Annotated in this window: 38 protein-coding genes, 2 pseudogenes and 2 riboswitches (1 of these 42 running past the window's edge); of the genes and pseudogenes, 25 read left to right on the top strand and 15 right to left on the bottom strand. The window is 38.1% G+C overall.

The annotated features are described in order from the left end of the window. The 7 genes from D569_RS0107095 to D569_RS0107065 form a co-directional block, all read left to right on the top strand. Window positions 1-159: the final stretch of a DeoR/GlpR family DNA-binding transcription regulator gene (locus D569_RS0107095; RefSeq protein ID WP_018931716.1), read on the top strand. 612 nt of this gene lie to the left of the window's left edge; only the last 159 of its 771 coding nucleotides appear in the window; its start codon lies beyond the left edge, outside the window; its stop codon occupies window positions 157-159. 154 nt (window positions 160-313) lie between these two features. After that, window positions 314-2044 (top strand): sensor histidine kinase, encoded by a 1731-nt coding sequence (locus tag D569_RS0107090; protein WP_018931715.1) that lies wholly within the window; start codon window positions 314-316, stop codon window positions 2042-2044. Window positions 2045-2057: 13 nt separating this feature from the next. Continuing rightward, window positions 2058-2834, top strand: coding sequence for a response regulator transcription factor (locus D569_RS0107085; RefSeq protein WP_018931714.1), 777 nt, complete (start codon window positions 2058-2060; stop codon window positions 2832-2834). Window positions 2835-2937: 103 nt separating this feature from the next. Beyond that, window positions 2938-4266 (top strand): extracellular solute-binding protein, encoded by a 1329-nt coding sequence (locus D569_RS0107080; RefSeq protein ID WP_018931713.1) that lies wholly within the window; start codon window positions 2938-2940, stop codon window positions 4264-4266. A 135-nt stretch (window positions 4267-4401) separates the two neighbouring features. After that, a complete protein-coding gene (locus D569_RS0107075) occupies window positions 4402-5280 on the top strand; it encodes a carbohydrate ABC transporter permease (RefSeq protein WP_018931712.1) in 879 nt (292 codons plus the stop codon). 18 nt (window positions 5281-5298) lie between these two features. Continuing rightward, window positions 5299-6165, top strand: a complete 867-nt coding sequence (locus tag D569_RS0107070) for a carbohydrate ABC transporter permease (protein ID WP_018931711.1) — start codon at window positions 5299-5301, stop codon at window positions 6163-6165. A 100-nt stretch (window positions 6166-6265) separates the two neighbouring features. Beyond that, on the top strand, window positions 6266-6694 hold the full coding sequence (locus D569_RS0107065) for a CBS domain-containing protein (RefSeq protein ID WP_018931710.1): 429 nt from the start codon (window positions 6266-6268) through the stop codon (window positions 6692-6694). Window positions 6695-7340: 646 nt separating this feature from the next. Here the strand turns inward: D569_RS0107065 and D569_RS0107060 are convergent. Next, the gene (locus D569_RS0107060) at window positions 7341-7964 is read right to left on the bottom strand and encodes a YesL family protein (protein ID WP_018931709.1); all 624 of its coding nucleotides are present in this window, start codon (window positions 7962-7964) and stop codon (window positions 7341-7343) included. A gap of 83 nt (window positions 7965-8047) precedes the next feature. Next, window positions 8048-8149, top strand: a riboswitch (purine riboswitch). Between the two features lie 35 nt (window positions 8150-8184). Here D569_RS0107060 and ade point away from each other — a divergent pair. Then, complete coding sequence (ade, locus tag D569_RS0107055; protein ID WP_018931708.1) at window positions 8185-9954, top strand: adenine deaminase; 1770 nt, start codon at window positions 8185-8187, stop codon at window positions 9952-9954. Between the two features lie 138 nt (window positions 9955-10092). On the opposite strand, the gene D569_RS0107050 is transcribed toward ade, so the two are convergent. The 6 genes from D569_RS0107050 to D569_RS0107025 form a co-directional block, all read right to left on the bottom strand. Next, window positions 10093-10530, bottom strand: a complete 438-nt coding sequence (locus D569_RS0107050; RefSeq protein ID WP_018931707.1) for a VOC family protein — start codon at window positions 10528-10530, stop codon at window positions 10093-10095. A 173-nt stretch (window positions 10531-10703) separates the two neighbouring features. Further along, window positions 10704-11531 (bottom strand): carbohydrate ABC transporter permease, encoded by an 828-nt coding sequence (locus D569_RS0107045; protein ID WP_018931706.1) that lies wholly within the window; start codon window positions 11529-11531, stop codon window positions 10704-10706. After that, the gene (locus D569_RS0107040; RefSeq protein ID WP_018931705.1) at window positions 11528-12436 is read right to left on the bottom strand and encodes a carbohydrate ABC transporter permease; all 909 of its coding nucleotides are present in this window, start codon (window positions 12434-12436) and stop codon (window positions 11528-11530) included. The genes D569_RS0107045 and D569_RS0107040 overlap by 4 nt, the downstream gene beginning before the upstream one ends. 103 nt (window positions 12437-12539) lie before the next feature. Continuing rightward, entirely contained in the window at window positions 12540-13838 is a 1299-nt protein-coding gene (locus D569_RS0107035) for an ABC transporter substrate-binding protein (protein ID WP_018931704.1), read from the bottom strand. A gap of 197 nt (window positions 13839-14035) precedes the next feature. Continuing rightward, the gene (locus D569_RS0107030; RefSeq protein WP_018931703.1) at window positions 14036-15799 is read right to left on the bottom strand and encodes a cache domain-containing sensor histidine kinase; all 1764 of its coding nucleotides are present in this window, start codon (window positions 15797-15799) and stop codon (window positions 14036-14038) included. Between the two features lie 10 nt (window positions 15800-15809). Next, window positions 15810-17339, bottom strand: coding sequence for a response regulator transcription factor (locus D569_RS0107025; protein ID WP_018931702.1), 1530 nt, complete (start codon window positions 17337-17339; stop codon window positions 15810-15812). 844 nt (window positions 17340-18183) lie between these two features. Here D569_RS0107025 and D569_RS0107020 point away from each other — a divergent pair. The 15 genes from D569_RS0107020 to lacZ all read left to right on the top strand — a co-directional run bounded on the left by D569_RS0107020 (window position 18184) and on the right by lacZ (window position 38441). Then, the gene (locus D569_RS0107020; protein WP_018931701.1) at window positions 18184-19041 is read left to right on the top strand and encodes an NAD-dependent epimerase/dehydratase family protein; all 858 of its coding nucleotides are present in this window, start codon (window positions 18184-18186) and stop codon (window positions 19039-19041) included. 16 nt (window positions 19042-19057) lie between these two features. Beyond that, entirely contained in the window at window positions 19058-20041 is a 984-nt protein-coding gene (locus D569_RS0107015; RefSeq protein WP_018931700.1) for an aldo/keto reductase, read from the top strand. A gap of 231 nt (window positions 20042-20272) precedes the next feature. Beyond that, complete coding sequence (locus D569_RS0107010; RefSeq protein ID WP_018931699.1) at window positions 20273-21841, top strand: FMN-binding glutamate synthase family protein; 1569 nt, start codon at window positions 20273-20275, stop codon at window positions 21839-21841. A 45-nt stretch (window positions 21842-21886) separates the two neighbouring features. Continuing rightward, a complete protein-coding gene (locus D569_RS0107005; protein WP_018931698.1) occupies window positions 21887-23077 on the top strand; it encodes an ROK family transcriptional regulator in 1191 nt (396 codons plus the stop codon). Between the two features lie 37 nt (window positions 23078-23114). After that, window positions 23115-23990, top strand: coding sequence for an AraC family transcriptional regulator (locus D569_RS0107000; RefSeq protein WP_018931697.1), 876 nt, complete (start codon window positions 23115-23117; stop codon window positions 23988-23990). A gap of 440 nt (window positions 23991-24430) precedes the next feature. Continuing rightward, entirely contained in the window at window positions 24431-25738 is a 1308-nt protein-coding gene (locus D569_RS0106995) for a sugar ABC transporter substrate-binding protein (RefSeq protein ID WP_033404738.1), read from the top strand. 69 nt (window positions 25739-25807) lie between these two features. Then, window positions 25808-27121, top strand: coding sequence for a carbohydrate ABC transporter permease (locus D569_RS0106990; RefSeq protein ID WP_018931695.1), 1314 nt, complete (start codon window positions 25808-25810; stop codon window positions 27119-27121). Beyond that, window positions 27121-27963, top strand: coding sequence for a sugar ABC transporter permease (locus D569_RS0106985; RefSeq protein ID WP_018931694.1), 843 nt, complete (start codon window positions 27121-27123; stop codon window positions 27961-27963). Before D569_RS0106990 ends, D569_RS0106985 begins: the two co-directional genes overlap by 1 nt. Window positions 27964-27987: 24 nt before the next feature. Next, window positions 27988-29067, top strand: coding sequence for a glycoside hydrolase family 53 protein (locus tag D569_RS0106980; protein WP_018931693.1), 1080 nt, complete (start codon window positions 27988-27990; stop codon window positions 29065-29067). Window positions 29068-29075: 8 nt separating this feature from the next. Continuing rightward, window positions 29076-31130, top strand: a complete 2055-nt coding sequence (locus D569_RS0106975) for a beta-galactosidase (protein WP_018931692.1) — start codon at window positions 29076-29078, stop codon at window positions 31128-31130. Between the two features lie 627 nt (window positions 31131-31757). After that, window positions 31758-32522 carry an IclR family transcriptional regulator gene (locus tag D569_RS0106970; RefSeq protein ID WP_018931691.1) on the top strand — a complete coding sequence of 255 codons (765 nt, stop codon included), beginning with the start codon at window positions 31758-31760 and terminating at the stop codon, window positions 32520-32522. Between the two features lie 19 nt (window positions 32523-32541). Beyond that, window positions 32542-33690, top strand: a complete 1149-nt coding sequence (dgoD, locus tag D569_RS0106965) for a galactonate dehydratase (RefSeq protein ID WP_018931690.1) — start codon at window positions 32542-32544, stop codon at window positions 33688-33690. 11 nt (window positions 33691-33701) lie between these two features. After that, on the top strand, window positions 33702-34655 hold the full coding sequence (locus D569_RS0106960; protein WP_018931689.1) for a sugar kinase: 954 nt from the start codon (window positions 33702-33704) through the stop codon (window positions 34653-34655). A 21-nt stretch (window positions 34656-34676) separates the two neighbouring features. Continuing rightward, a complete protein-coding gene (locus D569_RS0106955) occupies window positions 34677-35300 on the top strand; it encodes a bifunctional 4-hydroxy-2-oxoglutarate aldolase/2-dehydro-3-deoxy-phosphogluconate aldolase (RefSeq protein WP_018931688.1) in 624 nt (207 codons plus the stop codon). Window positions 35301-35318: 18 nt separating this feature from the next. Next, on the top strand, window positions 35319-38441 hold the full coding sequence (gene lacZ, locus D569_RS0106950) for a beta-galactosidase, LacZ type (protein WP_018931687.1): 3123 nt from the start codon (window positions 35319-35321) through the stop codon (window positions 38439-38441). Between the two features lie 159 nt (window positions 38442-38600). Here lacZ and D569_RS22650 read toward each other — a convergent pair. From D569_RS22650 to D569_RS0106920, 6 genes and pseudogenes are all read right to left on the bottom strand, one after another. Further along, a pseudogene (locus tag D569_RS22650) lies at window positions 38601-40364 on the bottom strand (vitamin B12-dependent ribonucleotide reductase); the annotation flags it as partial. Between the two features lie 639 nt (window positions 40365-41003). Beyond that, window positions 41004-41798 (bottom strand): annotated as a pseudogene (locus tag D569_RS22645) (ribonucleotide reductase N-terminal alpha domain-containing protein); the annotation flags it as partial. A 173-nt stretch (window positions 41799-41971) separates the two neighbouring features. Further along, window positions 41972-43018, bottom strand: coding sequence for an aldose epimerase family protein (locus D569_RS0106940; RefSeq protein WP_018931683.1), 1047 nt, complete (start codon window positions 43016-43018; stop codon window positions 41972-41974). 15 nt (window positions 43019-43033) lie between these two features. Next, on the bottom strand, window positions 43034-44527 hold the full coding sequence (gene galT, locus D569_RS0106935; protein WP_018931682.1) for a UDP-glucose--hexose-1-phosphate uridylyltransferase: 1494 nt from the start codon (window positions 44525-44527) through the stop codon (window positions 43034-43036). Between the two features lies 1 nt (window position 44528). Next, window positions 44529-45521: a UDP-glucose 4-epimerase GalE gene (galE, locus tag D569_RS0106930; RefSeq protein WP_018931681.1), complete on the bottom strand. Its 993-nt coding sequence runs from the start codon at window positions 45519-45521 to the stop codon at window positions 44529-44531. A 316-nt stretch (window positions 45522-45837) separates the two neighbouring features. Then, a complete protein-coding gene (locus tag D569_RS0106920) occupies window positions 45838-47010 on the bottom strand; it encodes a galactokinase (protein ID WP_018931679.1) in 1173 nt (390 codons plus the stop codon). Window positions 47011-47292: 282 nt separating this feature from the next. On the opposite strand from D569_RS0106920, the gene D569_RS22640 reads away from it, so the two are divergent. Beyond that, on the top strand, window positions 47293-51921 hold the full coding sequence (locus tag D569_RS22640) for a 5'-nucleotidase C-terminal domain-containing protein (protein ID WP_018931678.1): 4629 nt from the start codon (window positions 47293-47295) through the stop codon (window positions 51919-51921). Between the two features lie 239 nt (window positions 51922-52160). Here D569_RS22640 and metE read toward each other — a convergent pair whose 3' ends face one another. Beyond that, on the bottom strand, window positions 52161-54434 hold the full coding sequence (gene metE, locus D569_RS0106910; protein ID WP_018931677.1) for a 5-methyltetrahydropteroyltriglutamate--homocysteine S-methyltransferase: 2274 nt from the start codon (window positions 54432-54434) through the stop codon (window positions 52161-52163). 21 nt (window positions 54435-54455) lie between these two features. Beyond that, window positions 54456-56294 carry a bifunctional homocysteine S-methyltransferase/methylenetetrahydrofolate reductase gene (locus tag D569_RS0106905; RefSeq protein ID WP_018931676.1) on the bottom strand — a complete coding sequence of 613 codons (1839 nt, stop codon included), beginning with the start codon at window positions 56292-56294 and terminating at the stop codon, window positions 54456-54458. 73 nt (window positions 56295-56367) lie between these two features. After that, a riboswitch (SAM riboswitch) is annotated at window positions 56368-56473 on the bottom strand. Between the two features lie 172 nt (window positions 56474-56645). On the opposite strand from D569_RS0106905, the gene D569_RS0106900 reads away from it, so the two are divergent. Next, window positions 56646-57212 (top strand): nitroreductase family protein, encoded by a 567-nt coding sequence (locus D569_RS0106900; protein WP_018931675.1) that lies wholly within the window; start codon window positions 56646-56648, stop codon window positions 57210-57212. Window positions 57213-57671 lie beyond the last annotated feature (459 nt).

The raw sequence follows: 57671 nt of genomic DNA, 5'->3' as shown, positions 1-57671 counted from the left end.
TATATTTTGGCTGATCATCATAAATTTCATTTTCAGGCGTTTGCACACGTTTCTCCTTTAACAAAGGTAGAGCGGGTCATTACGGATAGTAATTCATCAGATCAGGATATAGATAGTCTACAGGAAATTGGCTTAGAGGTTATAAAAGCACTTCGTTAATGGTATGATTAACGAAGTGCTTTTATATTTGCAGAATGACAAATATATACAACATAAATATTATAGAAAATAGGACATTTATCCTGTCCCTGAGTACCGTTTCATAGTATAATGGTTAAACAAAGTCTAGTGATTTTTTGATGGAGTGGGTAGTATGTGGAGTTATTTAAAGAAGTGGAATACACTGCGCAATCAGTTATTGGTAGTTTATTTGGTTGTGATGTTTATTGTGCTATTTATTGTAAGTACGATTACGTATGTATTAGTGGAAGGTTTATTGCAAAGTAATGCAGAAGAGCAAATAAGACAAACTGCAATGGAATCATCTGGTAGATATGACTCATTGTTTGAACAATTAAATATGGTAACCAAACAGGTGTTAACCAATGAAGAACTGCAGGGAGTTTTGTTACAGGAGTCTGAAGGCGATATCACTTCTTTTAATGACAGACAATCATTAATGAGTACAACCAATTTAATTCAAGCAAACGCAGATGGTATTTACTCGATTGAAATATATAATAACGATTTTCAACGTATTATCCCAATTGATTCTACTTTATTACTAGACCGTATCGATCCTCAAGGGATTATTCGGGCCAATGAAGCGGGTGGCAAATTAATATGGATGGGGGAAGATCCATTAGATTACAATTATTTCTTAGTAGGTAGAAAGATTAATTTAATGGATGACGATTTTGACAATGGTGGCTATATTATAGCAAGAGTGAACCGAAACTATTTTCAACTAAATGCTAATCAGCAAGAAGGTGAATCGAATGACTATTCGATTTTAGTTGATAACCAAAATAATCCTATTGTGACGAATTATGATGGAACCGCTTTAGATGAAATTTTGGACACGGAAGAAGAAACGATCACAATTGATGATCAAGAATATATGTTAGTGAAGGATACATCAGATGTAACAGGATGGACGATGCACATATTGACACCTGTTAATCAATTGACGGCAGGAATTTCCACGGTACAAGCAGGGATTCTGATTGCTGGATTCATTGGGTTATTCATTTTCTTCATTTTCTCATTCTTTTTATCAACTTTTATTACCCGGCCTATAACAAGGCTGACAAAGACAATGAGACAAGCTGGTGAGGGAGTATTAGCTCAAAATCCTGTGATGAACTCTGCCAATGAAATTAATGAGTTAAATCAAACATATAACCAGCTGGCAGAGGAAACTAACTATTTAGTTCAAATGGTGTATGAAAAAGAAATTATTAAAAACAGAACCGAATTAAAAGCATTACAAGCTCAAATTCATCCACACTTTCTATTTAACACATTGGATGCACTATATTGGTCTTTGGATGAGAAGGAAGAAGAGGATATGGCGAATGTTGTGCTTGCGATGTCAGAGTTATTCCGTTATACGATTACGAAGGAAAACGAGGATGAATGGGTAACGGTTAAAGAAGAATTGGATCATATTGAACGTTATATGAAGATTATGCGTATGCGATTTGGCGAACGATTGAACTGGGAAAAAGATGTTGATTTTAATTGGTTAGATGTCAAAATTCCAAAGTTAATGATACAGCCATTAGTTGAGAATGCAATTTTACATGGTGCTGGAAACGTAGTGGGGAAAAGCCAAATTACTGTCCGTATAGAAAAAGTACCAGATAAACAACGAATACGAATTGCAGTAAGTGATAATGGACCAGGTATGAGTAAAGAAAAAGTAGCGCAAGTAAAGAAACAAATGGATGGTGGCATTAGACAACAAAAACACCAAAGTATGGCACTGCAAAATGTACAGCAACGCTTACGTATGTTTTATGAAGCCGGTGAGAGTCGGGATATTATCATTCTAAGTGAAGAAGGTAAAGGAACGATGGTAGGCTTTGAAATTCCAGTATAGGGAGGTTAGTAATATGGAAAACAAGGTGATTCTTGTTGTTGATGACGAACCGAGGAGTCGCCAAGGGATCAAAAAAACAATTGAAAGAGGGTCTCAACAATATGAAGTGATCACGGCGGCAAATGCTGAAGAAGCGATAGAACGGATTGATCATGAAAAGGTTCACGTTCTCATTACTGATATCCGGATGCCTGAAGTTTCGGGATTAGAATTACTAAAAAAGCTGAAGGAGAAGGCAAAAGACCCTGTCGTAATTGTTATTTCTGCTTATTCGGAATTTGAATATGCACATGAAGCACTTGAATTAGGTGTTGTGAATTATTTGCTTAAGCCAATCGCTAAAGAAAAACTAATGGAATCGATTGAAAAAGCAATTGAAATCGAAAAACAAAGAGAAAAAACAGGGATGTTCAATAAAATAGTCGATGATAAATTATTAGAGATGCAACAGTTAAGTAAGTATAATCGGGCCGTGAAAGAAGCGATGGATTACATTGATCAGCACTATGACGAGGAACTGACACTGAAAGAGGTCGCCAAACAAGTCCATTTAAATGCAAGCTATCTGAGTGCTTTATTCAAGGAAGAATTGCAGGTGACATTTAGTGAATATGTTACGAGGAAACGAATGCAGGAGGCTAAAAAGCTACTGCTATCGACAGATTTGACGATAGCAGAAATAGCTGAGAAGAGTGGTTACCAGACATCAAAGTATTTTATCAAGCTCTTTAAGCAATTTGAGAATATGACGCCGAATGCATTCAGAAAGCAAAATGAAAACGATTCCTAAAATAAGTGGTATTTTACCTAATCACTGTTACCTTACGGACGAAGCCCCACGGTGCTACACTATAACTGTACTAAAAAACTTATATATATAGGGGGTTTCACAAATGAAAAATGCGTGGCATAAAGTATTATTTTCATTTGCTTTAGTTTTAATGTTTGCGCTTGCAGCATGCGGTGGAAATGAAGAAGAATCTGAAGAGAACGCATCTTCGGGTGAAAATGAAAGCGATTCAGCTAAGACGATTGAGTTTATGCACTTATGGCCTGAAGGAAGCTCAAAACAACACCATGAAATTGTTAATAGTATTATCGACGAATTCGAATCAGATCATCCAGACGTAACAGTAGATGTTGAGATTCTAGGTAACGAACAATATAAGGAAAAATTAAAAGTATTATCTACTTCTAATGAGTTACCTGACGTAGGAATGACATGGGCAGCAGGGTTCTTGGATCCATATGTAAGCGGTAATATGTTTGCGCCACTAGACGATATTTTAGAAGGACCACTTAAAGATAAATTTGTTGCTGGTACAGCAGAAGCATATGCAATTGACGACGTAACATATGGTTTACCTTTAGAGTTAAACATAACACCACTGTACTATAATCAAAGAATTTTTGATGAAAATGGTGTAGAAGCACCGGAAACATTCGAAGAATTAAAAGAAGTGATCCAAACATTAGCTGATAATGGAGTTACACCAGTTGCATTAGGTAACAAAGACCGTTGGACAGGTTCTATGTGGTACATGTATTTAGCAGACCGTATTGGCGGGCCTGAAGTATTAAACAATGCCATTGACAGAACAGGAAGTTTTGAAGATCCAGCACTAATTAAAGCTGCTGAAGAAATTCAAGAGCTTGTGGATATGGGAGCATTTATCAATGGCTTTAACGGATTAGGTAATGATGAAGCGAAAGGTTATTTCATTAACGAACAAGCAGCAATGTATTTAATGGCTACTTGGGATCTGCCAGAATGGACAACTAACGAGGACAATCCACAAGAATTTAGAGATTCTGTTGAATATACAAAATTCCCAACTGTAGAAGGTGGAGAAGGAGATATTAACAGCTATGTAGGTGGACCTGGTGTTGGTTTATTCGTAGCAGAGAATTCAGATGTTAAAGAAGAAGCAAAAGAATTTGTAACGTTCTTTGTAGAGAAATGGGGAGAACGCTCTGTTACTGACGCTGGTGTTATTCCGGCAACAGTAGTAGATACAGAAGGTTTAGATTTACCACAAATGTATATTGATATCTTAAACGACTTAAATGAAGCGTCAAACTTAACGTTGTATGCAGACGTTCAAATGAGTGCTGGTGTAGCTGATGTACACTTAGACAGTATTCAGGCGCTATTCGGTGAAGCAATCACACCAGAAGAATTTGCGAAACAGCAAGAAGATGCATTAGCCGCTGAAGAATAAACAACAAAACGGAAAAAGGGCATATTTAAAGTTGAAATATGTCCTTTTTCTAACTTTCATGATTACGAACTAATAGCCAGAAGAAAACATGGATAGATTTCATGTTTTTATCTTAGACATAAAGGAGCAATAACCATGAACAAAGTGATGTCCAACAAAGCAGTCATTGCTTTATATGTATTACCAGCGTTCATATTGATCGTGGCATTAATTTATGGTCCGATTCTGATTACCGGTTATTATGGATTGATGGACTGGAATGGTATCGGTGCAATGACATTTGTCGGTTTAGAAAATTACACGCAATTAATTCAAGATGGACAGTTTTGGCAAAGTGCGAAACACTCATTTTTATTAGCGTTTTTCTCTACATTAAGCTTAGTGCCATATTTAGCTATTTCATTAATATTAGCAGGAAAAATTAAAGGGTCCGATTTGTTAAGAAAAATTTATTTAATTCCTATGCTTTTATCTTCCGTTGCGATTGCGCAACTATGGGTTAAGATCTATGATCCGAATAATGGGATGCTAAACAGCTTTTTAACGATGGTGGGAGTTGAAAATCCACCTTCATGGCTAGCAGACACCAATTTAGTTTTGTATGCAATTTTTGTAGCGATTCTCTGGCAGTATGCAGGTTTTTATATCATTATTTACTATGCTGCTCTGAAAGGAATCCCGGAATCCTTAGTGGAGGCAGCTAAGATTGATGGAGCTAATCCTATCCAAATTGCTTATAAAATTAAGGTGCCACTTATTTCAGGTGTCATTAAAGTAACGGTTGTACTAGCAATTGTTGGTTCATTGAAATACTTTGACCTTATTTATGTAATGACTGGTGGAGGTCCGAATGGTGCTAGTGAAGTTATCGCATCTTATATGTACAAAAAAGCGTTTGATACTTTTGATTTTGGTTATGGTAGTGCTATTGCCTTTTTCCTACTATTAATCACGCTTGTAGTTACATGGATAACACGTAAATTAACAGCATCTGAAGATGAAATTCAATATTAATGGAGGGAAGGAAAACAGATGGCTCAGACTCAAAACACAGCAGGCAAAGATAACAGTATCCTAACCAAAGTTGGTATGGGTGTTTTATATATCTGTTTAATTATTGTCGCTGTTTTTCAAATATATCCACTTGTTTGGTTATTTCAGTTTTCATTGAAAAGTAATGCAGAAGTATTTGGCATGTCACCATTCGCCTTACCACAGGAGCCTAGATGGGAAAACTATGTCAGAGTGTGGACAGACGGTAATATTAATTTATATTTCTTTAATAGTGTATGGATTACAGTTGCATCGGTGCTACTAACTATTTTATTAGCAAGTTTTGTAACCTTTGCGATTACAAGAATGAATTGGAAATTGAATAAGCTAGTATTAGGACTCTTTATGGTAGGGTTAATGGTTCCAATCCATTCTGCGATTATACCGTTGTTCGCCTTTTTCTTAGATTTGAACTTAATTGACCATCCGTTATCGATTATTTTATCTTATACAGCATTTAACTTACCGTTAACAATCATGATTTTATTAGGCTTCTATTACACATTACCACGTGAAATTGAAGAAGCAGCGGTAGTGGACGGTTGTTCGATTCACCGTATCTTTTTTCAGATTACATTACCGATGACAACACCAGTTCTAGCAACCACCGCTATTATTAATATGATTTACAACTGGAACGAATTTATTTTTGTTAACACGTTCATTAGTTCTGATAAGTTTAAAACATTGACAGTTGGTATCCAAAACTTCATCGGTCAATACTTGACTGACTGGGGTGCGATTGGTGCAACGTTAATGATTAGTATCATCCCAATATTGATTGCTTTCTTAATCTTGAGTAATCGTATTGTTGAAGGTATTGCGGCCGGATCTGTTAAAGGGTAAGAAGTAAAAAGTGTAGTATTTTACTACACTTTTTGTGCAATTATTTTAAAAAGATGGTAATACTACTCCATGATGACTTAATACAAAGGAGGTTTTCTGATTGAAAACAGTAAGAGACATTATGGAGCAGAATGTATCATTCTGTAAACCGGATGATTCATTAGCTCAAGCGGCAGAATTGATGAAACAACGAAATGTGGGTGCTATTCCTGTTTGCGGTGATAATAAGGAATTACTAGGAATGGTAACAGACCGTGATTTAGTTATTAGAGGCTATGCTGATAACAAAGATGGTTCAGCGAGCGTACAGGAAGTAATGAGTGAACATTTGTATTATGTTTCTCCTGATGTTAGCCTTCAGGAAGCGAGCCAAACAATGGCTGAGCATCAAATTCGTCGTCTCCCTGTCGTAACGAATGGTCAATTAACAGGAATCATATCACTGGGAGACTTATCATTAGACGAAATGTCAGACGAAGCAGCAGGACAAGCACTGGAAGACATTTCAGAGCACACAGAATTACAATAATCGTCCTAAAGACCGGTCATAATCGACCGGTCTTATTCGTACTTGATACATACTGCGAAGTAATGTGGTAATTAGATGTGCGGTCACCTAAGAGATAATTTTGAAATATATCGTGATGATAACTACCACTCCGGCTGCCCACTTCCCTTTCCGTGGGGTTTGCCCTTCAGCTAACTTTTTCGAGCAAAAGCCGCTCGAAAAAGTGGATCTTCAGGTCAAACAATTCCCACAGGAGTGAAAGTGGGCGGCCTTCGTTAAGATATGCTCCGCAACACTAATGTGAAAACAACCGTCGATTTCTCCTCCATTTGTAGCATAGAGGGTACGACTATGCTAAAGAGCCATTTACAACCGATTAGCACTAAAAGCCATGAGTTCATTTATTTCTATAATCAGAGAACAAAAATAGCGTAGGCAGAATACGGAGACTCCTGTGGGACAGCGAGAGCTGAAGATCCACTTTGCAAAGTGATTTTCTTTGCAAAGTTAGCTGAAGCCGAGCCCACGGAAAGCGCAGTATTCTGCCGGAGCGGTTTGTCAGCACTCTACAAGGGAAGAATGGAAGAGAGAAACTTTACTTCGCAGTTTATGGATTATCTGTATCATGATAAACATTTCTATAAAAAAACAATTGACGACAAAACGGTCAATTGTTTTCTGCTAATTTCTCTTTTTTTGCTGCAACTCGTTTAAAGGCATGATAACATGTACCCATCACAATATAGCCCACTAAACTTCCACCAAAGAAAAATAAAGAACCGGGAAACATCCACATGACGTATAAGACAGCGGCAGATCCCACTACCATCGATATATTATGCAATGGATGGATTAGCATTACCAGAAACGCATTCTTCCAAACATCAATAAATCGTAATTCAAAGTGAACATAAGTTGGGATAACGTAAATTAATGTTAAAGAGATCGCTAACATAAAGATGTATAAAGGAATTTTGACAATGTCATAAAAACCACCCTGATTGATCTCTATAAATTGGAGGTTGATATAGAATAACAGGCTAATGAGATAAAAAACTAATCCAAACAGGTTACTTCTCAAAAATTCCTTTTTATATGTATTCCAAAAAGTTTTAAAAACCGGGCTTTCCGTGTTTCCCATGATCCATTGCCTTATTAAGGTAAACATTGCAACAGTTGCGGGAAAGATACCAAAAATAATCAGCCCAACTAGTGTAAAAGCCATCCATAAAATATTAACATAAGCAAACCTGGTGATCCATTCTGTTGCTGCAAATAGTGAGTTGCGCATACTTATTCCCCTAGCATCATAGTCTTACTTTATATTTTACCATACTGTTCAGCAAAGAAAAACATTGACTGTAAAACGGTTTCAGACGTAATATAGTGAAAACATGTATAAGCTTAGGAATATGGCATAAGCGTTTCTACTTAGTGACCGTAAATCGCTAAACTATGTGTGAGGTAACTCCTCCATATAGCATGTAAAAATATCGAGAGGAGAATTAATGATGAGCAGAGAATTACTAAGAAAGGTAGCTTTAGGTGAAACAGCTGCAGACCTAGTTATACAAAATGGAACATTAGTTAATGTCATGACAAGAGAGTTACAGCATCATGTAGATATTGTGATAAAAGCTAAACGTATTGCATCGATTGGGAAGGCGGACCATTTAATTGGACCGGAAACAAAAGTAGTGGATGCTACAGGCAAATACGTATCACCAGGGTTTATGGACGGACATATGCATGTTGAAAGTACGATGCTTTCTGTTACTGAATTTGCGAAAGCAGCCTTGAAGAAAGGAACAACGGCAATATTTATGGATCCGCATGAAATCGCTAATGTATTAGGTACGGAAGGTGTAAAACTGATGCATGAAGAAGGACGAAGCCTACCATTAAAGGTATTTACTACGTTTCCTTCCTGTGTTCCTGCCACGAATGATCTCGAAGATGCCGGTGCAAATTTAAATGAAAAGGATATTGAAGAAGGGTTAGAATGGGACGGTGTTATCGGTTTAGGTGAAGTAATGAACTTTCCCGGTGTCGTTTATAATGACCCTAAAATGATTAATGAAATAGAAGCAACGATTGCTGCAGGCAAAACAGTTACTGGCCACTTTCCCGATGGAACTAGTGGTATGCTGCAGGCTTATATTGCCTCCGGTGTCGATTCCTGCCATGAAACGATTTCAAAAGAACAGGCGTTAGAGAAAGCAAGATTAGGCATGCATATTATGATCCGCGAAGGCTCTGCTTGGCAAGATGTGAAAGAAGTAATCAAAATCATCACGGAAGACAGAATCGATTCTACTAATGTTTCGTTAGTAACAGATGATATTTATCCAGAAACATTAGTAGAAAAAGGACAGCTCAATCATGTTGTTCGCCGCGCAATCGCAGAAGGTGTTGATCCTGTCGAGGCCATTCAAATGGCTACGATCAATGTTGCTCGGTATTTTCAAATTGATAAGCAGTATGGCAGTATTTCCCCAGGCAAATTTGCTGATATCATTTTGTTGGACGATCTAACAAATGTTGAATCGTCTACAGTAATCACTAATGGTGAAGTGATAGTTTCCGACCGAGAGCTTGTCAAAGAAATTCCTGAGTATGAATATCCTGCTCATGCTAAAGATACGGTCAAATTACAAAGAATATTAAAGCCAGAAGATTTTATGATCTCTACAGATCAACAAGGTCACGTAGATGTCAATGGTATCCGAATAATTGAAAATAGTGCAAGAACGGAAAAAATGACCGCAACTTTGCCTGTAGATGATGGTGTAGTCAAAATCGACCTAGAACAGGATATTATACAGCTAGCATGTATTGAACGTCATAAAGGGACTGGTCAAATTTCATTAGGCTTTTCTCAAGGTTTTGGCTTGAAATCGGGTGCTGTTGCCTCCACAGTAGCACATGATAGCCATAATTTATTAGTAATGGGAGTCAATCAGGAAGATATGGCTATCGCAGCCAACAAATTAGCTGAATCTGGTGGTGGCATGATTGTTGTGGAAGATGGCGAAGTACTGGCACATGTTCCAATGCCAATCGCAGGCTTGATGTCCGATCAGCCAATAGAAAACGTAGTCGAACAAGTGAAGGCATTAGAAAAAGCATGGCAGCAATTAGGTTGTACTATCAATGCTCCATTCATGACCTTTTCACTGATTGCCTTACCAGTAATTCCCGAAGTCAGAATCTCCAATCGTGGACTAGTAGATGTTACGAAATTTGAATTAATAGATGTAGTGAAAGGATCAGAAACTTGAATTCCTACCAGTTGTAGCATAGATCAATAATCAATGAAAATAAATATGCAGCCAATAAACTGGCTGCATATTATTGCATTGAATCCTTGTAATTTTCCATAATTGCACTTGTTTGTTTTACAGAATGCTCTTGAAAATTTATTTGAGTTGTTCCGCTAACTCTAAAATAATTCCCTCCGGCCCACGAACGTAGCATAATTTATAAGCGTTTTTGTAGTTTTGTATTTCACCAACAAGTTCCGCACCATTCTTTTTTAATTTGGCAACAACAGCTTCAATATCTTCAACAGCAAATGCAATATGCCGTATCCCCAAGGTGTTTGCAGAAGATTGTTGAATTCCTTTCTCATCTGTCGGTGTATGGAATTTGACGAGTTCCACCGTTGATTGTCCTTCTGGCATCCCCAACATTACAACCGTCTCTTTAACGTCATTAAGCCCAATTATTCGTTCCACCCACTCGCCATTGACTTCTGTTTCCCCTAGTACTTCAAGTCCAAGGTCAAGAAAAAAGGCTTTAGTGGCAGGAAGATCATTTACAATTATACCCACATGATCTATTCTATGGATTTTCATAGCTTAAACCCCCTATTGGCCAAATTGTATCACATATGTTTCTTAGGAATTTCTCCTCGATTGCTTCATAGCCTTTCCTCTTTAATCAAAATTTGAATGATACAACTGAGGTTTAGAGGCTAAAAGAAAAACCCTGTATTAATACAGGGTTTTATCAAACTTTGAATTTTTCTTTATCCTTTCACAGACCCCATCATACCAGCAACAAAGTGTCTCTGCATGAGGAAGAATACAAGTGCCGTAGGGAGTGTTGCAATAACGATCGCTGTCATGATTACTCCATAGTCCGGTGTGTACCCTGCTCCAAGGTTGGAGATTAACAATGGTATAGTTTGCTTATTCGGAGATTGAAGCACAACTAATGGCCAAAGATAGTTATTCCAGCTATTCATAAATGCGATAATCGCTGCCGCCGCATACGTTGTTTTCATTGTCGGCATATAAATTCGGAAAAAGATACCCCATTCACTCAAACCATCAATTCTTCCTGCCTCTACCAACTCTCTCGCAAACATTTTCGTATTCTGTCTAAAGAAGAAAATGAAAAAGGCTGTAATAATCGTCGGTAGGAAAGCTGCTGCTAACGTATCCAAACCGATCAGCGGTGCATCAGCAGAAATCCTTCCAAACAAACGGTACAACGGAATCATAATCGCAGCAAAGGGAATCATCATCGATAAAACCAAAATATTAAAAACGATGTCTTTACCTTTTGATCGAAAAATTTCAAAACCATAACCAGCTAATGAGCCGATTAATAGTGTTAAAACCGTTGTAATAATGGCGATCACAAATGAATTCCATAAGGCTATACCAATTTGTGTCTGATCAAGGAGGTTTTTTAAGTTCTCAATAAAATGAGTACCAGGAATTAACCGCCCAGCTGTTACATCAACTGACTTGTTCGTCATACTTACTAACATCCATAAGAAAGGGAAAATAGACACAATTGCTGCAACACTTAAAAATAGATAAGTGAAAACTCGTTTTAACTTTTTCAATCTCGATCACCTGCCACTCTAAATTGAATAAAGGATAGGATGACAACTAAGATCAAAACGACGTATGAAACAGTAGCTGCATATCCAAAGTCTGGTGTATATTCAAAGGATAAGTTATAAATATACATGGAAATCGTCATAGTGGAGTTACCAGGTCCGCCACTTGTTATATTCATTACCTCATCAAACAATTGCAAAGTCCCAATGGTTGATACGATAGAAGTAAACAAAATGATTGGTTTTAATAGAGGTATTGTTATAAAGAAAAACTGTTGCATAGCAGACGCACCATCAATTTTGGCTGCTTCATACATGGATTTATCTACATTCTGCAGAGCAGATAGATAGAAAATCATATTGTAACCAGTCCATCTCCAAGTGATGGCTAAGATGATGGTTATTTTCGCCCAAAACGGATCAGACAACCATGCGATAGGAGACGAAATTATATTCATACTTAAGAGGAAATCGTTCACTAATCCATCATTACCGAATAAATATTTAAAAATAACCGCATATGCTACAAGGGAAGTAACAGCGGGTAGAAAGATCGCAGTACGAAAAAAGCCTTTGAATTTCAATGTAGGGTCATTTAATAACACGGAAAATACTAAAGCTAAAACAATCATTAAAGGGACTTGTACCAACAAGTATAATATGGTATTAGTTAAAGCAGTAATAAAAGTCGGGTCATTAAATAATCTTACATAGTTATCGAAACCAACGTATTCCAAGGTCGAGCCCATACCTGATTGCAAGGACAACAAAAATGCTTGAACCATTGGGTAAAAATAGAAAAGAGAAATTCCTAAGACAGATAAAATGATAAAAAGCCAACCGATATAATTCTTTCTCAATCGCTGAGTAAATGTTCTTTGATGTGTTGGACTAGAAGCTTGACTCATGATTATCCCCCTCCTCATAACGAGTTTTTTATACTACTATTCATAAGGGAAAAGAAAGCCTTGGGTAATAAGGGACGAGCTGATTCCCAAGGCTTTATTCTACTTATTTAAATTGATTTTCAGCTTGTGCTTGTGCATCTGATAGTACGTCTTCTAGACTTTTACCATCCAAGTATTGTTGAATTTCTGCTGATAAGATATCTTCAATACCGTACGTGTTCATTCCGTAATCAACTTGTGGAATTTCCTCCATCCATTGAGAGAAATCATATACTACTTGTTGATTATTAAAGAATTCATTTTCGAATTGGTATGCATCCCCTTCAGAAGCCGGAATGAATGTACCGATTGCTCCAATTTCTTGGACTAAGTCTTGATAGAATTCAACGTCAGAACCAAACGTTTCACCTAAGAATTCAGCGGCTTCTTCTTTTCCATCGATATTTAATACATAGAATGAACTACCACCTTGGTTTGATGCATTTACTGCACCTTCCATGTCTAAACGAGGTGTAGGTGCTACTCGCCACAGTCCTGCTTGTGATTCTTCAGCTTCAATACTAGGTGCAATCCAGTTACCAGCAGGAACAGATGCTACATCACCACTGTTAAATGCTGCTAAGTATTGACTCCAGTCAGAGTTTAATTTAACAACATCATTATCCATTAATTCTTTATAGTTTTCTAAAGCCATTTGTAATGGTTCATTACCTTCAAGTTGAATGGTTCCATCTTCTGTTGTGTACCATGTGCCTGTGCTTTGCATCATCACACGTAGAATGCCTAAATCATTAGGGTCAAGAGAAAGCATTGCTTGCCCAGTTTTGTCTTTTACATCTTTAGCAATTTCCACATATTCATTCCAAGTGATATCTACTAAATCATCATGTGTATATCCTGCTTCTTCAAGATAATCGGTACGATAGAAGAAACCTGTTACACCTGTATCAAATGGAAGCCCATATTGTTCGCCATCATAGCTTGTTGGAGCTAGCTTGTAGTCAGCAAAATCTTCTGTATTAAAATAATCACCTATCGGATAGAAAGCATCTGGATAAGATTGCAAAAAGCTTTGTGCACGTTGGTCTTCGATTAATACGATGTTTGGCATACCATTCATCGTTCCGGAACTTAAGCCGGTATTAAGTCGTTGTACAATATCATCTTGTGCATTTTCGATAATCTCCATATCGAAATCTTCATTATCATAATGTTCCAAAGCAAGTTCTAAAGCCGCAATATTAAAATTTACATCCCATGCCCATGCAGTGATGCCTTCAGCATTTCCTTCCGTTGTTTCATCGCCGCCATCTTCATCACCACCAGAGCATGCTGCTAACACCATAGCTGTTAAAATTGCCACGATTAACAACCAAAACTTTGCAGATAATTTTTCTCTCATTTTAAAAACCCCCTCAAGATTTTTGTAATTGTGAAATCGCTTCCAACGATGTAATGTAAGTGTAACAAAAAAAGACTAAAGACCTCTTGAAAGATCTTTAGCAAAAAATGAAACTATTTTTAGACTGAATGATTTCCATGACTTTTATTATGATTTATTTTAGATTTTGTAATTTTTTTAGGTAGACGGTTTTTGGATTATAATTCTCTAACAGGTAGCTTAATTTTTACTTTTGTTCCTTTTGCTGGCTCACTTTCTATTTCTACGCCGTAATCTTTTCCATACAATAATTGAATGCGCTCATGCACATTTTTTACTCCAATACCACTGAACAGTTGTCTTTTCTCTTTTGATTTGATGGTTTTGTTGTCTAACCGCTCTGGTATCATGCCATCGCCATTATCAATAATTTCACAGATAAGCGAATCTTCTTTTTGCGCAATTAATATTTGAATGAAACCAGTTTTTTTCTTTGTAAACGCATGAAAGAAAGCATTCTCGATAAAAGGTTGAATAACTAGCTTAGGTAAATAAAGATGCAGACAGTCAGGTGCTACCAAGTAATTGACCTGTATTCGATCACCGTATCTTGCTTGATTAATTTGCACATAATTTTTGAGGTTCTCTAATTCCTGTTCAACTGTTATCGTTTCCTCGATATTGCTTAAAGAGTTTTGAATTAAGGCAATAAAGGAATCAATGGTGTCAGCTGCTTTTTCTTTTTTCTCTTGTCGAATCATAAATTTAATGGAAGCTAATGTATTATAGATAAAATGCGGATTAATTTGGTGTTGCAAAGTTTCTAATTCTGCTTTTCTTTGTTTCTCTTGTGTATTCATCAAAATTTGAACATAATCCTGCAGTTCATTTAACATATAATTGAAAGCCTTTGCTATTTTTCTTGTTTCATATCCGCCTGTTTCCTTTAATGGTTTATTAAATTGATACCTGGCCATATCTGAAATTTGATGAACAAGTTGACTAATGGATACGGTCATCTTACGCAATATTAAGAAGGCAACAAGAACTGCCAAACTGACAATAGCAATGCTAATCAAGACAATTTCACTAGTATCGATGACATTTTCAGCAATGATTTCCTGATCAATCAAATTGACAAGATATATATCAAGGCTAGGTATATACTCGGAAAGGAGAATGTAGTTCTGACCAAAAATATCTACTCTTCGGTATTCTGAATTTTTATCTTCAAAACTCTTCGCATAGTCTAACAATTCGGGAGATGATTCCCCGATCATTTTTTCTTGGTTACTAGAAATAATTTGGCCGTTTGGTGAAACTAACATTACGTTATTTCCGGCCCCTGTATAACTTTCATAAAATTTCTTTAGGTCTCGTTCCGTCAGTGAAAAAAATAAATAACCATATATATAGTCTGATCGTAATTTTAAGGCTTTGGAAGCAATGATCATCGGAACACCATTGGTCACCTCTGAATCTTCGAATTGATACACGATGTCATTTGGGCTAGCTTCTACACGATCTATCATTTCATGATTAGCTAATTTTTCTCCATCAACTTGCCATTTAACGTATTTCATATTAAAAATGTCCTGATTGTTGCTCATAATAATCATATTAGCATCATTAGGATCTACTTCCGCATAAATTCGATCCATTTCTCTGGTCATATGATAATAGAAGATGGATTTGTCAATAGCATTTTCCTGCTCTTCCTGTAGCAATTGTTTGATTGTGCCATTTGTATCGACCTCTAGTGAGGCTGACACAATCGAATCCGTAAAAGAATTAAATCTTTCGGTGATTTGATTCATAATTTTAGAATTGGTGATGCTGAATGTATCGATAAATAAATTACTCGACATACGAATGCTGCTGTAGGTGATCGATAACGATACGGCGATGATACTGATTACCATGACTAAGAAAATCTTCATAAATAGATTATTTGTTTGTATAATACGGATTAACTTCTTCATTCAAACAGCCTCAATTCGTCGGTTTGTTTTCTTTGCGGTAAGTACTTGGCGATTTAGCCGTCAGCTTTTTAAATACTTTTGTGAAATAACTATGGTCAGAATATCCTACCGCTTCACTAACAGCCGATATAGGCATATCCGTTTCCTTCAACAATTTCCTCGCATTCTTGATACGAACATGATTCAAGTATTCACTAAACCCTTCGCGGTGATGTTTACTAAAATAGCTCGATAAATAGGAAGGATTAAAATGAAAATGATCAGCTAACGTACTCAATGTTAAATGACTGTCATAATGTTCCTCAATATAATCTAATAACAGCTGGATGTTGGAAGTTGTCTCGGTACTTGTAGGCCGTACTTTTTTCTCTACTTTTGCTAAAAATGTATCAAATATCGATATCGCTTCTCGTACATGAAAGGCTTCATTGATTTCTGAGAAATAGTGATATTTTTCTGCCTCGAGCTCTTCAATATCATACTTCATGTTTCCGAGTAGAACGATAATATTAAACATAATGTTTTCTAGCCATGATTTAAATTCAAAAACATCTGTTTCATATTGATTGGAGAGTAATCCTATATGTTCATTTAGATAGATAAAAGCTTCCTGGAATTGCTTGTGTTTAAATAAATATATCAGCTGATTCAAGTCAAATACTGCCTTTGTTTCTGCTGCTTCAGGCAAGTCATCGTAGAAAAGGAACGTGCGGTCCGGCAAATAAAAATGATATTGCTGTATGGTTAGATGGTTTGTCTCATACGTGTTTTTTAGTGTGTCGATAGTCTGAAAAGGTGTGCTGATAATCCATTTTAGACTCGATGAATCATCTTCCTTATCACATGCATAAATAGCATCTTTTACTTGTGGCAAATCATCGGAATTGAAATTAACGAGAAATAAGATACTATGCTCCTTTAATGGAATATGTTGCACTTTTACCTTTGAGAGCTGTTTCTCTAGTTGGTTTTTTATAGTAGTAATAGATAATGTACTAGTTTCTTTTTTATTCCAAAGCGCCTCAATAAGAGTGAACGTATCATATGTAAATTGTTTTCGTGCAAAATCCATTTCACGTATGGATTGATAGCCCTCTATGATCTTTTTGCATATTTCTCCCATTGATGATTGGCTATTGCTTACATTCGCTGCCTTTTTTTGCTTTTGAGTGACACGGTTTAAGGTATCTAATAACTCTTTTGTATTTAATTTTGGTTTCAGAATATAATCAGCTACACCGCTTTGAAACGTTTGTCTTACGTAATCAAAATCTTCAAAGCTGCTTAATACAATAACTTCTGTTTCAGGGTAGTTTTCTTTTACGTTCTTCACTAATTCAATGCCATCCATTCCTGGCATGACGATATCGGTAATCATAATATGGGGGTGGTATAATTCCATCAACTGTAGCGCTTCTTCACCATTTGAAGCTTCCCCAATAATTTTGTATCCTTCACTTTCCCATTCAATATAATTTATAATTCCTTGCCTTATTAGCATTTCATCATCGACAATCAGAACTTTATAAAATTCTTTCATTAATGCCAGAGTCCTCCTTTTGTAAGGATTTGATCATATCTTACCTATTTTCTATCATATCAGACAATAAAACATTGATCGATAACCGAAACAGAAAAGAAAGCCAACTCTACCTTTAGAAGTGATGTGTATAATTTATAAACTGTGAAGTAACTGGACATGGATTTTGTTCTCCTCCCGTACTCGTACTGCATTAAGAGATAATTTTGAAATATATCGTGATGATAACTACCACTCCGGCTGCCCACTTCCCTTTCCGTGGGGTTTGCCCTTCAGCTAACTTTTTCGAGCCAAAACCGCTCGAAAAAGTGGATCTTCAGGACAAACCATTCCCACAGGAGTGAAAGTGGGCGGCCTTCGTTAAGATATGCTCCACAACACTTATCCGTAATCAGCCAGTCGATTTCTCCACCATATGTAGCGTAGGGTACGACTATGCTAAAAGGGTTTTTACAGCTCGATAAGTACTGTAATTAAACAGAAAAGTTAGTTCCATGAGTTCATTTCTTTCTATAATCAGATAACAAAAATAGCGTAGGCAGAATACGGAGACTCCTGTGGGACAGCGAGAGCTGAAGATCCACTTGGTGAAGTGCCTTTCTTCACCAAGTTAGCTGAAGCTGAGCCCACGGAAAGCGCAGTATTCTGCCGGAGCGTATGTGAGCACTCATCATTAAGCAGGAATGGGAGAAAGCCTCACTTTTTCTCCTTTCATTACTTCGCAGTTTATATCTACTACGAATTAGATGAAAATGATAGTTGAGCGGATTCTTTTTAATCTTTGGGAAAAGCACGTATAATAATCTGTGAAAACGTAAACAAAGAAGGGGAAGGTGGCATCGGTATGACAAAGGTAGTGATTACAGGTGGGAGCGGTTTATTAGGACCGTCTGTTATTCAGGAATTTTTGGATCATGATTATGAGGTAGTTAATGTCGATCAAAAACACCCAGAAGATCCAAAATGTAAAACAATTATTACAGACTTAACCAATCTTGGTGAAGTGTACGGAGTGCTTGAAGGTGCAGATGCTGTCGTTCACTTAGCAGCAATACCGGTAGCGTATTCCCATCCAAATGAAGTAACATTTCAAAATAACGTCATGTCAACTTATAATATTTTAGAAGCAGCAGGTACACTAGGAATCCAAAAAGCAGTGATTACTTCTAGTGAATCATCCTATGGGCTTGTCTTTAGTAAACAAGACCTACAACCTTTATATGTACCTGTCGATGAGGAACATCCGCAAATGCCAGAGGATAGTTATGGTCTTTCTAAAATCGTTAACGAAAAAACAGCTGACATGATACATCAGCGTACAGGTATGCAAGTTGTATCGATGCGGGTAGGTAATGTTATTGCTCCACATATGTATGAGAATTTCCCGGCGTTTATACATAAACCCGAATTGCGTAAGCCGATTTTATGGAGTTATATCGATGCACGAGATGCTGGAGTAGCCTGTCGATTAGCAGTTGAAAAGGATGGGCTAGGAACAGTAACACTTAACCTTGCCGCTGACAACTCCAGTATGGATATCACAAGCAAAGAGCTGATGGAGAAGTACTTTCCTAATGTAGCCGATTTTCGTGAGCCGTTAGAGGGGTATGAAACTTTACTAAGTAATAAAAAAGCAAAAGAAGTGTTAGGTTGGCAGCCTGTTCATAACTGGCGTGATTATGTAAAAGCAAACAATCAATAAAGAGGAGAGATACTTTATGCAATATCGTCAATTTGGCAATACTGATATGAAAATAAGTGAGTTAAGCTTTGGTACTTGGGCAATAGGTGGTGCATGGGGCCAAACAAATGATGAAGAAGCATTAAATGGATTGGCAAGAGCAATGGATGCCGGGGTAAACTTCTTTGATACTGCTGATGTATATGGTGATGGTCATAGTGAGGAGTTACTTGCGAAAGCAACGAAAGGAAAAGAAGATAAGATTTATATCGCAACCAAATTTTGTCGAGCTGGAGATATTCATGATCCTGCTACATACTCAGAAGAATCTGTTACCAATTATGTAGAAAACAGTTTGCGTAGATTACAACGTGAACAATTAGACTTGATTCAAATTCATTGTCCACCAATTGAAATTATTCGAGATGGAGCGGTATTTGAGGTTTTGGATAAATTACAGCAACAAGGAAAAATTCGCCACTATGGTGTAAGTGTTGAGACAGTTGAAGAAGGATTGCTTGCAATGGAAAATCCGAATGTAGCAGCCTTACAAGTGATTTTTAACATGTTCCGTCAAAAGCCAATCACAGAATTATTCCCAGTTGCACAGGAGAAGAATATCGGTATATTAGCTCGAGTGCCGTTAGCAAGTGGGTTATTAACTGGTAAATTCTCGACAAATCACCAGTTCGAAGATGATGATCACCGTAAGTTTAATCAAAATGGTGAAGCATTTAATGTCGGAGAAACTTTTGCAGGTTTGTCTTTTACTAAAGGCGTAGAATTAAGTAAGCAATTAGAATGGATTGCAGAGGGAAGAGGCAATATGACAAGAGCAGCATTGAAATGGATCTTAAGCCATGAAGCCGTTTCTTCCGTGATTCCAGGTTTTAAAACAGTAAAACAAGTCGAAGATAACCTGGCAGCAGTTAACGTTCCCGCGTTCTCCGACCATGAGTTAGAAAAAATACGCAGCTTTTATAAAAATGAAGTACACGATCATATTCGCGGTCCCTATTAATACAATGAAGGTATGGAAGTTTTCCATACCTTTTCATATGTTAGGAAAGTAATAAAATTGGTGCCTGAAAAGTTTCTAATGCATATCTAAAGAGTGCACAAGCAGCAACTTCTTCGAAAATCCACAACAAATCTATTTTTCCTAATTTGACTATTCATAATGTGAACAGTAGTAAGGGTTTTTTCTAAAAAGCATCATACATAAAAGAGAGTTATAGAATGGAGGGGGAATATGGCAGATATTGCTTCCGTTATTTTATTGGCAATTGTATTGGTGATTTTAATTATTCCTGGGGCACTTATGATTTTATGGTTTTGGAAAGACCGAAACCAAAAAAGACACGCAGTCTTACGAAATTATCCACTCATAGGGAGAGTGCGTTATTTTCTGGAGAATATCGGACCTGAGCTAAGACAATACCTGTTCACCGAAGATGATACAGGGAAGCCATTTTCTAGAAAAGATTATCTCCATATAGTCATGCCGGCAAAGTATAAAAAAAGATTAGAAGGCTTTGGTTCGAAGCGGGATTTTGATCAACCAGGCTATTATATTAAAAACACGATGTTTCCAAAGTTGAAAGAAGAACTATCGATTGACCATGAACCAAAAGTGGATACCAAAATATATCACATTGATAAGGAGAATCTTTTTGCCAGAAAAGAACATCGTCAGGCACAGAAAGTATCCCCTTATTTGTTAGGAAGGGAGCATGAAATTGTAATTGGTCCGGAAACAGAAAATCCTTTTCATGTGCGAGGATTAATCGGTATGGCTGGAATGAGTTATGGTGCACTAGGTGAAAGGGCGATCACCGCACTTTCTATTGGACTTGGGCGAGCTGGTGGTACATGGATGAATACTGGAGAAGGTGGTCTATCCTCTTATCATCTAAAAGGGAATGTAGATTTAGTCTTGCAAATTGGCCCTGGTTTATACGGTGTGCGCACACCTGATGGAGAAATGTCTTGGGAACAACTAAAAAAGAAGGCTACTATTGATCAAATAAAAGCCTTTGAATTGAAGCTTGCCCAAGGTGCAAAGACACGTGGTGGACATCTTGAGGCGGAAAAAGTAACGGAAGAAATTGCTAGGGATCGAGGTATTGTGCCATTTCAATCGAATGACAGTCCGAATCGGTTCCAGCAATTTTCAGATGTTCATGGTTTGCTAGATTTTGTTGAACAAATACGTGAGGTAACTGAAAAACCAGTTGGCATAAAAATAGTTGTCGGACAAGAGAAGGATGTTTACCAATTAGCAGAAGCTATGAAAGAAACAGGTAAGAAACCAGATTTTATTTCTGTCGATGGGGGAGAAGGTGGAACAGGAGCTACTTTCCAGGAGCTAACAGATAGTGTCGGGCTTCCGATTAAGTCAGCGATTCCGATCCTTCATAATGCATTAGTTCAGGCAGGAGTTCGTGATCGAGTGAAAATTATTGCATCAGGTAAATTGTTTACACCGGATCGAATTGCTTTTGCTTTAGCACTAGGGGCAGATTTAGTCCAGGTTGCGAGAGCCTTTATGATCACAACAGGATGTATTATGGCACAAGTTTGTCATACGAATCATTGTCCTGTAGGTGTAGCAACAACCGATCCGAAGCTGCAAAGGGGTTTGGATATAGAAGAGAAATCTTATCGCGTAACGAATTATGTGATATCGATTAGAGAAGGGCTTTATAATATAGCGGCAGCGGCAGGTTTAGAATCCCCAACACAATTAAGAGAAAAGCATGTTGCATATAAAGATCTGTATGATGTAGTATACGAGAATCATTTAATGACCAATAAATAATGTGGTATACTTATTAAAGTATATTAAGAAAGTTGGGGGAAGAAGATGCAACGTGGTAGCTTTCAATGGATGAAATCAATCAATAAATCTATTATTTTAAATAAAATTCGGACAGCAGGCACTATTTCACGCGCACAAATTGCTAAAGAGACCCAATTAACACCACCAACTGTTGGAAGCATTGTAAAAGAACTGTTGGAACAAGGACTAATTAAAGAAAGTCAGCTCGGTATTTCACAGGGTGGAAGAAAACCAACGATGTTAGTGCTTAATACGAATGGTTTCCATATCATTGGCATTGACGTAGGTCCAAGTGATATTCGTTTTATTATTTCAGACTTGGCTGGGGAAATCGTGGATGAAGTAGAACAAGAAATAGCAGAAGCATTAACTAACGATAGTTTTCTAAACATGCTTACTAGTGGCGTTAAACAATTAATAACGAAGCAGTCTTCCTTACAATATATCGGGATTGGTGTGGCGATGCATGGTGTTGTAGACTCTGAGCAAGGCATTTCAATCTTTGCACCTAATTTAAACTTAAGACATATACCAATCAAAGATCATTTAGAAGCAGCATTTGAGATGGATGTAAAAGTTGAAAATGATGCGAAAGCATTAGCTTTAGGAGAAGCATGGTTTGAGAATCAAATGGCTAACAAAAGTATGATTGCGGTAAATGTCGGACGAGGTATCGGTGCCGGTCTTGTAATTGATGGCAAGTTATATAGTGGAGAACATGGCATTGCTGGTGAAATTGGCCATATGACAGTTGATTTATATGGTAAAAAGTGTTCATGTGGAAACGAAGGTTGTCTACAAACGGTTGCTTCAGGGCCTGCCATTGCAGAGAAAGCAATCGAATTATTAGAGCAAGGTAATGCAAGCAGCTTATCGGAGTATCGTGGAACGATAACAGCGGAAGTAGTACATCAAGCGGCGATCGAGGGAGATCGATTAGCCCAGGATGTGTTAACGGAAGCGGGAACTTATTTAGGAATTGCACTGACCAATTTAATACACGTTTGTAACCCTAGTATCATTATTATTGGCGGCGGGGTTTCAAATGCTGACTCCTATATTCTGGACCCAGTTATTGACACGATTAAAACAAGAGCGATCTCAGAAAGAGCACAGACAACGCCAATCTATCTATCTAAATTGGGAGAATATGGTTCTTCACTCGGGGCAGTCGCGCTAATTTTAAGTGAATTGTTTGAGCCGGTAGTAGAGTAGGAGTATTCATTATTACTATTTTACTTTATAATGGTGGTTGAAATGGACTATTTGTGAAGAAAGTTGTGATAAAGTGGCTGAGAAAAAACGATTTACTTTTTCCGTTTCTGAAAACCCTTTACCCTTATATATTGAGAGTATTGGTTATAATCCTTATGAATTGGACTTTAATCGGCAAGAAGGATATCCCTATTATCATTGGTTACAAACGGTGAAAGGTGAGGGAATCATTGAGCTAGCCAATCAATCTTTTTCTTTACCACCAGGCAAAGGTATTTTGTTAACGCCATATACACCTCATCAATATTATTCTGATCACGAAGCGAATGTACATTGGGAAACGTATTATATTACCTTTACAGGAGCAGCGATAGATCCTATTTTAAATGCGTTAGATATGAATTATTCAGCTTTCTATGAGGAAAATGAAAATATTTCTTTTAATAGACACATGGAGAAAATTATCGGGAAACTAGAAGAGTTTCAAGATCCGCATCATTTAGCACATGAAATTTCAGCAGATCTCTATCAATTCTTAATGCGATTGAAAAAATATGGTCAAATGAATAATAAACTATCAGTTTTGCAATCATTTGAAAAAATAAGAGGTATTGTTGAGTGGTTGGAACAAGTCTATCCACAAGACATTGGTTTATTAGAAATGTCGGAAAAAGCACAAGTTAGTTCTCAACATTTAAATACGATGTTTCATGATACTTTCGGTATTAGCCCTTATTCTTTTCTTGTACAATTACGGATCAGAGAGGCCAAACGCATCTTGATCACTACACCGGATTTATCTTTGAAAGAGATTGCCAAACAAGTTGGGTTTAATGGCGTCAGCCACTTTGTTACAACATTTAAAAAGCGCGAAGGTGTCACACCTTCCACTTACCGGAACCTGCATCAATAATGGTGCAGGATTTGTTTGTATCAAATATTTGCAACTCAGTCTTTTGTTGATCTCAAACTTCATATTGTTTTGCCAATGAACAGACCAACTGTTTGATTAACTCTACAAGTTCAACAGGTGAGGTCGCCTCTGCATCAACTCCACTGAGCTTACGGCAGAAGTATATTCTCCCTTTGCCATTAGAATCTCACTATTTTCATTTACTGTTAATATAGAAAGAAAATATAAAAACAGCGCAATGACCTTGTTAAACCAGTCGCAACGTTTGTAATCGGGCGCTCTGCGCTTTTCTCATACCCTCATCGAATAACTTATCTCTGGTTATAATTTTGTGTTTCATTATATGAAAGTAATATAGAATAATTTGATATATAAATCGTTATGAAATCGCTTTATAATTAATTTTGTAGAGATAATTAAATTAATTTATTAAGGAGGTCATGAAGTTGTTAAAACAGAAAACTTTATGGGGTTTATTATTGATGGTAGCATTCGTACTTTTACTTGCGGCATGTGCTCCAGAACGTGAAGGTGCTGAAGAAACTACTGGTAATGGTGAAGAGGCTGACGGAACAGAAGGTACAGAAGAATCAGAAGAGGCAGATAAGCCAGAAGAGCTAGTTGTCTGGATAAATGACGAAGATATTGCTGAAGATGTTTCAACTGAAATGTTTGATAGGTATACCGAAGAAACAGGAATTGAAATTTCTTATCGAAGAGTGGCAATGCCTGACCAGGTAGAGGAATTAGCATTAGCTGGTCCTACTGGTGATGGTCCGGATTTATTCTTCCAACCTCAAGATCGTTTAGGCGATGTTATCGCCCAAGGTTTAGCATTACCAATCAACTATACAGAGGAAGAAATGAATGGGTTTACAGACGTAGCAATTGATGCATTTACTTACGATGGGGATGTTTATGGTGCTCCAGTGGCAGTAGAAACGTATTTTGCTTTTTATAACAAAGACATTATCGAAAGTGCACCAGAAACTATTGATGAAGTATTAGAAATGTCTAAAGAAGTAACTGACGCTAGCAATGATCAATATGGCTTCTTAGTATCACCGGAATTTTATTACTTGTACTCATTTATGAATGCTTATGGTGGATATGTATTTGGTGAAGAAGATGGTGTATATGATCCAAGTGATATCGGATTAGATAATGAAGGGGCTATTGAAGGTTTAACAAAATATCAAGAATTTCTTAATGAGGGCTTAATTCCAAAAACATTAACTGTAGATGTATTAGATGGTCTATTCACAGAAGGAAAAGTTGGAATGGTATTTAGCGGGCCGTGGAACATGCCGATCTATAAAGAAGCACTAGGTGACAGCGTTGCAACAGCACCACTTCCAGCAATGAATGGGGAAACAGCTCCATCCTTTATCGGGGTAAAATCATGGTTAGTGTCATACTATAGTGATCACCCTGAATGGGCAGAAGATTTAGCTAAGTTTATGACCAACGATGAAAATTCTCAAGTTTATTATGATGTAACTGGTGAATTACCACCAAGACCAGAAATTTTGGATGCAGTAGATGATCCGATGTATGCAGGGTATACAGAACAAGTACCGCATGGTACACCGATGCCTAACATCCCTCAAATGGCACAAGTTTGGGATATGGATGTTGCGATTGAATTGATTAATAACAATGCAGATGTCGAAGAAGCTTTAACGGATACTGTACAAAATATTAAAGATAATATGGACGTTTCTGGTGGTTTATCAGCAGATGAATAAACAGCTAGAGTGGGAAAGTTCTGCTTTTCCACTCTCCATTTGTACTAATTATAGAAAGAGGTGGTATTTATGCCCCAACACCAAGAACAGAAGAAACTAACCAATAATCAAAAAAAGTTCAATCCAAACGTAGCAATGGTACTTTCCATCTTACTTGCAGGTTTAGGTCAAATCTATAACAAGCGCTATATGAAGGGAATTTCTTTTGTTATTTTGGAAATTGCCTTTATCCTAGCGACTTTTGATTTTCTTTGGTTAGGACTTTGGGGAATTATTACATTAGGAACGATTCCTGGTGTCGATCATTCGATTTATTTGCTCGTTTATGGGATTGTTTCCTTAATTTTAATTACTTTCGCGATAATGTTATATATCTTTAATGTGCGGGATGCAAGAAAACAGGCGATTTTATTAAATAATGGCTGGCAGCCTCCAACTTTTAAACAAGCAATTAAAAATAGCTATGATAAGGCATTCCCATATATTATGACAGCACCTGGATTAGTGCTGCTGATTTTCACTGTTGTTTTTCCACTTTTATTTGCAGTTGCATTAGCCTTTACAAACTATGACCTTTACAATTCTCCGCCGAGAAATTTAGTAGAGTGGATAGGTTTCAATAATTTTAAAGATTTAGCAACCGTACCGATTTGGCAAAATACGTTTATTAGTGTATTTAGCTGGACTATAATCTGGACTGTTGTTGCTACTTCCTTCCAGATTGTAGTTGGTTTGATTTTAGCTGTATTAGTAAATGATAAGCGGGTGAAATTTAAGAAAACGATTCGTACAATTCTGATTTTACCATGGGCAGTGCCAGGGTTTGTTTCGATATTAATTTTTGCGGCTATGTTTAATGATGAATTTGGTGCGATAAACCGCGATATTATTATACCGTTAATTGGTGGCAATGGACTACCATGGTTAACGGATCCAACCTATACCAAAATTGTATTGATCATGATCCAAACTTGGTTAGGATATCCATTCGTATTTGCACTTTTCTCAGGGGTGCTACAAAGTATCTCATCTGAATGGTATGAAGCAGCCGAAGTGGATGGTGCAACACGTCTCCAGAAATTCAGAAATATTACCTTGCCTCACGTGTTGTTTGCAACAGCACCATTATTAATCATTCAATATACGACGAATTTTAATAACTTTAATATTATTTATCTCTTTAATGAAGGTGGACCAGCTGTACAAGGACAAAATGCAGGTGGTACCGATATCTTGATTTCATGGGTATATAAATTAACGTTTGATACGAACAATTACAGCATGGCTGCTGCGATTTCCTTAATCATTGGTTTAATCGTTTCGGTATTTGCCTTTTTCCAATTCAGACGTACCAATTCATTTAAAGAGGAGGGGAATATTTAATGAGTCCAAAATTAAAATCAGCACTGGAGTTAACCGGTATATATGCTATTTTTGTGTTTATGACAGTGATTATCCTTTACCCAATTGTTTGGGCTATTGGTATGTCATTAAACCCTGGACAGAGTCTCTACTCCTCTTCCATTATTCCAGAAAACTGGTCGTTAGAGCATTATAAATGGTTGTTTACCGACCCGAGAAGTAATTATGTAACATGGTATAAGAACAGTATGATTGTTTCAGGCTGCGCTGCCCTGTTCTCTGTCATTATGACGTCGGTTGTCGCATTTTCATTTTCTAGGTATAAATTCGTTGGGAGAACTTCTGCGTTATATACCTTTTTAATATTGCAGATGTTCCCGGTTATGATGGCGATGGTAGCTTTGTATATTTTCTTACACTTAGTAGGATTACTGGATTCATTAACAGGCTTAATCCTGATATATGTAGGAAGTCAAATTCCATTTAATGCATGGCTTGTAAAAGGTTACTTAGATACGATCCCAAGAGAGTTAGATGAAGCCGCTCGAATTGATGGAGCAGGTCATTTTACGGTGTTTTGGCGAATAGTATTACCATTGGCAAAACCAATTCTAGCCGTTGTTGCGTTATTTAACTTTATGACACCTTTATTTGACTTTATTTTACCTTCTATCGTATTGAACAGTCCGGAGAATTACACGATTGCGTTAGGGTTATTTAACTTTATAAATGATCAATTCTCTAACAATTTTACAAGATTTACCGCTGGTGCCATTTTAATCGCGATACCGGTAGCTGTTGTTTATTTGTTCTTACAACGTTATTTAATATCTGGTTTAACAGCAGGTGGTACAAAAGGATAATCATCAATTTTGGGGGATTCATATATGACACAAAAAGAGTTTATTAAGGGTGTCGACTTGTCATTTGTCGATGAAGTAGAAACAGAAGGTGGACAGTATTATGAGAATGGTAAAGCCGTCGATGTGATGGAAATATTGCACCGTGCAAGAGTTAATGCTGTTCGTTTACGACTATGGCATACACCCACTGGGGGATATTGTAATATAGATAGAACGTTAAAAATGGCCAAAAGAATAAAAGCTTACAATATGGAATTTTTGTTAGATTTTCATTACTCTGACTATTGGGCAGACCCGGGCAAGCAGACAAAGCCAAAAGCCTGGGAGAATCTAAGCTTCGAAGAGCTTGTCGAAGCTGTATATAGTTATACAAAAGAAGTTATCGAAGCATTTAAGCAAGAAGATGTAACACCAGACATGGTTCAGATTGGTAACGAGATTACGAACGGTATGTTGTGGGAAGACGGAAAGATTTATAAAGAAGAACGATCAAGGAAAGTTGAGAATTGGGCCGGAATTATTCCGCTTATTAAAGCAGGACTTGATGGTGTGCAAGCTGCCACAAAGGACGATGACCAGATAAAAACAATGATTCATATTGACCGAGGAGGAGATAATCCAGGCTCACGTAAATTCTACGATCAAATGGAAAAGTATCAGCTTGAATATGATGTGATCGGTCTCTCCTATTATCCTTGGTGGCATGGTCCATATGAAGATTTTGAAGCAAATATGGAAGATATCGCAATTCGTTATCAGAAAGAAATAATAGTAGTGGAAGTTGCTTATCCTTGGATTGTGCCAGATGAAATTCCAGAGGTAGATGAAGCACCGGATTTTCGTGAACATCTTGTACCGGGATACCCTGCCACTGTAAAGGGCCAAAGAGCCTATTTGGAGAAGTTAATGGAAACAGTAAAACAAATACCAGATAATCTAGGTAAAGGCATTTATTATTGGGAACCTTGTTGGATTCCTTCCAAACAGGAATGGTCAGTTGGCCATGAAAATAATTGGTCTCATTTGACCTTATTTGATTATGAAGGCAATAAATTAATGGGACTAGATGCATTTTCTAATGAAAAATCAACAAGAAGGAGTTAGATGATAGGATGAAATTTAACCCGGTAAGCGACAAAATACCAAAAATGCTCCATGGTGCAGATTATAATCCTGAGCAATGGGAGAAATACCCAGAAGTGTTAGCAGAAGATATTCGCTTAATGAAGCTTGCTAACTGTAACGTGATGTCGGTTGGGATCTTTTCCTGGGCGAAATTAGAACCTGAAGAAGGAAGATTTACGTTTGAGTGGATGGATAAATTACTTGATACTTTTCACGAAAATGGCATTTATGCTTTTCTAGCGACCCCGAGTGGTGCAAGACCGGCATGGATGTCAGAAAAGTATCCAGAAGTATTACGAGTTGGGGCTAACCGTGTACGAAATCTGCACGGAATGCGCCATAATCACTGCTTTACATCACCTGTATATCGAGAAAAAGTAGAAATAATGAATAGTAAATTGGCAGAACGCTATGCTGATCACCCAGCAGTAATCGGCTGGCATGTGTCCAACGAATATGGCGGGGAGTGCCATTGTGATTATTGTCAAGATGCGTTTCGTGAATGGCTCAAGAAAAAGTATCAAACATTAGATGCATTAAATGATGCATGGTGGACAACGTTTTGGAGTCATACTTATTCGAGTTGGTCTCAAGTGGAATCTCCTGCACCACACGGAGAAACAATGGTTCATGGTCAAAACCTTGATTGGAAACGTTTTGTCACGGATCAAACATTAAATTTTTATCGTCATGAAGTAAAGCCATTAAAAGCAGTTAAACCTGATATGCCAGCAACAGCAAACTTTATGGAAACATTTGAAGGATTAAACTACGCAAAATTTGCTGATGATATCGATGTGATCTCATGGGATTCTTATCCTACATGGCATGATCAGCAAGACGAATCCTACCTTGCTGCTTATACAGCGATGAACCATGACTGGTTCCGTTCTTTAAAAGATGGCAAGCCATTTTTATTAATGGAGAGCACGCCAAGTTTAACGAATTGGCAGCCGATCAGTAAGCTGAAAAAGCCAGGTATGCATGTTTTATCATCATTACAAGCGGTAGCACATGGCTCTGATTCCGTCCAATACTTCCAATGGCGTAAAAGCCGTGGCTCCAGTGAGAAGTTCCACGGTGCGGTAGTCGACCATGCAGGGCATGAGCATACTCGTGTCTTCCAAGAGGTGAAAGAGCTTGGCGATGGCCTAGCTAAATTAGATGAAGTAGTAGGGACAACGGTTGATGCAGAAGTGGCAATTATCTTTGATACCGAAAATCGTTGGGCAGTCAAAGATGCCCAAGGACCACGTAATGCGGGTGTTCATTATGAACGTACCGTGACAGAACATTACCAGGCATTTTGGGAGCAAGGTATCGCCGTTGATGTCATCGATTCGGAGAAAGATCTTTCTAAATACAAATTAGTTGTTGCACCAATGCTTTATATGGTCAGACCTGGAGTCGGTGAAAATATTGAAAAATTTGTCCAAAATGGCGGGACTTTTGTTACGACTTACTGGTCTGGGATTGTCGATGAAAATGACCTTTGTTTCCTTGGTGGCTTCCCAGGTCCATTACGTAAAACGTTAGGAATCTGGTCTGAAGAAATCGATGGTTTATATGATGGCGAAACTAATCGCATTAAAGTAGTAGGCAATAATGAATTAGACTTGCGTGGTGAATTTGAAGCAAAAGAATTGTGTGATTTAATTCATTTAGAAGGCGCGGAAGCATTAGCACAGTATGGCAGTGATTTTTATGCAGGAAGACCTGCACTTACGGTGAATCAACTTGGTGATGGAAAAGCCTATTATATTGCTTCGAGAAATGATCAGGCATTCCATCGTGCTTTTTTTGAAAAATTAGTAGATCAGCTATCATTGAAACGAGCGACTGGTGGTTTATTACCAAAAGACGTTAGTGCTCAGGTTCGTACAGATGGTACAAACGAATTCTTGTTCTTAATGAACTTTTCAAATCAGATAAAAGATATTAACTTGAGTGGTCAGACTTATCGAGATTTGATAACAGATAACGAAGTGTCAGAAATCGTTTCGTTAGCAGGATTCGGTGTCAAAGTGATGAAAAAATTATAAATAAGGTGAAAGTAAAAGGTATTCCCGCATCAGGAATGCCTTTTTTACTTATAAGGAAAGTGGACAGCCGGAGTGGTGGTAAGGCAGTTCAAATATTTCAAAATGGATGCTAGAGAAATGGTTAACCTTTAGCTTTTTATTCATAAGGGCTGAGCGAATTTTGTTCAGTTTTTCTTATAAGATAGGAAAGTAAAAATTTTGCACAGATGTCTAGCTCCGAGCGCCCAAAAACTAGGCGCCTTCTATGATAAGTCATCATCGGTTCGGGAAACTCACCGTGATTCCTTTATCTCAATTGATGCGGTCCACATAGTGTTAATGCCACCCTGAAAGTTAGTTACTAAGGGAATTTCTTATGGACAAAATTTCGTTATCAGTACAAATTTTGTCTGTAAGAATTGATCTTACGGACAGTTTATCGTAAATTGGCAAATTATTGTCCTTAAGAAATGATCTTATAGACTAATTTTATTCATTCACCCTTTTTTTGTCCGTAAGAACATTTTTCGGTCTATTTATTGGGTGAATTTCACTTGACGAATCTGCAAGTATGTATGTAAGATAAAGTTATTCCATATAAAAGAATAACGTTCCATAATACGAAACAGATTAAAAGGAGAAGTAATTATGTCCCAAGTTCAATCAGTTGAACGAACGCTTTCTATTTTAGAAATATTATCAGCATATCCGGAAGGTTTAAGTATCGCGAATCTATCCAAGGAATTATCACTAGCAAAAAGCACCGTACATCGCCTGTTAAGCACATTAATGACAAATGGCTATGTACAACAAGATGAACAGTCAGGTCATTATAGACTTGGTATTCAATGTCTCGTTTTAGCGAGTTCCTTGTTAAATCAACTGGATATCCGAAAAGTTGCGAAAGAAGCATTACACAATTTAGCTAAAAGCTCAGGTGAAGTAGTGCACCTTTGTATTCATGATCATAATGAAGTCGTTTACATCGATAAAGTGGAAAGTGACCAAACATTAAGAATGTATTCCCAAATTGGAAGAAGAGCATTAATGCATTGTACAGGGGTAGGAAAAGCACTACTTTCAGGTTTCACAGAAGAGCAAATAGATCATTTAATTGCAGAAAAAAGACTAGCGAAATTTACAGAGACCACGATTACCAATAAAGTCAATCTGCAAAAAGAATTAAGGGAAATTCGAGATAGAGGATATGCAATCGATGAACAGGAACATGAAAAAGGTATTCGTTGTATTGCAGCTCCGATTTATGATCATGATGGTAATGTTGTTGCTGCTATCAGTATTGCAGGACCTGCTGATCGAGTAACAAACGAAAGGATTAAAGAGGATTTAGCACAAGCTATTTTAACGCAAAGTAAACAGATATCCGCAAAATTAGGTTATATAAAAAACTAGCTGAAAGGTGTGTTGGAGAGTGAAAATTACCAATATCGAAACATTTGTTGTAGCACCAAGATGGTGTTTTGTCAAAGTGGAAACAGATGAAGGTATTGCAGGTTGGGGAGAGCCTGTAGTTGAGGGAAAGGCAGCAACAGTGGAAGCAGCAGTACTTGAATTGGCTGACTTTCTCATAGGAAAGGACCCTCTAAAAATTGAGGACCACTGGAATGTGATGTACCGCGCTAGTTTTTACCGTGGTGGTCCGATTTTAATGAGTGCGATTGCTGGCCTTGATCAAGCATTATGGGATATTAAAGGGAAATACTTTAATGCTCCAGCCTATCAACTGTTAGGTGGTGCCTGTCGTGACTCGATTCGTGTTTATTCCTGGATTGGCGGGGATCGCCCGAGTGATGTAGGAGCAGCTGCCAAAAAAGTAGTGGAAGCAGGTTTTACTGCTGTAAAAATGAATGGAACAGAAGAACTACAATATGTAGACAGTTATGAAAAAATTGATAGCGTTATCGAACGAATTGCATCTGTACGTGAGGCGGTCGGAGATTATATCGGTATCGGTATTGACTTTCATGGGCGTGTTCATAAACCAATGGCTAAAATATTGGCAAAAGAACTGGAGCCATTTCGTCCGATGTTTATCGAAGAGCCCGTTTTGCCAGAAAATAATGAAGCATTAGCAGAAATAGCGAAACATACAAGCATTCCGATTGCGACTGGTGAGAGAATGTATTCTCGTTGGGATTTTAAACCGTTATTTGAATCCGGTTACGCAGATATTATTCAGCCAGATTTATCTCATGCAGGCGGAATTACTGAAGTGAAAAAGATTGCTTCGATGGCAGAAGCGTATGATATTGCTGTTGCACCACATTGTCCACTAGGTCCAATTGCTTTAGCTGCTTGTTTACAAATGGATGCAACCGCTCACAATGCGTTTATTCAGGAACAAAGTCTAGGCATTCATTATAACCAAGGGAATGATTTACTAGATTATATTACAGACAAAACCGTATTTGATTACCAAGACGGACACGTCAAAATTCCTCAAGGACCAGGTCTTGGTATTGAAATCAATGAAGAAAAAGTAAAGGAAATGGCAAAAGAAGGACAAAGATGGCGAAATCCTGTGTGGCGTCATCAAGATGGAACGGTAGCAGAATGGTAAGGAGGGATCTGATGGATGTTGTAACAATAGGGGAATCAATGGCTCTTTTTACACCTGATACAACAGGGAAAATGCGCTATGCTTCGCAATTTTCTCGTAAATTTGCTGGAGCAGAAACAAATGTCGCAATCGGTGTTACACGTCTTGGCTTACAAGCTGGGTGGATAAGTCGCGTAGGTAATGATGAATTAGGAAAAGCACTTATTTCTTTTGTTCGAGGAGAAGGAGTAGATATTTCTCAAGTGAAAAAAGATACGCAAGCACAGACAGGTCTCTATTTTAAAGAACTAAGAAGTGAACAAGATGTCCGTGTCTATTACTATCGTGCTGGCTCTGCTGCCAGTAAATTAAGTCCAACCGATATCAATGAAGATTATATTGCCAGTGCAAAGTATCTTCATTTAACTGGTATTACACCAGCATTGAGTGAAAGCTGCTATCAGGCAGTCAAACAAGCGATTGAATACGCTAAGAAACATAACATAACGATTATATTTGATCCAAATATTCGCGAGAAATTATGGGGATCGAAAGAAAAAGCAAGACAAGTGTTATTAGAAATTGCAGCGGAAGCCGATATTGTTCTACCTGGAGTAAGTGAAGCAGCGTATTTATTTGGTCAACATGAACTTGAGCAGTATGGTAGTTTTTTTCTTGAAAACGGTGCGGAGGTTGTCATCCTTAAACAAGGTAGTAAAGGAGCCTCTTTTTTTACAAAAGAGGAACAGACTTTTGTTCCTGGTTATCCGATCGAACGTGTCGTTGACCCCATTGGCGCAGGGGATGGATTTGCCGCAGGAGTGATTTCTGGACTACTGGAAAAACTACCGCTTGAAAAGACGCTAGCCAGGGCTAATGCCATAGGTGCAATGGTAACGATGGTGAATGGTGATGTAGAAGGATTGCCCGATATCGAAGAAATGGAACGGTTTGTTCACGATACAAAAGAAGATGTGAGCAGGTAATACGAAAGGAGTTCATGGTTAATGGATGTCTTGCAAAGTATATATCAACATAAATTAGTCGCAATACTTCGCGGAGTACCATCAGAACATATTCTTGATGTAGCACATGCACTTCATCAAGGAGGAATTAGAGCATTAGAGATTACGGTCGATACGCCGAATGTGTTAGATGCTATAGAACAGCTAAGTAAAGAATTTGAGCAAGAGCTGATCATTGGTGCGGGAACCGTTTTAGATCCGGAAACAGCTAGGGCAGCAATTATGGCAGGTTCGCAATTCATTTTTTCTCCAACCGTTGACATAGATACGATTAAGTTAACGAAAAGGTACGGTATTGTAAGTATTCCGGGAGCTATGACTCCAACAGAAATTTTAACCGCCTATGAAAATGGCGCGGATCTTATCAAAGTTTTTCCTGCAACAGTGTTAGGGCCAACCTATATCAAAGACATAAAAGGACCATTACCACATATTCCGCTAATGCCGACAGGTGGGGTTAACCTTGATAATATATCTGCTTATTTTCAGGCAGGAGCAGTGGCAGCAGGTTTAGGCAGTTCCTTAGTGAAAAAACAACAGACATATTCTAAAGAAGATTTAAGAACGTTAACACAAAGAGCAAAACAATTTATGGCAAAAGTTTAGAGGAATGGAGTGAACAAGATGACGAAAGACTGGGAGACCCTGTCCGTCTTACAACGAAACCGAGAAAATGCCAGATCATACTATATTCCTTTTGCAAATCAAGCATCAGCCTGGACCAATCAAAGAAGCAATTCCGATCGCTTTCAGCTACTTAATGGCACCTGGAAATTCGCCTATTTTGATACAACTCAACAAGTGCCTGAGGATGTTTGCGAAGGGGATGCAAGTGATTGGGATGAGTTGTTTGTGCCATCTAACTGGCAAATGAATGGATACGGAATTCCACATTATACGAATAAGCAGTATCCATTCCCGATTGATCCACCGAGAATTCCGACGGAAAATCCGACTGGTATTTATCGTCGCTATTTTTATATAGATCCAGATTGGGAGAACCAACATATCTTTCTCCGATTTGAAGGAGTAGACAGTGCTTTTCACCTTTTTATCAATGGCAAGGAAGTTGGATACAGCCAAGGAAGTCGTATTCCTGCAGAGTTTAATGTGACTGATTATGTCCAAACTGGTGAGAATGCAATTGCAGTGAAAGTATACCAATGGTCAGATGCCAGCTACATCGAAGATCAGGACATGTGGTGGCTGAGCGGTATTTTCCGTGATGTTTATTTACTAGCTCGTCCATCCTGTTATGTGCAAGACTTTTTTGTAGAAACGGAGTTGGATCAAGACTACCATCATGCGAAGTTAAACATCGAAACAGTACTGAATGAGTTGCCGACTGAAAACTACAACATAGAATATCAGTTATATCATCCAGAACGGTCATTAGTAAAGCAGGCAGAAGCAACTATTGATCAACAGAAAAGTGTACAAACAATTGAAGTAGAAGCCCCATTGAAATGGAGTGCAGAAACTCCATCCTTATATCAGTTGTTCATTATATTAAAAAAAGATGATCAAATCATCGAGGTTATTCCGGTAAAAGTCGGCTTTCGCTCCATTGAATTAAAAGATGGTTTGTTACTAGTTAACGGGAAAGCAATTAAATTAAAAGGAGTTAACCGTCATGATCATCATCCTGATTTCGGAAAAGCTGTCCCATACGACTGGATGGTCGAAGATGTCAAAATGATGAAGCGCCATAATATCAATGCTGTGAGAACAGCCCACTATCCAAACGATCCACGTTTTTACGCATTGTGTGATCAGTATGGATTGTATGTCATTGATGAAGCAGATTTAGAATGTCATGGCTTCGAATATATTGGGCAGCCTCATTTGATTAGTGATGATCCAGAATGGCAGGAAGCCTACCTTGATCGAATGATTCGAATGGTAGAGCGCGATAAAAACCATCCATCGATTATGATGTGGTCGTTAGGAAATGAATCAGGCTACGGTCAGAATCATGATGCCATGTATCAATGGACAAAAGAGCGCGATCCGTCACGTCTTGTCCATTACGAAGGTGAATGTCGCACCATTATGAATGGCAGTAATATGGACCCGGAAAAAGACCCGGTATCTTCTGACGTTTTTACGACAATGTATACCGATATCGATATTTTAAAACGGTTAGGAAAAAAGGATTTTCTACAAACCCCTCATATTCTTTGTGAGTATGCCCATGCGATGGGGAACAGTCCTGGTGCACTAAAAGAGTACTGGGAAACATTTTACCGTTATCCTCGACTCCAGGGTGGCTTTGTATGGGAATGGATGGACCACGGCATTCGCAAAACAACCGAAAAGGGAGAAGTATATTTTGCTTATGGTGGAGATTTTGGAGACGAGCCGAATGACTCCAACTTTGTAATGGATGGCTTAGTCATGTCTGATCATACCCCATCACCAGCATTACATGAGTATAAAAAAATATTAGAACCGGTGAAGATAAGTGCTGTTGACTGGCTAGGCAAAACAGTAACCGTAACCAATCGATATGACTTCATCGATTTAAGTCATCTGCAATTAGTATGGACGGTTGAAGCAGATGGCAGCATTGTCGAAAGTGGATCAGTAGCTCTTTCTGGAATTATGCCAGAAGTTAAGGAAGAGGTTCGCATCGATTTTTCTACACCTGAAAATGTATTCGCTCATACCAATTATATACTTCATGTAAAAGTAGTATTAGCAAAGGATACCGAATGGGCGAGTGTAGGCTATGAAGTTGCCTGGTCCCAATTTGAGATACCTGTTCAAGTAACACAACCAGCAGTGGAGCGACTGCAATCAGGTACTTTAGTTATTGAGGACGGACGTAATCAATTACATGTTCAAGGAAGTGAATTCGACGTTTCTTTCAGCAAGATTACCGGTCTTGTCGAAGGATGGAATTATCTTGGGGAGAAAGTTATTGAAAGCACCCCGAAATTAAACTTTTGGCGTGCGCTAATAGATAATGATATTTACGAAACAAACCAGTGGAAGCCTATCAGCAATAAAGCATACTGGCAGAAATATGGTTTACATTGGTTACAGCATCGACTTGATGATTTTAGCTATCGAACTGCAGATGATAATAAACAAGTACAGATAATAGCAAAAGTAAGAATCGCCCCATCTAAATTAGCATGGGCAATCTTAACAACTTATACCTATGATGTCTATGCCAGTGGAGATGTTCAAGTTACGGTTACTGGTCAATTTGAAGGAGATACTCCAGATACTCTCCCCAGAATTGGCTTGCAAATGAAAGTGCCAGATGCACTTGATCATGTGCGATGGAATGGCAGAGGGCCTGGTGAAGCGTATGCTGATAGTAAAGAGGCTAATCGTTTCGGTGTTTGGAAAAGTACTGTCGATCAGCTATTTACGAATTATGCTGTCCCTCAAGAGAATGGCAATCGCCATCAAGTAAAATGGATGTCTCTATATCATGAATCTGGAACTGGACTATTGGTGAGAGGAAAGCCAACCTTTGATTTTAGTGTCCATCGTTATGATATGGAAAATCTCGATCAAGCAAGACATACATATGAGCTGATCAGACAGGAGAACCTTACGTTAAATATTGACTATAAACAGCATGGCTTAGGTTCCGCCAGCTGTGGTCCAGATGTCTTAGATAAATATCAATTACGTGCAGAGGACTTTGCGTTTACTGTTCGCTTTATCCCTTTTTCATCTAATGAGGATCCCAGCCATCTAGCTAAAACTATTTTGTCAAATAGCTTATAAATTTTATTGGACACTTTCAGAAGTTTATTGGACACTTTTAAGCATTTACTGGACACTTTCAGAGGTTTATTGGACACTTTTAAACATTTACTGGACACTTTTTGAGATTTACTGGACACTATCACAAAAACCCGCTTCAGATCGAAGCGGGTTTCCTATTTATAATCCACATTTAAGCTGTGCACCACAGTTTGTACACGTATTACAGCCACCGATATCTTCGACACTACCTTTACGGCAGACAGGGCATGTGTCACCAACTTCTGAGCCGATTGACATGTCTGTTTTGTCTAGTTCGTTAACTGTATCAACGATAACTACTTTCTTTTCTTCATCTTCAAATAGTTCTGTTTGTTCTGAGAAGTTATTTTCCTCAGCTTTAAGTGTTAAGACTTGGGAATCACGGCTTCCATCTACATAAACCGTGCCACCTTTTGCACCACCACGGTATAAACGACGATACACTTGCTCTACTTGTTCGACTTTATATCCTTTTGGTGCATTGACCGTCTTAGAAATAGAGCTGTCTACCCAACGTTGAATTACGCATTGCGTATCAGCATGTGCTTCTGGTGATAAGGTCATTGCTGTTACGAACCACTTCGGTAAATGATCTGGATCTTGTTCTGGATTGTTGTCTAAATATTCCTGAACGATATCTGCTTTCACTTCGATAAATTTCCCTAATCTTCCGCTACGATAGTAGGTGAAAGAAAAGTAAGGTTCAAGTCCGGTAGAAACACCAACCATCGTACCAGTTGAACCTGTTGGTGCAACAGTTAATAAGTGTGAGTTGCGAATACCGTATTTTAAGACACCTTCACGAATATCTTCCGGCATATCTTGCATATAACCGGTAGAGACAAAGTTTTCACGTAAGCTTCTCGTTTCTTCTTCTGTTTCACCAACTAAGAATGGGAAGCTTCCTTTTTCTTTTGCTAATTCGATTGATGTACGATAAGCGGTTGTCGCAATTGTTTCGAATATTTTATCTACTAATTCATTACCTTCTTTGGAACCGTACTCTGATTCACAGTAAATTAGTAAGTCATGAAGCCCCATCACACCTAAACCAACACGTCGCTCACCTAGAGCTTGTACACGGTTTTCTTCCAGGAAGTAAGGTGTGGACTCAATCACATTATCTTGCATCCGTACACCGATTTCGACCGTTTGTTTTAGTTTATCAAAGTCGGGTGCTTTCTTCTCTTTGTCCGCTACATTCGCTAAGTTAACTGCTGCTAAATTGCAGACAGAATACGGAGCGAGGGGTTGTTCTCCACATGGATTTGTCGCTACTACTTTTTGTCCATATGCAGTTGCGTTTGTTTTCTTATTAGCATTGTCAAGGAAGAAAATACCTGGTTCAGCAGAGTAAGTGGCACATACGTTAATTAAGTCCCACAATTCCTTTGCTTTGATGCGTTTATAAACTTTCACACCGAAACCTAGTTTTTCCCATTCTCTAACGTCGCCAACTTCATGCCAATGCTTGTTGTAGTATTCCATTTCCTCAGCATCGTAATTTTCAACATCAGGGAAACGTAATTCGTACCCAAGATCATTTTCAACAGCTTCCATAAATTCATCGGTAATACAAACCGAGATGTTTGCACCTGTTAAAAAGTCAGGGTTGTGAACAGAGTAAGAACCGCCATCGCGTAATTCTGCTTCTGCTTTTTCGATATTGGCGTCTGTGAATCCACCTTGACCAGGCATATTTTTGAAATTAACTACCCCTTGGTATAGTTGTACTTCATCAGCAGAAAGTGGTGTGAATTTTAATTTGTCACTAGCTAATTGCTGGATGGTTTCGTCTTCGGTATTTTCCATTAAATAACGTAAGATTCTCGGATTTTGCATCTTCGAGATGATGAATTCAATCACATCAGGATGCCAATCGTTTAGCATAATCATTTGAGCCATATAAAATGTTGCGTTGATTCGTTAGATCAACTCTCTAAGTCACCTTAGAGTTCAGACCATATCTTGTATTTATTAGATACCCTCGCGCTTCGGAAACACTTGCTTCCTACTCTACTTCCTTCCACGAAAAACGTGTGGTTTCGATGGCCGTTGAACCTTCTCCATTTCACAGGAGCTTGGCTGCTGATTGTCTTTCTCGACTTGTTGTTTTTCAGCTTTCACGCCTACCGTTTCCGGTTACGTTGTAGCCAACATGTCATCTATAATGCTTTTTACATAATCAAAGTTGTTTATTTTATCGTCTTCCCAAAAGCGGGCAATTTGAAATCCATTGTTTTTGGCTATCTCATTTTTTTCTTTATCAATTCTTATTCTTTCAATTTGCCAATTTTCAGGATTGGGATAATACTTAGGATTAGCATGTCAAATGGTCATTTTTTAAATGTAAGTGTAAACCATCCTTGTTTATTATGAGATATTTTATACCCACACAGTTTACAACTTTGATTATTTTTTGCATCATATGTTTTCATGATAATCCCCTTTTAATATAAGTTAGGGTCTCAATTACCATTTATAACTTAAAGAGTTCCCAGCAATTCACGAGGTTTTTTTATAGACGAGGCACTCCAATTTACCACGTCTTGACCCACCTTGTTCAACTAGATGTGTCAATTTAGCGATATCGTCTAGCCAAGAGACAGAACCAGATGATTTACCATTGACCCCTCTAGCTAAAGCGTTTCGAGGTCGAAGTGTCGATCCGTTAGTACCAACACCACCACCGCGTGACATGATTTCCATTACTTGTTTGCGATGATCACTAATACCTTCACGTGAATCTTTTACAAAAGGCATCACATAACAGTTGAAGTATGTTACATCGGTATCAGATCCTGCACCGTAAAGGACACGTCCGGCGGGCACGAAATTCATGCTAGATAGTTCTTGGTAAAAATGTTCGAACGATTCATCTTGTTTTTCTTTTGTTGTTTCCACTGCTGCTAGACCTGTCGCATTACGTTTGGCAATTTGTTCGTAATATACTTCTAATGGTTTATCGATTGTGCTTAAGGAACGTTCGATTACGCCAGTTTCACGCTCTTCATCTTTCTCTAATACGTGAACATAATCTTCCTCTACCTGAATACGGGCTTTACCATTTGTTTCATTAATTTCTAAGATGAAACCAGTACCTCTTGCAGGGAATTTCGGGTCTTCCTTAATCGTTAAAACGACAAAGTCACCTTTTTTTAATGTCTTTTTCTCTGTATCTTTGAATGCGTATCGGTCAAGCATAACAAGTCGTGATACACCTTTATGTGTGGTATGCATATCAGGTGTAATCGGGTGAACTTGAGGAAATTCCTTAATATCCTCATTCAGCTGTTCCACATTGATTGCCAATGACCGGTCTTTCGTCGATTGCATTGGGTAGTAGCCTCCTTTATCTATATATGTGAAAAATGATAACTAAATTAAATCTATTATATCGTATCAGAATCGACACATTTTCTCAATATATAGTGTTTTTTGACAAAAAGATATACTATATATTGAAAAGCGTAAAAAGACACTCTTTTAGGTAAAAGAGTGTCTTTTCCTTAGTCTATTATATCAAAAATAAAAGAAGTTTTGGCAAAATATTTTTCATCTTTATCTAACCAAATGGAAGGGAATCCTTCATGATGGACTGATGCCGGTGAACCTTGTGTTTCAAGGCAGAGCCCTAAATATTGTACCGATTCTCGTTCGCGTAACCCTAATCCTTCTGGCAGATTATTAGATGTATACATCACCACACCAGGCTGGTCGGTTATCACAGTTAACTGACGACCACTTTCTTTCTCATGAACAACTGCACTTTCCTGTTTGGAATGGTCAAAGATAAAGTAATGATCATAGCCATGATTTGCTACCAGATTTTGCTTATAATCGGATGTCACCCCATCTTTCATTAGACGGCCATTTCGGAAATCATAGACAGTATTATCTACTTCTAAAATATTACCAGTTGGAATTAATTCTTCATCTAATTCAACAAATTGACTGCTGTCCAATGTAATCTCATGATTTTGAATATCGGATTTCAAATTACCGCTAAGGTTAAAATAAGAATGATTAGTACTGGTTAGAATCGTTTTATGATCAACTACACCTTCATAGGTAATCGTAAAAGCATTATCATTATTCAAAGTATAAGTTACTGTCATCCACAGATTCCCTGGATAGCCGTTTTCACCATCTTCGCTTTTTAATGTCAGTGTTAGTCCTACTTCATCATTATTTTCAAAAGGAACCACCTTCCAGATTGATTTATGAAATCCTGGTTCACCGCCATGCAAGTGATGTTCTCCTTCATTTTTCGGTAGTGTAAATGTCTTACCATCCACTTCAAATTGCGCCTTTTCAATTCGTCCGGCTACACGACCAATTAACGCTCCAAAGAACCCAGGATTGTCAAGATAGTCTTCATAGTTTTCAAAGCCGATTACGACATTTTCCAGCTTTCCGTCACGATCTGGTGCAAGTATTTTTGTAATGATACCACCAAAATTGAGGATAGAAACAGCCATTTGATTATCATTGATTAAGGTAAACTCTTTCCATTGCTGGTCTTTTACTTGGACTACATCTGTTTTTACTTCCATTACCCGTTCCTCCTGTTATCTTTCATTTAAGTGTGACAAAAATCGTTTAAACGCATCTCTTCCGGTCTGGTTTGTTTTATACACCCCGGCATCTTCCAAGACACGCGCGAATTTTTGTCCTAGTGCATCTTCTACTATTTTGTTAACGTTGTCTTTAGTTATAGGTGAATATCTATCTTCAATAGATTGTACCCAATCATGATGGTATTCTGCAACCGTTACCTTTTCGCCAAGCAGGTGTTTTTTGATTGTCTCCATTTCCTCTTTTAAACGGGGAGGAAGTACTGCAAGCCCCATCACCTCAATAAGTCCAATGTTTTCTTTCTTAATATGGTGAACATCCTCGTGTGGATGGAAGAGGCCCATCGGGTGTTCATCTGTTGTACGATTGTTACGTAATACCAAGTCGATTTCGTATAATTTGCCACGTTTGCGGGCAATTGGTGTGATCGTGTTATGTGGCGTATCATCTGTAAAAGCAAGAATATCTGCAGCAGGATCACTATATTCTCGCCATTTTTGTAAAATGTAATCAGATGCATCCACTAGTTTGTTGCGATCAGTATGGCGTAAGCGAATCACTGATAATGGCCATTTGACTACCACTGCTTCCACATCGGAAAAATCGTCCAATGTAAAGCTGAATTCCTCTTCAGCATTTGTCATAGCAAAGGTATAATGACCACCTTGATAGTGATCATGTGATAAAATACTGCCACCAACAATCGGTAAGTCAGCATTTGATCCAATGAAGTAATGAGGAAATTTTTCAACAAAAGCAGTAAGTCTGGCAAAAGAATCTCGATTAATTTTCATTGGCCGGTGTTCTTTTGCGAACAGTATACTGTGTTCATTGTAATAAACATAAGGAGAATATTGTAGAAACCAATCTTCCCCTTCCAAGGGAACCTCAATAACCCGGTGATTAGAACGTGCCGGGTGACCGATCCGACCTACATAGCCCTCATTTTCCGCACATAATAAACATTTTGGATAAGCGATATCCTGTTTCATTTCTTTTTCACGCTTAATTTGTTCGGGATCCTTTTCCGGTTTTGACAGGTTGATCGTAATGTCTAAATCTCCATAATCTGATGCTGTTTTGAAATGAATGTTATTCGCAATCCGTTTCGTTTGAATGTAATTACTATCTTTACTCAATTGATAGAAATAGTCGGTTGCTTGCTCTGGTGACGCTTGATATTTCAAATAAAAGGTTTGGTTTATTTCTGAAGGCTTTGAGATAAAAACGTCCATAATTTTCGCTGTTAGTTGTTCTCTTTCGTCAAGTAAGCCCTCGATTAATCCCTTGTTTACTGCTAGCTCCGCTAAATCTTCTAAAATATCTGGAATATCCAGATTTAGCAGTTCTGCGTCATCTTGATAACTTGCTTCATTAAGCAGGCCTAACACTTGATTACGTGCATAAATTTCGTCACTGGTCTGAATCAATTCTTTCTCAATAGCTTTGTTGACTAATGTGTTCACTAAGCTTGAGATATCGGCCATGTTAATCCTCCTTGTAGCCTGTTGGATTTGCCTGATGCCAATTCCATGCATCGGTAATAATGCGATCAATATCAGTTCTGGTCGGATTCCAACCAAGAATACGCTTTGCCTTATCTGATGCAGCAATTAATGTACTAGGATCTCCTGCTCTTCTTGGTGCTACTTCTGCCGGAATCGCATGATTTGTTACTTTGCGTGCGGCATCGATGATTTCTTTTACAGAGAAACCTTGACTGCTTCCTAAGTTAAAGACATTGCTTTCTCCGCCTTCTTTTAAATATTTTAGTGCTAGTATATGAGCATCGATCAAATCTTCAACATGAATGTAGTCACGGATACAGGTGCCATCTGCAGTATTGTAGTCATCACCAAAAATAGAGATATGATCTCTTTGACCTAACGCTACTTGCAATACAATCGGAATTAAGTGTGTTTCAGGTCGGTGGTCCTCACCAATTTCACCTGTACTTCGTGCGCCGGCAACATTAAAGTAACGAAGTGATACAAAACGGATACCATGAGCTGCTTCGGTCCATTTCATCATTTTTTCCATCGTTAATTTTGTTTCACCATACGTATTAGTAGGTTTTGTTGGCATTGTTTCGGTAATTGGTACTTGTTCTGGTTCACCGTATGTTGCGGCGGTAGAAGAAAAGACAATATGTTTGATATCGAATTCTGTCATGGCTTGCAGTAATACTTGGGTTCCGTAAACATTGTTATCAAAATATTTAAGAGGGTCTTCCATTGATTCTCCTACTAGAGAGTTTGCTGAAAAATGGAGTACTCCATCAATCTTTTCGTGTGTAAATACTTCACGCAAGAATTCGATATCACGAATATCACCATTATAAAATGTTGCGTCAGGATGGACTGCTCCCGCATGCCCTGTCAATAAATTATCAATCACTACTACTTCATATCCCTGATCAATTAATTGGTATACAGCGTGTGAACCGATATAACCAGCTCCACCTAAAACTAAAATACGCATTTGTCATCATCCTTTCTAACTTAAAAAATATTAAAATAGTAACCATTCACAAAATTCATAAACTGTGAGGTAACGTAGATATGGAAAAGAGATATCCCCGGAAGCAACGATCTGTTCCGAGGAAAAAGGCTTCTCTTCCAGGGAAAAGTTCTTCTCTTCCGAGGATAAACGACTATATCCAGGGAAGAGAAGGGCATATCCCCGGAACAGCAAAGGATATCCAGGGAAGGGAAAGAGGTATCCCCGGAAGAGAAGTCCTGTGAACTTTGCAACTAAGCTACTTCGCAGTTTGTATCAACTACGAACCAGTAAGAGCCTAAAGTGATATTTCTTTAGCACCGTCTCCTATTGCGGCTACGTAAAAGGTTGGTGTGTAACCTACTTTTTCTTGATAGGCTTTGCCAATGGCTGCTTTGACAGCTTCAACCATTGTCTTTTCTACGATAGCTATCGCACATCCACCAAATCCAGCACCTGTCATTCGGGCACCAAGAACACCTTTTTGTTGCCAAGCGGTTTCGGCAATGGTATCAAGCTCCATACCTGTAACTTCATAATCATCGCGTAATGAAACATGCGATTGGTTCACTAATTGACCAAATTCTTCGAGGTCGCCAGCATTTAACTTTTTCAAAGCATCGATCGTTCTAGCATTTTCATATACAGCATGTTTTGCCCGTTTTTGGTTTGTTTCATCACTGATTAATGAACGGCTTTCCTCGAATTGTTCCGGTGTTAATTCGCCAAGACTGTTAATAGAAAGTTCTTTTTGCAGGTCGGCAAGTGCTGCTTCACATTGGCTGCGACGTTCATTATATTTGGAATCAGCGAGTTCGCGTCTTTTGTTCGTGTTAATAATAATGATATCATGATTTTCCAATTTTATTGGTGCATATTGATAGTTTAATGTATCACAGTCTAATAACATTGCGTGATCTGCTTTTCCCATGCCAATTGCAAATTGATCCATAATGCCACTGTTGACACCAATATAATCGTTTTCAACTTTTTGTCCAAGTTGGACCATCCGAATACGATCTATATCGAGTCGGTAAAGGTTTTCTAATAAAACCCCAGTTACAAGTTCAATCGAAGCTGAGGAGGAGAGCCCCGCACCGTTAGGAATATTTCCGTAGAATAATACGTCAAATCCTTTATCAATGTTAAATCCTTCTTCTTGGAAGTAAAGCATCATCCCTTTCGGAAAATTGGTCCAATCGTCTTCTTTTTTGTAGGAAAGGTCATCTAGTGAAACGTCGATTATTCCTTTATCAGGAAAATTATCCGAATAGAGTCGAACCTTTCGATCCTGTCTTGGTACTGCTAACGCATACGTACCAAAGGAAATTGCAGCAGGGAAGACATGCCCGCCGTTATAATCTGTGTGTTCTCCGATCAGATTAATTCTACCTGGTGCAAAAAATGCTCTTGGCTGTTCAGTTGTTTGGAACATATCTTGAAACTTGGCAACTAATCTTTTTACATCCATTTGAATTTTCACCCTTTGAAATATTTTGTAGACTTAATTAAATTAATTTATTAACTATATTGTACGTGATTTCATCATCAGATACAAGACTAAAAATGTAAATAATTGATTGAGGTGTACAGTCACTTATAACGACGTCACATAAATTGGAATTATCCTCAGTGATCATTATATATCTTTACAAAAGTTAACAAACACTTTACGCAGAGTTTAATTAATTTCAATCTTGAATTGATAGAATCAGAGGTGGAAGATAGTCAAAATAATAGAGGAGGAGAGAGAATGAAGCGACATTTAAGCTTAAAAATATCTAGCATATTTTTGGCATTTTTACTTGTATTTACTCAACTCTCAACAGCATTTATACCTATAGTAGAAGTAAATGCCCAAGAACAAGAGACGGAGGCTATTTCTGTATCTGATGCATTGGCAGAAGGTCATGATACAGAAGTGACAATGGAAGGGTATATAGTAGCCCCTTTTAATTCTCAGTACGCAATAAAAGTAGCAGAAGAGAATAATGATACAGCTACATCTATCCTTGTTAAGCTAGAACCAGATCAACGTGATCAATTTAGTCCAATGTTAAATGAAGTAGCGTTAGGACAAAAAGTTATTGTGACAGGTAAAAGGGATCTTTATTCTTCTCAGGAAGCGATTAAATCTGTAACGAGTATTAAATTTGCTGATGGTGATTTAATAGAGGATGAAGAACCAGTTCCGTCTGACCTATCGATTTCAGAAGCACGTCAACAAAGCAATGGAAGTGTCGTAACCATTGAAGGTGTGGTAACTTCTAGTAATCTAGCAGATCCAAATAGCAGTCAATTATCCACATACATACAAGATGAAACTGCAGGTATTAATCTTTTTGCATTTGATGGATCTTCTTTTCCAACATTAAATGAAGGAGATGTAGTACAAGTTACAGGGGAAATTGATGTTTATCGTGGTTTAACTGAAATTATTCCAAATGAAATAGAAGTGATTTCTAATGATGAATCGTTACCACAACCAACAGCTATCACGATAGCAGACTTAAACGATGAAGCAGTAGCTGAACCGTTAGAAGGTCAACTAGTTACTGTTTCCGGATATATTCAAAGTATTCCATCTGATCCAGCTGGTGGAGGCTATAATATTTCCTTAATCGATAGTGACTTTAATAGTACGACATTAAGAGTGATGGAAGGCACGTTGGATGTTGCTGATATCGAAGAAGGAAAATGGTATGATATTACAGCTGTTTTAAGTCAATACAATAGCTATCAACTATTACCTAGAAAAGCTAGTGATCTATCATTAGCGGAGGAGCAACCGGACGCACCAGATGCTGGGGGAGAATATACATCCACTGTAGAGTATGTTTCTGATGGTGACACCATTCGTTTAACAACACCAGTATTAGGGTCTGATCGAGTACGTTTTGTTAACATAGACACTCCGGAAACAAGTGTATCTGGAGCTAATGGTGTAGATGAGGAAAACCAAAAAGAGCATGGTCAATATGCAACCGAGCGCTTGAAAGAATTATTACCAGAAGGTTCAACCGTAACATTAAAAATTGGTGAAGAACCTACTGATCAATATGGTAGATTGCTAGCGGAAGTCATCAATGAAGATGGCGTAAATACGAACCTGGAACTAGTTAAAGAAGGATTCGCAGCAACCTACTTTATCTGGCCAATTGGTGATGAAGATAATTATCAGCTTTATCAGGATGCAGTCAAAGAAGCAATAGATAGCGAACGCGGTATTTGGAATCCTGAAAACCCATTAACAGAGTTACCATTTGCGTACCGTGCCATTACAGAAGGTGGAGATTTCCATCGTTATGTAGGGAACTCCGATACGAAAGAATATGTAGAACCAACCGAATATGCAGAAGTTCCCGTAGAGAACCGTATCTTCTTTGCAAGTGCGGAAGAAGCAGAAGAACAAGGCTATACGCCAGTAACAACAGGGGAAGAACCATCAGATGACATATTGGAAGTACAACTATTAAGTATGAATGACTTACACGGTAAGATTGATCAGGAATATGTACTAGATGTTGATGGCGAAGATGCGGTTTATGGTCGTATGGACTATACAGCACAAGCGATTAAAGAACGAGAACAAGAAAATGAGAACACGTTACTTGTACATGCTGGGGATATGATTGGCGGAAGTTCACCTATTTCTGGATTGCTGCAAGATGAGCCAACCGTAGAAATTATGAATGAAATGGGCTTTGATGTAGGTACAGTAGGAAACCATGAATTTGATGAAGGATTAGACGAATTGAAACGTATGGTAAATGGTGGCGATCACCCTGAAGGTCTTGGTACAGAAGGTTACGAAGGGATGAACTTTGATGTGCTTTGTGCCAACTGTATTCAAGAAGATACAGGTGAAACCTATTTACCACCATATGCGATACAGGAAGTTGACGGTGTAGAAATTGGTTTTATCGGTGTGAATACACAAGAAACAATGAACATGGTTATGCCGTCTTCTTTAGAAAATGTAGCATTTACGGATGAAACAGAAGCCGTTAATGATGCAGTTTATGAGTTACAGGAACAAGGTGTTGAAGCTATTGTTGTGCTTGCGCATATGCCAGCGACACAATCTGGATCAACTGCTACAGGAGCAGCTGCAGATTTAGCCAAAAATACTGACGATGCAGTAGACATTATATTTGCAGCCCATAACCACCAGGTAGTAGATGCCGTTGTAGATGAAAAATGGATTATTCAAGCATCGGAATATGGAAAAGCTTTTGCTGATGTCGATATTCAAATTGATCGTGAAACAAAAGATATTGTAGATGTAGAATCCGAAGTTGTGTTTGTGAAGCAAGACGATTACCAACCTGAACCAGCTGTTGAAAGCATTCTTAATAAGTACGAAGCTGAGATAGAATCTATTGTAAATGAAGAAATTGGCTATAATGCACAGGAATTAACTGGTCAATATACGAATGATGGCGATCATGGTTTAGGTAATCTAATTGCAGATGGTATGAAATGGACGATGGATGCCGACTTTGCGATGCACAATGGTGGTGGTATCCGTGACTCCTTAAATGTGGGTCCAATTACTTGGGGTGAAGTGTTTAATATTTTACCTTTTGCTAATAATGTGATGTCAGTGGAAATCAAAGGGAAAGATTTAATTCCTATTCTAAATGACAACTTATCAAGTTACGGATCAGATTATAGTGTGTCCGGATTACACTACACCTACAATTATGATTATCAGCATGTAGTAGATATTACCTTCCCGGATGGATCTCCAATTGATCCAGATGAAACATATGTATTAGCAACGAACAATTATATTGGTACACAGGATGGGCCAATTAAAAATCTAGGCGAGAATCCAATAATGGGACCTATCGATGTTGATGCTGCGGTAGATTATATCAAGTATTTAGATACGTCTGAGGAAAACCCATTAGTGATTGGACCAGAGGGACGTATTGCGCAAACAGATGAAATTCCAGACATAGACGATGAAGGTGAAACAATTGGTTATAATGGACAAGATTTAGTCGGTAGTTATACAAATGGCATCGATCATGGTTTAGGTAACCTAATTACAGATAGTATGAGAATGGAAATGGACAGTGATTTTGCTGTGACAAATGGTGGAGGGATTGGTTCTTCCTTATTAGCTGGACCGATTACGACATCTTCGTTAGAAAAAATACTAACGCATGGCAATACTTTAGTGAAAATGGAAGTGACAGGTGCTGAATTAGAAGATATTCTAAATGCACAGCTTTCTGATAACGGTTCTGATTATAGTGTATCTGGGTTCCAATATCGCTATAATAAGGCTGCAAATAAAGTGATATCTATAACACTTCCAAACGGCAAGAAAGTGAAAAAGAATGATACCTATACCTTAACAACGAATAGCTATTTAGCATCAAGAGGTGTATTCGCATCGATCGACTCTGAGCGAGAAGAAGGGCCTGTCGATGTAGAGGCGCTTGAGAATTATATTATTTCGTTAGAAACAACAGAGGACAATCCACTGTTGTATGGTACAGAAGGTCGTATCTCTACGGTACCGAAAGTAACATTGCCAGATGTTGTAAATAATAAGGCGGAAGTAAAGGATGTTATTTTTGATCATGTAGCAGCAAAGGGCAAAGCTACTGTTGACTTTACTGAAGTAGAGGATATTGACGATAGTCAACCATTAGAAATTACAGTAACAAAATCGCAATTAACTAAATTAAAAGAGAAAGATGCGGTTTTAGCTGTGAAAAAAAATGATGTGACACTAGAGTTTCCAGCAGCAGTGTTTAGTGGGGAACAGGATGCTACAATTATCATCGAAAAGCTCGCAGATGTAGAAGGTGCGAAAAGTGCTGTTTATGATTTTACCCTTGTAGAAGGTGAAACTGTAATCAGTGACTTTTCTGAAACAGAAGGTGTTCAATTAGCCTTTAACATCCATGACGAAAATGTGGAAAACTCAGACCTTTTGAAAGTATTCTACCTAAATGAGGAAACAGATGAATGGGTAGAAATTGGCGGTGAGTATCAAGATGGTATTGTGACAGCAACAACTACTCACTTCTCGATCTTTACAGTAATGGAAGCTAATGAAGATGATGAAAATAATGATAATGATGATACCAATAACAATGGTGGAAACAATGAAGGTGATGATACCAATAACGATGTTGGAAATAATGACGATGGTGAAAACAATAACAACGATGGCGATTCAAAAGATAACGATGAGGACTCCAATGGATCAGAAGATCAAGAGAAATCAGAGGACGCATCAACAGAAAAGAATGAGCTGCCAGATACCGCTACATCTATGTTTAACTACGTGGTAGCAGGTGTCGTCATAATCGCATTAGGGTTATTAATACTGATTCGTAAAAGAAAATTAAACTTATAAGGAAATTGAAAAAAGGCTACATTCAGCATCTTGAATGTAGCCTTTATTCCTGTAAGGTAAGAAAGTATAAAATTCAGGTATTTGTCTAGCTCCGAGCGCCCAGAAACTAGGCGACTTCACGAATTGCCCTACGATAAGTCATCATCGGTTCGCAAGCTTACCGTGATTCTTTTATCTCAGTTAATTCGTTCCAGTCGCTACGTTTCTAAACGGGCGCTCTGCGCTTTTCTTATTTAATCTTACTGTTGCTTAATAGTAGTATACTGCCCTCTTATTTTTTTAGCTGCTTCGACCATTTTTTCCAGAGCGGCGATGGTTTCTGTTTCTCTTCTTGTTTTCAGCCCGCAGTCTGGATTAATCCAGAATTGTTCGACATCAATAGTTTCCAAGGCACGTTTAATGTTTACTTCAAGCTCTTGTAATGTTGGAACACGTGGGCTATGAATGTCATAAACACCAAGCCCAATATCCTTCTTATAATCATTTTTCTCAAAAGTTTCCACCATTTCTCCGTGACTCCGAGAAGTTTCGATAGAAATCACATCCACATCTAATCCATCGATAGCTTCATATATTTCACCGAATTCAGAATAGCACATATGCGTGTGAATTTGAGTTTCAGGTTTGACTGTTGCCGTTGCAAGTTGAAAAGCATTGACAGCTGCATCAAAATAGGCTGGCCATTTTAAACGATCTAACGGCAACCCTTCCCGTAATGCAGGTTCATCTACTTGAATGATGTTTATTCCTGCTTCTTCAAGTGCTAATACTTCCTTTTCCAATGCCAAAGCAATTTGATCTTGTACGGTGAATCGAGGTAATTCTTCATGTACAAATGACCAATTTAAGATCGTAACGGGTCCAGTTAGCATACCTTTGACAGGTCGATCAGTTAAAGATTGCGCATAGGCAATTTCTTTGACGGTAATCGCTTTTTCCCACTCAACATTTCCAGCTAATAAAGGTGGTTTAACACAACGTGAACCATAGGATTGAACCCATCCAAATTCAGTTACCGCAAAGCCTTTTAATTTTTCACCAAAATATTCAACCATATCGTTCCGTTCAAATTCACCGTGAACGAGTACATCTAAATCTAAGTCTTCCTGAATTTGAATCCACCTTCTCGTCTCTGCTTCAATAAATTCTTCATACGCCTGATCAGAGATTTCGCCTTTACGCCATTTTGTTCTTGTTCGCTTTACTTGGGGTGTTTGCGGCAAACTTCCAATTGTTGTTGTCGGTAACAACGGCAGGTTTAATGATGCTTGTTGACGTTTCTTTCTCTCCGCAAAAGAGATCTCCCGTTTCGCTTTATGTTTTGCAATAGTAGGTGTTTGACTGCGGTACTCCGATTGATCCAATTTTGCTATTGCTTCTTGGCTTGCTTCAAATGCGTCAGCAACAGACTGTTTCCCTGCTTGTAAAGCGGTTGTTAAGATTTGCAGTTCTTCTAACTTTTCATTAGCAAAACTTAATCCGTCTTTAACAACAGTATCTAGCTTTTCTTCTAAATGCTTCGTGACAGGCACATGCAATAAGGAACAGGAAGGTTGCACAATTAATGTTTCTGGGTTTGCAGCTTGTTGGATATTTTGTAAAAACTGAAATTTTTCCTCTAAATTAGCTCGCCAAACATTTCGTCCATTAATAATACCAACACCTAATACTTTATCGGAAGGGAAACCAAACTTTTGGATCAACTCTAAATGGTCACCATGTACAAAATCCAATCCAATTCCCTTTACTGGTAGAGCAGTAATGCGTTGATAATGTTGAACCGTCTCAAAGTAGGTTTGTAAAATAATTTGAATTCCTGATACATTGTTATCGATCGATTGATACACTTGCGCCACAAGTTGTATTTCCTTTTCAGAAAGGTTAGTACCCAAAATTGGTTCATCTATCTGTACCCAACTTGCTCCCGCTGCTGCTAATTCGTTAAGAACTTGCTCGTATAATGGAAGTAAGTGATTAAGCCAACTTTCTAATTCACCTTCTTGATAGCCTTTTGCTAACTTGACAAATGTGACTGGTCCGACAATGACAGGCTTGCCGTCAATGTTCAATTCTTCTTTTGCTTCCTGATAATAATATAATGCTCGGTTCTCGATTAATTTTGGTGATGTTCCGCTTAGTTCTGGCACTATATAGTGGTAATTGGTGTTGAACCATTTGGTCATTTCTGCTGCCACAGCATTTGTTTCACCACGAGCAATCGCAAAATAACTAGCCAAGTCTGTTGGGTCATGATGCTGAAATCGCTCTGGAATAATATTAAAGGCAACAGCAGTATCTAATACATGGTCATAAAATGAAAAATCCCCTACAGGAATAAGATCAATTCCTTGTTCTTTTTGCTTTTTTAGGTTGTTAAGTCGTAATTCTTTGGTTTGTGCTTTCAAAGATTGTTCACTAATGTCTCCTTGCCAGAAAGCTTCGATTGCTTTTTTCCATTCTCTTTTTTCCCCTATCCGCGGATAACCTAAATTGGCACTAAGAATTGTTGTCATTGTGTAAAAACTCCTTTTCATTTATATTTTGGTTACTAACTTAGCTTGTTGATGAACATACTTCGTGAGTTCCACTGTTAACGGATAATGCATAAATGGCGTGATAATATAAATACCATTAAAATAATTCATAGCTGTTGTAATTAACTCCTTGGCGATTTGTATTCCCTCTTGTAAACTGTCTTGGCGGTTATCATGGCGTTGCATTCTTGTTCGTACTTCGTCAGACAGCTTCATGCCTGGCACTTCATGATGAAGAAATTCTGCATTTCGGTGAGAGGTCAGTGGCATGATACCAATGAAAATAGGTTGATCAATATGTTTAGTCATTCGATGTAATTGAATAATTTGCTCATGGTTGAATATCGGCTGTGTCAAAAAGTAGTCCGCACCATGCTTTATTTTTCGCTCCATCCTCTTTACTGCTTTTTCGAGATTGGCTACATTAGGATTAAATGCAGCAGCTACCTGGAATTGAGTGTTTGTTTTCAGGGAACTACCAGAAAATGAAAGCCCTTGGTTAGACTGTTTAATCAGTTTTGTTAATTCCAAAGATGTGACATCAAAGACAGATGATGCTCCCGGGAAACCGCCAATCCGAGTTGGATCACCCGTAATAGCTAGAATTTCATGCAGTCCTAATGTATGCAGTCCCATTAGATGGGATTGCAGTCCGATTAGGTTACGGTCACGACATGTCAAGTGGATAAGTGGTGTTGCGTGACAACCTGCTTGCTTCATTTTTACAGCCATTGCTAGATTGCTAATACGTGGAGTAGCTAAGGAATTATCTGCTAATGTAATTGCGTCAACCCCAGCATTTTCTAAAGCAAATACACCATTCATGAAGGGGGCTGTATCCAAATGTTTTGGTGCGTCTAATTCGACAATAACGGTATGTCGTTTTCGAGCTTTATCTGCAAGTGTTGTTCGTAGTGGAGGTTGCTGTTCTGTTGTATTTTTGGTAAATGTTACTTGCTTGATTTCTTTTTCCGTAATAGGTTCTAAGTCTGCAACACCATCTTTAAGGGCACGAATGTGTTCCGGTGTTGTACCACAACATCCCCCTATTAACCGGACACCTTGATCACGGAATTCCTTCGCGCATCGTTCGAAATAGTGACTATGCTGGTTGTACACTAGCTTCCCGTTTTGATAAGCTGGAAGACTCGCATTAGGATAGGCTGCCAAAAATGCCTTTTCTAGAAGTGGAACTGATTCTAATGCTTTGATCATATAGTGAGGACCTAAATGACAATTCACTCCTACAACATCAGCCCCAATATTTTCTAGTGTTTGGAGTGCTACGGGAAGTTGGATGCCGTTTTCCATCACACCAGGTTCATGCATGGATACATTCGCTATGATAGGCAGATCTGTTTCTTGTCTAGCAATCTCTAAGACTTGTTTGATTTCTTCGAAGTCATAGTATGTTTCTAGTAATATGCCATCCACACCTTCTAGTAATAGTGAAAAGAGTTGTTCTTTAAAGCTGCGGATAATCTCTTTTTTAGAAGCTACTATTTTTTGAACTCCTCTAATTCCACCAATCGTTCCCAACACAAATGCCCGGTCTTTGGCAGCCGTATTGGCGAGTTGAACTGCTTTGGTATTCAATTGATGTACTTGATCCTCTAAACCAAAACGTGCTAATTTGATATAATTTGCCCCGTATGTGTTGGTTTGAATGATTTCTGCTCCAGCATCAAGATAGGTTTGATGAACATGAAGGATTTCATCGGGATGGGTAGTGTTGTAAGATTCGAAACATCGATCTACACCATGGGAGTATAGTAAAGTTCCCATTGCTCCATCAGCGATCACTAACTTGTTTTGCAAATGACTAATTAAGTTGGACATAAACATTCACCTCTTTTCTACACAAAATAAAAAATCTCCGGCTATAGAAAGACGGAGATTTATTGGAAAAAGACTCTCATCTTTCAAGCACATCATGCTTGCTGGAATTAGCACCTTGTCAATGAATGACGGTTGCTGAGGTATCGTAGGGCCAGTCCCTCCACCTCTCTGGATAAGAAATAGCTATTTAGTTAGTAACATTTGTTAGTAGTTTACAACAACAACAAACCAATTTCAAGTACATTTTGAAAATAATGGTATGAGGTGTGCGGGATAACTTGACGGATCTTATAAGTATGATATGATAAAAGTTAGTTGAAAATGATTATCAATAACAAGGAGGATATCTCCATGAACTTACATCAACTTATTAAAGGACGTCGATCGATAGCTGTTTATCAAGATAAAGAGGTTTCACAAAGTTTGATCGAAGAACTATTAGAAACAGCTATTTGGGTTCCTAATCATAAAATGACAGAACCATGGCGCTTTGTATTTATTCAAGGAGAAGCTAAAGAAAAACTGGCAACCATTAACCGGCAAGTAGCAGTCTCCAAAACAACTAGTAATTCAGATGAAGAATTAAAAATAGTAAGCGATAATGCTTATCATAAAATTATGAATGTACCATTTATCTTTTTTGTCGTTAATACCCTACACCCACAAGAAAAGTTAAGAGAAGAGGATTATGCTTCTTCTAGTTGCTTAATTCAGAACTTTAGTTTACTAGCATGGGAACAAGGGTTAAGTACTTTTTGGAAAACAGGAAAACTAGCTTTCTGTGAAGAAACAGCAGAATTGATTGGTTTAAAAGAGGATGAAAGAGTAGTAGGACAAATTCAGGTAGGTTATCCAGCCAAAAACCAATCTCCAGTTCTGAGAACATCAGCAAAAGAAAGAATCACTGTTATAGAGTAAAACGCATCGGATGCCCGAATCCCGATGCGTTTTTTTGCTGTAGAACACAGTATCCATTTACTGCGAAGTAACTTAGACATGGATTTGTTCTCCTCCGATCTGTTATTTTGAGAAGTGTTGTCATTCGCTACGGCAGAATACTGCGCTTTCCGTGGGCTCGGCTTCAGCTAACTTTGCAAAGGAAACCACTTTGCAAAGTGGATCTTCAGCTCTCGCTTTCCCACAGGAGTCTCCGTATTCTGCCTACGCTATTTTTGCCCTCTGATTATAAAAAGAAATGAACTTATGAAACTAAACTTTTTTGTTTTACTATAGTTCTAATCGGCTGTAATTCCTGCTACATATGGTGAAAAATCGACTGGTTGATTTCGGATTAGTGTTGTGGAGCATTTCTTAACGAAGGCCGCCCACTTTCACTCCTGTGGGAATTGTTTGACCTGAAGATCCACTTTTTCGAGC

This window comes from Gracilibacillus lacisalsi DSM 19029 (assembly GCF_000377765.1).
GTDB lineage: Bacteria > Bacillota > Bacilli > Bacillales > Amphibacillaceae > Gracilibacillus > Gracilibacillus lacisalsi.
Note: the sequence above shows the minus strand (reverse complement) of the source record. Positions and strands in the feature narration are given on the sequence as shown.

What these genes read in the sequence shown, in the direction of transcription:
- D569_RS0107090 (WP_018931715.1), top strand. Translation starts at nt 314, where the DNA reads ATGTGGAGTTATTTAAAGAAGTGGAATACACTGCGCAATCAGTTATTG.
- D569_RS0107085 (WP_018931714.1), top strand. Translation starts at nt 2,058, where the DNA reads ATGGAAAACAAGGTGATTCTTGTTGTTGATGACGAACCGAGGAGTCGC.
- D569_RS0107080 (WP_018931713.1), top strand. Translation starts at nt 2,938, where the DNA reads ATGAAAAATGCGTGGCATAAAGTATTATTTTCATTTGCTTTAGTTTTA.
- D569_RS0107075 (WP_018931712.1), top strand. Translation starts at nt 4,402, where the DNA reads ATGAACAAAGTGATGTCCAACAAAGCAGTCATTGCTTTATATGTATTA.
- D569_RS0107070 (WP_018931711.1), top strand. Translation starts at nt 5,299, where the DNA reads ATGGCTCAGACTCAAAACACAGCAGGCAAAGATAACAGTATCCTAACC.
- D569_RS0107060 (WP_018931709.1), bottom strand. Translation starts at nt 7,964, where the DNA reads ATGCGCAACTCACTATTTGCAGCAACAGAATGGATCACCAGGTTTGCT.
- ade (WP_018931708.1), top strand. Translation starts at nt 8,185, where the DNA reads ATGAGCAGAGAATTACTAAGAAAGGTAGCTTTAGGTGAAACAGCTGCA.
- D569_RS0107050 (WP_018931707.1), bottom strand. Translation starts at nt 10,530, where the DNA reads ATGAAAATCCATAGAATAGATCATGTGGGTATAATTGTAAATGATCTT.
- D569_RS0107040 (WP_018931705.1), bottom strand. Translation starts at nt 12,436, where the DNA reads ATGAGTCAAGCTTCTAGTCCAACACATCAAAGAACATTTACTCAGCGA.
- D569_RS0107035 (WP_018931704.1), bottom strand. Translation starts at nt 13,838, where the DNA reads ATGAGAGAAAAATTATCTGCAAAGTTTTGGTTGTTAATCGTGGCAATT.
- D569_RS0107030 (WP_018931703.1), bottom strand. Translation starts at nt 15,799, where the DNA reads ATGAAGAAGTTAATCCGTATTATACAAACAAATAATCTATTTATGAAG.
- D569_RS0107025 (WP_018931702.1), bottom strand. Translation starts at nt 17,339, where the DNA reads ATGAAAGAATTTTATAAAGTTCTGATTGTCGATGATGAAATGCTAATA.
- D569_RS0107020 (WP_018931701.1), top strand. Translation starts at nt 18,184, where the DNA reads ATGACAAAGGTAGTGATTACAGGTGGGAGCGGTTTATTAGGACCGTCT.
- D569_RS0107015 (WP_018931700.1), top strand. Translation starts at nt 19,058, where the DNA reads ATGCAATATCGTCAATTTGGCAATACTGATATGAAAATAAGTGAGTTA.
- D569_RS0107010 (WP_018931699.1), top strand. Translation starts at nt 20,273, where the DNA reads ATGGCAGATATTGCTTCCGTTATTTTATTGGCAATTGTATTGGTGATT.
- D569_RS0107005 (WP_018931698.1), top strand. Translation starts at nt 21,887, where the DNA reads ATGCAACGTGGTAGCTTTCAATGGATGAAATCAATCAATAAATCTATT.
- D569_RS0106995 (WP_033404738.1), top strand. Translation starts at nt 24,431, where the DNA reads ATGAAGTTGTTAAAACAGAAAACTTTATGGGGTTTATTATTGATGGTA.
- D569_RS0106990 (WP_018931695.1), top strand. Translation starts at nt 25,808, where the DNA reads ATGCCCCAACACCAAGAACAGAAGAAACTAACCAATAATCAAAAAAAG.
- D569_RS0106985 (WP_018931694.1), top strand. Translation starts at nt 27,121, where the DNA reads ATGAGTCCAAAATTAAAATCAGCACTGGAGTTAACCGGTATATATGCT.
- D569_RS0106980 (WP_018931693.1), top strand. Translation starts at nt 27,988, where the DNA reads ATGACACAAAAAGAGTTTATTAAGGGTGTCGACTTGTCATTTGTCGAT.
- D569_RS0106975 (WP_018931692.1), top strand. Translation starts at nt 29,076, where the DNA reads ATGAAATTTAACCCGGTAAGCGACAAAATACCAAAAATGCTCCATGGT.
- D569_RS0106970 (WP_018931691.1), top strand. Translation starts at nt 31,758, where the DNA reads ATGTCCCAAGTTCAATCAGTTGAACGAACGCTTTCTATTTTAGAAATA.
- D569_RS0106960 (WP_018931689.1), top strand. Translation starts at nt 33,702, where the DNA reads ATGGATGTTGTAACAATAGGGGAATCAATGGCTCTTTTTACACCTGAT.
- D569_RS0106955 (WP_018931688.1), top strand. Translation starts at nt 34,677, where the DNA reads ATGGATGTCTTGCAAAGTATATATCAACATAAATTAGTCGCAATACTT.
- lacZ (WP_018931687.1), top strand. Translation starts at nt 35,319, where the DNA reads ATGACGAAAGACTGGGAGACCCTGTCCGTCTTACAACGAAACCGAGAA.
- D569_RS0106940 (WP_018931683.1), bottom strand. Translation starts at nt 43,018, where the DNA reads ATGGAAGTAAAAACAGATGTAGTCCAAGTAAAAGACCAGCAATGGAAA.
- galT (WP_018931682.1), bottom strand. Translation starts at nt 44,527, where the DNA reads ATGGCCGATATCTCAAGCTTAGTGAACACATTAGTCAACAAAGCTATT.
- galE (WP_018931681.1), bottom strand. Translation starts at nt 45,521, where the DNA reads ATGCGTATTTTAGTTTTAGGTGGAGCTGGTTATATCGGTTCACACGCT.
- D569_RS0106920 (WP_018931679.1), bottom strand. Translation starts at nt 47,010, where the DNA reads ATGGATGTAAAAAGATTAGTTGCCAAGTTTCAAGATATGTTCCAAACA.
- D569_RS22640 (WP_018931678.1), top strand. Translation starts at nt 47,293, where the DNA reads ATGAAGCGACATTTAAGCTTAAAAATATCTAGCATATTTTTGGCATTT.
- metE (WP_018931677.1), bottom strand. Translation starts at nt 54,434, where the DNA reads ATGACAACAATTCTTAGTGCCAATTTAGGTTATCCGCGGATAGGGGAA.
- D569_RS0106905 (WP_018931676.1), bottom strand. Translation starts at nt 56,294, where the DNA reads ATGTCCAACTTAATTAGTCATTTGCAAAACAAGTTAGTGATCGCTGAT.
- D569_RS0106900 (WP_018931675.1), top strand. Translation starts at nt 56,646, where the DNA reads ATGAACTTACATCAACTTATTAAAGGACGTCGATCGATAGCTGTTTAT.